Genomic DNA, 56,785 nt, shown 5'->3' with positions numbered 1-56,785 from the left:
AGGAGGAACTGGACTCGATCAGGCCCGACCTCGACGGCAACCAGATCATGGAGATCCTCGCTGTGGGCCCGGGCCCCGCCGTGGGTCGCGCGTACAAACACATGCTGGAGCTGCGGCTGGAGCACGGGCCGATGGGGCACGACGAGGCGGTTTCCGCACTCAAGGCTTGGTGGGCCGAGCAGAGCTGAGGCAGGGGAAGGGGGTCATGTTTCACGTGAAACATGACTCCGGGGCAGCGACCGGGCGGTGTTTCACGTGAAACACCGCCCGTCATCGTTTCGCCGTCCGCCGTTCTTTCGTCATCACCGCAGCGACTGCCCCATAGATGACGGCGACAGCGATCACAAGAATGTCCGAGCGCCCGTCCGGCGGCAGCATCAGTGCGGCCACAGCTGCGGCGCCCACGAAGGCGATGTTGAACAGCACGTCGTAGACGGAGAAGATCCGTCCCCGGAATCCGTCGTCGACGGCGGACTGCACGATCGTGTCCGTGGCGATCTTCGCGCCCTGAGTGACCAGGCCCAGGACGAACGCAGCGATGAGCATGGGCACAGTGGCGAAAGAAAGCCCGAGGGCGGGCTCCAAGACTGCGGCAGCGGCCGCGCACACGACGATCCAGCGTTCGGGGCCGAGCCTTCCGGCCGCCCAGGGTGTGATGACGGCGGCGACGAAGAACCCGGCTGCGGAGACCCCCAGTGCCAGCCCCAACAGGGCCAGTCCGTCACTGGGATCGGACGTCAGGGCGTACCGGCAGAGCATCAGCACCATGACGAGCAGAGCGCCGTAGCAGAACCGCATCAGGGACATCGCGCCGAGCGCACGGGCGGCGGACCGGCGTGCGGGTGCGGCCAGATGCCGTACACCGGCGACCAGGTCGCGTGCGGAGCCGGCCAGTGCGGTGCGCAGACGCGTTTGGATCAACTCGGGTTCGGGGCCCAGTAGTTCCGGTGGCATCCGCAGCGCGGCCAGGCCGCCGCACAGGTAGAGCCCTGCACCGAGCAGCACCACGGCCGCATCGGAGTCGCCGACCAGGAGCCGAACGGCGAAGGCGAGTCCGCCGCCCGCGGTCGCGGCGAGCGTTCCGGCGGTCGGGGAAAGGGAGTTGGCGATGACCAGCCGCTCGTCGTCGACGACCCGGGGCAGTGCTGCCGACAAGCCTGACAGGACGAAGCGGTTGACCGCGGTGACGCACAGGGCGGAGACGTAGAAGAGCCAGTCCGGGACGTCGCTGAGGACCAGGACGGCCGTAGCCGACGCCAGCAGGGCGCGCACGAGGTTGCCGTAGAGGAAGACCTGACGGCGGCGCCAGCGGTCCAGGAGGACCCCGGCGAACGGGCCGACCAAGGAGTACGGGAGCAGCAGGACCGCCATGGCGGAGGCGATCGAGGCGGCCGAGGTCTGCTTCTCCGGGGAGAAGACGACGTACGCGGCGAGAGCGATCTGGTAGACGCCGTCCGCGCCCTGGGAGAGCAGGCGCACGGTGAGCAGGCGCCGGAAGTCCCGGAGGCGGAGCAGGACACGCAGATCGCGGACGACGGGCATGGGGCACAGCCTCACATACGGCGAGGGTCCCCGGGCGATACCACCCGGGGACCCTCTGTAGCCCTGGCAGGAGCGTTTTCCGTGAGCCTTAGCGCTCGACCTCACCCTTGATGAACTTCTCGACGTTCTCGCGGGCCTCGTCGTCGAAGTACTGGACCGGCGGGGACTTCATGAAGTAGCTGGAGGCCGACAGGATCGGGCCGCCGATACCGCGGTCCTTGGCGATCTTCGCGGCGCGCAGGGCGTCGATGATGACACCCGCGGAGTTCGGGGAGTCCCAGACCTCGAGCTTGTACTCCAGGTTCAGCGGGACGTCACCGAAGGCGCGGCCCTCGAGGCGGACGTAGGCCCACTTGCGGTCGTCGAGCCAGGCCACGTAGTCGGACGGGCCGATGTGAACGTTCTTCTCGCCGAGGTCCCGGTCGGGGATCTGGGAGGTGACGGCCTGCGTCTTGGAGATCTTCTTCGACTCGAGGCGGTCACGCTCGAGCATGTTCTTGAAGTCCATGTTGCCGCCGACGTTCAGCTGCATCGTGCGGTCCAGGACGACGCCCCGGTCCTCGAACAGCTTCGCCATGACGCGGTGCGTGATGGTGGCGCCGACCTGGGACTTGATGTCGTCGCCGACGATCGGGACACCGGCCTCGGTGAACTTGTCCGCCCACTCCTTGGTGCCGGCGATGAAGACCGGGAGGGCGTTGACGAAGGCGACCTTGGCGTCGATGGCGCACTGGGCGTAGAACTTCGCCGCCTCCTCGGAGCCGACCGGCAGGTAGCAGACGAGGACGTCGACCTGCTTCTTCTTGAGGACCTTGACGACGTCGACCGGCTCGGCCTCGGATTCCTCGATGGTCTCGCGGTAGTACTTGCCGAGACCGTCGAGGGTGTGGCCCCGCCGCACCTTCACACCGGTGTTCGGCACGTCGCAGATCTTGATGGTGTTGTTCTCGGAGGCGCCGATGGCGTCGGCGAGGTCGAGGCCGACCTTCTTCGCGTCGACGTCGAACGCCGCGACGAACTCGATGTCACGGACGTGGTAGTCGCCGAACTGGACATGCATCAGCCCGGGGACCTTCGACGCCGGGTCGGCGTCCTTGTAGTACTCGACTCCCTGAACCAGCGACGCAGCGCAGTTGCCCACGCCGACGACGGCTACGCGAACCGAACCCATTCCGGTTGCTCCCTGTGTGTACGAGTGAGGCCCTGGCAGGGACCTCACGTGGCGGTGTCGCCGGGCGTATCCGGCCCGGGGGTGTCCCCGGGCCGGGGCAGGACGCCCGGCGCTCCCTCTGTGGTGTCGCGAGCGGCTTCTCCATGGCCGGGGCCCTTCAGGTCCCGACCGGCCCGCTCGCTTTCGATGAGCTCGTTCAGCCAGCGCACTTCGCGCTCCACGGACTCCATCCCGTGGCGCTGGAGCTCAAGCGTGTAGTCGTCGAGTCGCTCCCGGGTGCGTGCCAGCGAGGCACTCATCTTCTCCAGGCGCTCCTCCAGCCGGCTGCGCCGGCCTTCGAGGACTCGCATGCGGACGTCGCGCGAGGTCTGCCCGAAGAAGGCGAAACGAGCGGCGAAGTGCTCGTCCTCGTACGCGTCGGGACCCGTCTGCGAGAGCAGCTCCTCGAAGTGCTCCTTACCTTCCGCCGTCAACCGGTAGACGATCTTGGCGCGACGCCCTGCGAGTGGTGCGGCGAGGGCGTCCTCCGTGGTGTGTCCCGGTTCCTCGATCAACCAGCCGTTGGCGACCAGCGTCTTGAGGCAGGGGTAGAGCGTGCCGTAGCTGAAGGCACGGAACACACCCAGTGACGTGTTGAGGCGTTTGCGCAGCTCGTAGCCGTGCATCGGGGACTCGCGGAGCAGTCCGAGGACGGCGAACTCGAGGATCCCGGAACGCCGGCTCATCGTCGCCTCCTCGTCACTGTCTCGCACCGATGTATCGACTCGATACATCAAGACGATAGAACGGCCTTCCGGCAGCGACAAGTGGGGGGACAGTGAACGGGATCACATCAATGATTCATGCGAACCAAGTTGCCTGATTTGGGGTGAACTTCGGGGCTCGGCGGGTTTTGACGGTGCGTAGTCTGTGCGGCATGCACGCCACCGGGAAGCGAGTGACGCCTGGGGGGCGTCGTTGTCCCGGTGCAGTACGGATGAATGCGCGACCGACCGCATCCGTACTTCGGGGGGACCGGAAACCAGCCGCCGTTTCCAGGCGCGCAAAGGTGCGCCTGCCCGAGGAGTAGTCGTTCGATGAGCGAGCACCGTCGCAAACCGCCGCAGCCGCAGGGAGGCGGACGTGCCGCGGCCCGACGCGGCCAGTCCGGCTCGTCCTCCGGCCGCCGCGCGGCTCCGCGAGGCGCCACCGGGTCTCTTGCCGACTCCTATGGGACGAGTTCCCAGGAGTCCGCTGCTTTCGGTCCGGGAGGCGACGAACGTCAGTACGGCAGCCGTGCCGAGGCCCGCCGTGCGGCCCAGAGAAGCGCGGGCGGCGGTGGTCGGCGCAGAGGGCCGGAGCCGGGCCGCGGGAACCGCCGCGGAGCGCCGACGGGCCGGGGGCGGGCGGCCGATCCCGGCAGGAAGCGGCTGATCGACTATCCGCGCGCCGGCAAGTACGGCGTGGCGCGCTGGGTGCCGTCCTGGAAGCTGGTGACGGGGCTGTTCATCGGTTTCATCGGAAGCCTGGTGGCCGTGGCCGGCGTCGGGTACGCGCTCGTCAGCGTTCCGAACATTGACAAGACCGCGACGGCGCAGAACAACGTCTTTTACTGGTCCGACGGCAGCGAGATGGTTTCCACCGGCGGTGAGACCAACCGTCAGATCATCAACCTCGCGCAGATCCCGAAGGCGATGCAGTACGCCGTCGTCTCGCAGGAGAACAAGACCTTCTACACCGACAGCGGCATCGACCCCAAGGGCATCGCCCGCGCCGTGTTCAACATGGTCAGGGGCGGCGAGACTCAGGGTGGTTCCACCATCACCCAGCAGTACGTCAAGAACGCGCTCCTGAACGACCAGTCCCAGACCGTCACACGCAAGTTCAAGGAGATCTTCATCTCCATCAAGGTCGGAGCCACGGTCAACAAAGACCAGATCATGGCCGAGTACCTGAACTCCGCGTACTACGGACGCAACGCCTACGGCCTCCAGGCCGCCGCCCGCGCGTACTTCAACAAGGACGCCGAGAAGCTGGACCCGGGCGAGTGCGCCTTCCTGGCCGCCACGTTGAAGGGCGCCACGTACTACGACCCGGCGGGCGCGACCTCCATCGACCCCGCGAACGCCACGCCTGAGGCCAACCAGAAGCGGGCCCTCAGGCAGATGCAGGACACCCTGAACAAGATGGTCGAGTACGGCCATCTCAGCGCGGCGGACCGGGCCAACTACACCTCGCTTCCCAAGTGGCAGAACCCCCGCTCCAACACCCAGCTCAAGGGTCAGGTCGGCTACCTGGTCGACCTTGCCAAGGCCTATCTGGTCAACAAAAAGATCATCACCGCCGACCAGCTTCAGCAGGGTGGCTACTCGATCTACACGACCTTCGACAAGAAGAAGGTCGGCGAGCTCGAGGCAGCGGTCAAGAAGGTCCGCAAGGAGAACATCGACCCCAAGAAGCGGCCGACGAAGGACACCTTCGTCCAGTTCGGCGGTGCGTCGGTGGAGCCGTCCACCGGTGCGATCCGAGCCTGTTACGGCGGCGAGGACGCGACCACCCACTTCACCAACAACTGCGACTCGACGGGTGCCCAGGTCGGTTCGACCTTCAAGACCTTCGTGCTCGCCGCTGCGATGAAGTGGGGCGTGCGCGATCCGGACCTCGGCGAGAGCCAGGCACAGGACGAGCGCACGGTCGTCAACGCGAAGAGCCTGTTCAGCGGCAAGAACGACCTCAAGATCAAGAACTACGACGGTTCGATCTGGAAGAACGAGGAGGGCAAGGAGTGGCTCCAGGAGAACGACGGCAAGCAGTCCTACGGCTCTCCGCCCAAGTTCCAGATCGACCTTCGTGAGGCGATGCGGGAGTCGGTGAACTCCGCCTTCGTGCAGCTCGGCATGGATGTCGGCCTGGACAAGGTGAAGGAGGCGGCCATGGACGCGGGTCTGAAGGAGAACAGTCTGGCCGGCACCAACTTCCCCTCCTTCTCCATCGGTATCTCCGACCCCAGCGCCATCCGCATGGCGGGCGCGTACGCCACCTTCGCGGCCAGCGGCAAGCAGAACGAGCCGTTCTCCGTCGAGAGGGTCACGAGCAAGGACGGGGAGGTCTTCAAGCACAAGGCGGCGCCCGAGCAGGCCTTCGAGAAGAAGGTCGCCGACAACGTCACCGACGTTCTCAAGACCGTGGTCGACAAGGGCACGGGTACCAACGCCAAGCTGACCGGCCGTGACGTGGCGGGCAAGACCGGTACCACGGACGGCAACAAGTCCGCCTGGTTCGTCGGGTACACCCCGCAGCTGTCCACGGCGATCACCATGTTCCGGCTGGACGACGACGAGACCAAGAAGAACCGCACGTTCCTGGAGATGTACGGCACGGGTGGCCAGGAGAAGATCCACGGTGCGTCGTTCCCGTCCGAGATCTGGCACGACTACATGGAGCAGGCGCTGAAGGGTCAGCCAACGATCGACTTCCCGACGCCGGAGCCCATCGGTAAGGTCCTCAACGAGGAACCGAGCCCGACGCCGACGCCTACGCCCACCGAGAGCGAGTCGTCCACTCCGACGCCCACGCCGACGCCCACCCCGTCGTTCGTCACCCCGTCGCCGACGGCGTCGGAGACCTGCCGGTTCACCTGGCAGTGTGACGACTCGAGCGGCGGCACGGACAACGGTGGCACCGACGGGGGCGTGACCCCCACACCGACGGCCACGTCGACGGAGGAGAACAGCAACGGCAACGGCAACGGCAACGGAGGTCTCTTCGGCGGATCGACTGGGTAGATAGTGTCCTCGTAGGCGGGGTGTCCGCCCTGGTGATCGAGAAAGCAGAAAGTGCCTCTGACAGGTGAGAACGAGGATTGCTGAGTCCTCGTTCCTGCCACCGGCGGGGGCACTTTCCAGTTCAAAGAGCGCGTTGGTCTCGCAGATCGAGGTGGTGCTCTGGTGGAGACGGTCCGCTAGTCCGGTCCAGATACGGCTATATCAGCGGCGCTGGTGCGCGGAGCTGCGGACGCTGCACGATCCGGCCATGGTCCTGAGGGAGTCACGCTCCCGGTGGCGCTGGGAGGGCGCAGATGATCGTGGACATTGATGACGGGCTCCTCGTCTGGACCACTGCATCCCTGTGAGCAGCACCAGCCCCCAGAGCCGTGAGCTCTGCGCACACCCGACACAACAGCTGGGGCGTCAAGCTGCCCAGACTTCGAAAAACTCACCACTGAGAGGTCCATCAGCAAGCTGACGGGCCTCATGAACGATCGAGGCGTGAGCATGTAGCAGCCCCGATTGCATTGCTGTTTTGACGAGTTCATGGCAGAATTGTCATGGCGTGTTAAACGGGAAAAGCCATCCGGTTTCAACTAGGCCGGACAGTAACTGGGGGGACAATGTTGGATTCCAAGCTCGCACGCATGGCCGTGGGAGCCGCAGGCGCCGCCGTGATGATTGTCGCAACGGCGAGTCCAGCCTTTGCCGCAAACAAGACCGTTAACATAGGTCATGGCTACATGACTTTCATCGACGACGGAGACGTCTTCAAGATTTGCGATACTCAGGCGGATGGAAAGGGGGTGTATGGTGCGGTTTTCTATAACTCATATTTCACCACCTCCGGCTATGAAAGAGTTATGACGGTCTCCGATGGCGGCGACAGTGGATGTGACAGTAAGGGGTATAATATCGGAAATTCTGGCACCTATACCTTCGTCATCTGCTGGGGGAAGTACCCGACCAGCGCATTCATGGATGCCACCATGGGTGAACCGTGTAGCGATAGTGGCGAGTTTAATGAATAGGCGCCAGATGGCCCAATTGGGTAACTAGCTGGATGCTTCGTGAGGGGTCGTGGGATCACTGGCGGCCCCTATTTTTTTGACTGCGGTGGAAAATTAGTCATCGCGGGCTGCGTGCATCTGAGGCCGGGAAAAGTAAGTGCTCCCACCTCCCCGCCTGCGCTGGTCTGAACGCAGCCGGATGCAGCTCTGCTGGTGGTGTAACCGGCTACCTTCAGAGAAAGCCGCTAACCTCGATCATTTATGATGGCCTGTCAGCCTGCTGATGGGCCCTTTGTGGTTTGGTGGGTTTTTCGGAGTCTGGGCAGCTTGACGGCCCAGCTGTTGTGGCGGGTGTATGCCGGGCTCCACGCCTTCGGCGAGCTGATGCTACTCACGGAGATGAAATGGTGTTGGCCGGCCTGGTCTCGGGAGGGAATAAACCAGTTCAAGATTTTGGTGACCACGTCGGTCCAGGGCCAGCGCTTGGCCAGGCGGAGATAGCGGCGGCGTGACGGGCTGGACGGTGGTGAGAACAGCCGAAGCCGTAAGGGACCGGGGGCCAGAAGACCATGCTTGTCCAGCCAGGCGAGCAGAGGCAGCCAGATGAGCAGGACCAGAGCTATCCGGATGATGGCCAGCAAGATCAGGTTCGTGGCGCCGTGGAGGGGGACGATTCGCAGCCGGTGGCACGCGTGGCGCGGCTGTGGTCTTCGGCGCGGGGCCGCGCCGCCGGTGACGCAGTCCGAAGGCTGTGATCGTTTCGCCTGCGGTGCGGGCGGCGAATCAGGCCACCGCATCCCGTCGCCAGCCATGACGACCCGAGGGTCTAACTCCTCCCGCGAGGCCACCGTCTCCGGGGCGCGACCTGACAGCTTGGGATCAAACACCAATTCCGGGTTGAAACAACGGGAGAGAACGACCTCTGATCAAGAGTGGAGGAGCGTGTCAGGCTTATGCGGAGGGGGCGTGCGGTGACGCCTGCTTCAGGGCCGCCGCATCGTCGGTGCGGCGGCCCTCGGCGTACTCCTAGCCTTGTACGGCAGGATGTGCGGCATGCCCAGTGCTGAATCGACGCCAGCGAGCGTGGACGAGTTGGACCTCGTACCTCCGACCAGGAACGACGAGGTCGCCAGGAGTGGCAGCGAGTTGATCGGTGGCCCTCTGGGGCGCCGTGCTCTGCTGGGGACGTCCTGGTGGAACCCCGTGCGGGTCATCGTTCTCGTGGCCATCGGAGTGTTCGCTCTGGGCCTGGTCCAGAAGGCGCCCTGCTACGACGGCGCCTGGTTCTTCGGGGCCAGCTCCCAGTACACGCACGCGTGCTACTCCGACATCCCGCACCTCTACCAGGGACGGGGCTTCGCCGACGGGCTCGTCCCGTACTTCGACAAGCTCCCCGGTGACATGCAGTACCTCGAATACCCGGTGCTGACCGGCGTGTTCATGGAGGTCGCCGCCTGGCTGACACCCGGCAGCGGCAGCATCCAGGACCAGGAGCAGTGGTACTGGATGGTCAACGCGGGGATGCTGATGGCCTGCGCGGCCGTCATCGTCGTCTGCGTGAGCCGTACGCACGCCCGTCGCCCCTGGGACGGGCTGCTGGTCGCACTGGCGCCGGCTTTCGCGCTGACCGCCACCATCAACTGGGACCTGTTGGCGGTCGCTCTGACGGCCTCCGCGATGCTGATGTGGGCCCGCGGCCGTTCGCTCGCCTTCGGCGTCCTCCTGGGCCTCGCCACGGCCGCCAAGCTCTATCCCGTCTTCCTGCTCGGCCCGCTGTTCGTGCTGTGCTGGCGGGCGGGCAAGTGGCGGGACTTCGGCAAGGCCCTGGGCGGCGCGGTCGTCTCCTGGCTCGTGGTGAACCTGCCGGTGATGTTCTTCGCCTTCGACGGCTGGTCGAAGTTCTACACGTTCAGCCAGGAGCGGGGCGTGGACTTCGGCTCGTTCTGGCTGATCATGGCCCAGAACTCCAGCGACCCGCTGAGCACCGAGACCGTCAACACCTTCGCCACGCTGCTGATGCTGCTGGCCTGCGCGGGCATCGCGGCACTGACGCTGACCGCCCCGCGCCGGCCGCGTTTCGCCCAGCTCGCGTTCCTGATCGTCGCCGCGTTCATCCTCACCAACAAGGTCTACTCCCCGCAGTACGTCCTGTGGCTGGTGCCGCTGGCCGTACTGGCCCGGCCCAAGTGGCGGGACTTCCTGATCTGGCAGGCCTGCGAGGTGGCGTACTTCCTCGGTATCTGGATGTACCTCGCGTACACGACCAGCGGCAACGCCCACAAGGGTCTGCCGACCGACGGCTACCACTGGGCCATCGGGCTGCATCTGATGGGGACGGCCTACCTGTGCGCGATGGTCCTGCGCGACATCCTCATGCCGGAGCGGGACGTGGTGCGACTGGCCGGCGACGACGATCCGTCGGGCGGTGTGCTCGACCGGGCGGAGGACGTCTTCGTGCTCGGCGCCGCAGCCCATCGACCAAGGCACGCCGGGCACTTCGACGGACCGCAGGTGGAGTGGGGCAGCGAACCGGGTACCACCGACCGTTCGCTTTGAGCGAACACGCCTGGGTGTCACAACACGAAAGGCCGTACAGGGGCTGCCCTGTACGGCCTTTTGCTGTTTCTCCGCGGCGGCGTCTCTACGGCGTCTCCACGGAGCCTCTTGGACGGCTCAGCGGTCGACGATGCGGTCGAACTGCGTGGTGGTGTGGCGCAGATGGGCCACCAGCTCCTCGCCGACCTTCGGCTCCGGGGCGTCCGACGGCACAAAGAGGATGGAGACCTGCATGTGCGGCGGCTCGGCGAACCAGCGCTGCTTGCCGCCCCAGACGAACGGAGAAAGGTTCCGGTTGACCGTGGCCAGGCCGGCGCGGGCGACTCCCTTGGCGCGCGGCATGACGCCGTGCAGGGCCTTCGGGGCCTCCAGGCCCACACCGTGCGAGGTGCCGCCCGCCACGACGACCAGGAAGCCGTCGGAGGCCGCCTTCTGCTGCCGGTAGCCGAAGCGGTCCCCCTTGGAGACGCGGGTGACGTCCAGGACGGCGCCACGGTACTCGGTGGCGTCGTGGTCCCCGAGCCACAGCCGGGTCCCGATGCGGGCCCGGAAGCGGGTCTGCGGGAACTGCTGCTGGAGCCGGGCGAGGTCCTCGGCCTTGAGGTGGCTGACGAACATGGTGTGCAGCGGCAGCCGGGCCGCGCGCAGCCGGTCCATCCAGCCGATGACCTCCTCGACGGCGTCCGAGCCGTCGGTGCGGTCCAGCGGCAGGTGGATCGCGAAGCCCTCCAGGCGGACGTTCTCTATGGCGGCGTGCAACTGCGGCAGTTCCTGCTCACTGATGCCGTGCCGCTTCATCGAGGACATCACCTCGACGACCACACGGGCGCCCACCAGGCCGTAGACCCCGTCGATGGACGACACCGAGCGGATCACCCGGTCAGGCAGGGGCACGGGCTCCTCGCCCCGTCGGTAAGGCGTCAGCACCAGCAGGTCACCGCCGAACCAGTCCTTGATCCGAGCGGCCTCGTAGGTCGTGCCGACGGCGAGGACGTCCGAGCCCAGCCGGGTGGCCTCCTCCGCCAGCCGCTCGTGTCCGAAGCCGTAGCCGTTGCCCTTGCAGACCGGGACGAGTCCCGGGAACTGCTCCTGCACGTGCTTGTGGTGCGCACGCCAGCGCGCGGTGTCGACGTAGAGCGTGAGCGCCATGGCCGGACCCGGAACCTTTCTGGTGGCTGCGGTGTATCAGAGGTATGCGAGCTATTGAACCGAAGAGCGCGGCGTCAGCGGCGCGACATGTAGATGTCGAGCGCCTTGTGGAGCAGCTTGTTGAGCGGGAAGTCCCACTCGCCGAGGTACTCGGCCGCCTGGCCGCCTGTGCCCACCTTGAACTGGATCAGACCGAAGAGGTGGTCGGTCTCGTCCAGCGAGTCGGAGATGCCCCGCAGGTCGTAGACGGTCGCGCCGAGGGCGTAGGCGTCGCGCAGCATCCGCCACTGCATCGCGTTCGAGGGCCGGACCTCACGGCCGATGTTGTCGGAGGCGCCGTAGGAGTACCAGACGTGCCCGCCGACGATCAGCATGGTCGCCGCCGACAGGTTCACGCCCTCGTGGCGGGCGAAGTACAGCCGCATCCGGTTGGGGTCCTCGGTGTTGAGGGCCGTCCACATGCGCTGGAAGTACGACAGCGGACGCGGCCGGAAGTGGTCGCGGACCGCGGTGATCTCGTACAGCCGCTGCCATTCCTCGAGGTCCTGGTAGCCGCCCTGGACGACCTCGACGCCGGCCTTCTCGGCCTTCTTGATGTTGCGGCGCCACAGCTGGTTGAAGTTCTTGTGGACCTCTTCCAGGGAGCGGTTCGCGAGCGGCACCTGGTAGACGTACCGCGGCTGGACGTCACCGAAGCCGGCTCCCCCGTCCTCGCCCTGCTGCCAGCCCATCCGGCGGAGCTTGTCGGCGACCTCGAAGGCGCGCGGCTCGATGAAGTCGGCCTCGACGTCGCGCAGCCGCTTCACGTCCGGGTTCTGGATGCCGGCCTTGATGGAGGTGGCCTCCCAGCGCCGGATGATCACCGGCGGGCCCATCTTCACGGAGAAGGCGCCCTGGTGCTTGAGGTGCGCGAGCATCGGTTCCAGCCACTCGGTCAGATTCGGCGCGAACCAGTTGATGACCGGGCCCTCGGGCAGATAGGCGAGGTAGCGCTTGATCTTGGGCAGCTGGCGGTAGAGGACGAGACCCGCGCCCACCAGTTCGCCTGTCTTCTCGTCGAACCAGCCGAGGCTCTCGGAGCGCCACTCCGCCTTGACGTCTGCCCAGGCAGGAACCTGCATGTGGCTCGCCGAGGGCAGGCTCTGGATGTAGGCCAGATGCTGCTCGCGGCTGATCGTCCTCAGGGTCAGGCTCATTCGGGGCGCTCCTCGGGCTGGTGTGTCCCCATGGGTACAGGGGCTCCGGCTCTCGCGCCGAAGCCTACTGCGCCTGACGAGCGCCCCGACTGGGCATACGGCACCTGCGTCCCGGCTGTGGGGCCACCGAGGCGTTCCGCGGTGCTTTGGGTGGTTGTCGAGGGGCGGGTGCCCGTGGCGTCAGCTGATGACCCCACCGAAGAGGCCGCCGTGCGCCATGCCGAGGAAGAAGCCGACCGCGGCCGCGCCCAGACCCAGGATCAGTCCGAAGCGCTCCCTGGTCGTCTCCGAGATCCACTGGCCGTACGCGCCGGTGAGGATGCCCACCAGGCCGGTCCAGGAGCTGAGCAGGTGCAGGTTGTGGAACATCGCCGTCACGAACGCCGTGATGCCCAGCACCAGGGTCACCGCGAGCAGGGTGTCCTGGAGGGGATGGGGCTTTCCGTCCGTGGCGAAGAGGCCTCCGGCGGTGTTGGGTCGCATTGCCTGTGCCATAGGGCACCTCCTGCGGAAGGCGGCGCATCGTAGCGCCATACACACCCGATGTGTACAGAGTGACGGTCCCCGAGGCCGGATTTCAACCGGAAGCCGGTGTGCGGGTAGTCTGTACCGTCTGCAAGGTGTCTGCCCATGTCACGACCGGGTCTACCGCAAGGGAGCCCCGATTGTCAGTGGCGGCCGATACCGTTGCGTACGCATCACAACCCTCCTGCCACGGAACGACCGTGGCCGCTGAGTCCAAAGGAGGTGGGTTCCACATGCGTCACTACGAGGTGATGGTCATCCTCGACCCCGATCTGGAGGAGCGCGCCGTCGCCCCCCTGATCGAGAACTTCCTCTCCGTCGTCCGTGAGGGCAACGGCAAGGTCGAGAAGGTCGACACCTGGGGCCGTCGTCGTCTCTCGTACGAGATCAAGAAGAAGCCCGAGGGCATCTACTCGGTCATCGATCTGCAGGCTGAGCCCGCGATCGTCAAGGAGCTCGACCGACAGCTGAACCTGAACGAGTCGGTCCTCCGGACCAAGGTCCTCCGCCCCGAGACCCACTGAGCTCTCCCGCTCAGCTGATCCCGGGATTCGAGTAGCAGCAACCAAGCAGCCAGAGCAGCAAACCCGCCGAGAGGTTCCCCATGGCAGGCGAGACCGTCATCACGGTCGTCGGCAATCTTGTCGACGACCCCGAGCTGCGCTTCACCCCTTCCGGTGCGGCGGTCGCGAAGTTCCGTGTCGCGTCCACCCCCCGCACCTTCGACCGTCAGACGAACGAGTGGAAGGACGGCGAGAGCCTGTTCCTGACCTGCTCCGTCTGGCGTCAGGCGGCGGAGAACGTCGCCGAGTCGCTTCAGCGAGGCATGCGCGTCATCGTGCAGGGCCGGCTGAAGCAGCGGTCCTACGAGGACCGTGAGGGCGTCAAGCGCACGGTCTACGAGCTGGACGTCGAGGAAGTCGGCGCCAGCCTGCGCAGTGCCACGGCCAAGGTCACCAAGACGGCCGGCGGTGCCGGTCGGGGTGGCCAGGGCGGTTACAGCGGCGGTGGCGGTGGCGGCCAGGGTGGCGGCGGCTGGGGTGGAAACTCCGGCGGCGGTCAGCAGGGCGGCGGCGCTCCCGCTGACGACCCGTGGGCCACCAGCGCTCCCGCCGGTGGCAACCAGGGCGGTGGCGGTGGCGGCTGGGGTGGAAACTCCGGCGGCGGTGGCGGCGGCTACTCGGACGAGCCCCCCTTCTAGGCCTCGGGCCGAGGGGTGGGTCGTACCCACACTTCTTGATCACACAGGAGAAACACCATGGCGAAGCCGCCTGTGCGCAAGCCTAAGAAGAAGGTCTGCGCTTTCTGCAAGGACAAGGTCACGTACGTGGACTACAAGGACACGAACATGCTGCGGAAGTTCATTTCCGACCGCGGCAAGATCCGTGCCCGCCGCGTGACCGGCAACTGCACGCAGCACCAGCGTGACGTCGCCACGGCCGTCAAGAACAGCCGTGAGATGGCGCTGCTGCCCTACACCTCCACCGCGCGATAAGGGAAGGGTGACCGACTAATGAAGATCATCCTCACCCACGAGGTCTCCGGCCTCGGTGCCGCGGGCGACGTCGTCGACGTCAAGGACGGTTACGCTCGCAACTACCTGATCCCGCGGAACTTCGCGATCCGCTGGACCAAGGGCGGCGAGAAGGACGTCGAGCAGATCCGTCGTGCTCGCAAGATCCACGAGATCCAGACCATCGAGCAGGCCAACCAGGTGAAGGCGCAGCTCGAGGGCGTCAAGGTCCGCCTGGCCGTCCGGTCCGGCGACGCCGGTCGTCTCTTCGGTTCCGTCACCCCGGCCGACATCGCTTCCGCGATCAAGGCTTCCGGTGGCCCCGAGGTCGACAAGCGCCGCATCGAGCTGGGCTCGCCCATCAAGACCCTGGGCGCCCACGAGACGTCCGTGCGTCTGCACCCCGAGGTTGCCGCCAAGGTCAACATCGAGGTCGTCGCGGCCTGATCGCCGCGTCTGGCTTGAGCAGTTGCGTCTCGCTTGAGCAGTTGGGAAAGGGGCCGCACCGTTGAAGGTGCGGCCCCTTTCGCATGCTCGAACCAACGGGAAGGGCATCGTGTTTCACGTGAAACGTGACGGCCCGCGATGTTTCACGTGAAACGGTCAGCGGGTCGCGCCCGTGACGATCCAGCGACCCGAGCGGGTTCGCAGCCACAGCGTCAGCATGCGGACTGCCATCATCAGCGTCATCGCTGCCCACACGGCCGTGAGACCGCCGCCCAGGACCGGGACGAGCAGAGCAGCCGGAGTGAAGACGGCCAGGGTGACCACCATGGCCCAGGCCAGGTACGGTCCGTCGCCGGCACCCATGAGGACGCCGTCCAGAACGAAGACCACACCGCAGATCGGCTGGGAGAGAGCCACGATCACCAGAGCGGGCAGTGCGGCGTCCTGGACCGTGGAGTCACTGGTGAACAGGGGCAGGAACAGGGGCCGGGCGAGCACGACCAGCACTCCCAGGACGATGCCGACAGCGATGCCCCACTCCACCATCCGACGGCAGGCCTGACGGGCACCGTCTCTGTCACCGGCGCCCAGATAGCGACCGATGATGGCCTGCCCGGCGATGGCGATCGCGTCCAGGGCGAAGGCGAGCAGGCTCCACAGAGACAGGATGATCTGGTGGGCGGCGATGTCGGCATCGCCGAGGCGGGCCGCCACGGCTGTCGCGATCATCAGGATCGCCCTCAGGGAAAGCGTGCGAACCAGAAGGGGAGCGCCGGCCTGAGCCGAGGCCCTGATCCCGGCGGCGTCGGGACGCAGGGAAGCTCCATGTCTGCGGGCTCCGCGGACGACGACCACAAGATAGACGGCCGCCATGCCGAACTGGGCGATGACCGTGCCCCAGGCGGAGCCGGCGATGCCGAGATCTGCGCCGTAGACGAGGGCCGCGTTGAGGACGCCGTTGGCTACGAAGCCGGCGACGGCGACGTACAGAGGAGTTCTGGTGTCCTGAAGTCCGCGCAGTACTCCGGTCGCGGCGAGAACCACCAGCATGGCGGGGATGCCGAGTGCTGAGATCCGCAAGTAGGTGATGGCGTAGGGGGCCGCGGTGTGGGAGGCGCCGAAGAGCTCCACGATCGAGGGCGCGGTGGGGACGAACACGGCGATGACGGCGGCCCCGAGCAGCAGGGCGAGCCAAATGCCGTCCATGCCCTGGCGGATGGCGGCCTGGAGGTCGCCTGCTCCCACCCGTCGGGCGACCGCGGCCGTGGTGGCGTAGGCGAGGAAGACGAAAACGCTGACGGCCGTCGTGAGGAGGGCCGAGGCGATGCCGAGGCCGGCGAGTTGTGCGGTCCCCAGATGGCCGACGATCGCGCTGTCGGCCATCACGAAGAGGGGTTCGGCGACGAGTGCGCCGAAGGCCGGAACGGCGAGTGCGACGATCTCGCGGTCGTGCTGTCGCCGAGTCGCCTTGGGGGCTGCGGACGCCTGTGTCATGTGCACCAATCTAATCGTCCACAGGTAAGAGATGCAATGCTCATTGAACCCTTACCTGTGTGCGCATGGTGCGCGCTGTGACGAACAGCTCGAACTGATCTTGAGCCGACTGGGAAAGTTTTTCTTCTGCACAGCCGGTGGACGGCGAAAGCCCAGGTCAACGTGGTTCTTTAAGAAGAGTGCCGGGCTTGTTCACAGGACTGTCCACCGGGTCGTGCACAGGTTTTGCGGAGTTCTCCACAGCATCCGGGCCGTCGTCCACATGGCCTGTGGATAACCAGATTGGCTGACGGTGCCCGCGGGCCTACGGTGGTCCGGCGCCCGCTCCGTCCGTCGGCCTGGAAATCATCACAAACCCGACGCGCCAGAACCGGAGTTGGGCGTCTCATTTGTCAGTGCCGTGCCGTAGAAATGAGAAGCACGGCGAGGGTCCGCTCGGCGGACGGGAGGAGGTGGCTCGGTGAGTATTTCCGAGCCCTTGGACGACCCGTGGGCCGACAGCGGGCCCAGTGATCGTCTGCCGTCCTCGCGCCGCCGCGGCGACGGAGGCCGTGGCCGGGACGAGCAGCACGACCGGGGCAGGGACAGCGAGTGGGACGGCGGAGGCACGGCCTTCGAGCGGGTCCCGCCCCAGGACCTGGACGCCGAGCAGTCCGTCCTCGGCGGCATGCTGCTGTCCAAGGACGCCATCGCCGACGTCGTCGAGGTCATCAAGGGCCACGACTTCTACAAGCCCGCCCACGAGACGATCTTCCAGTCGATCCTGGACGTCTACGCCAAGGGCGAGCCGGCCGACCCCATCACCATCGCCGCCGAACTCACCAAACGCGGTGAGATCAACAAGGTGGGCGGCGCATCGTATCTGCACACCCTCGTCCAGACCGTGCCCACGGCGGCCAACGCCGAGTACTACGCGGAGATCGTCCATGAGCGCGCCGTCCTGCGCCGCCTGGTCGAGGCCGGTACCCGCATCACCCAGATGGGATACGCGGCGGACGACGACGTCGACGAGATCGTCAACCGGGCGCAGGCCGAGATCTACGCGGTCACCGAGCAGCGCACCAGCGAGGACTACCTGCCGCTCGGCGACATCATGGAGGGTGCACTCGACGAGATCGAGGCGATCGGCTCGCGCAGCGGTGAGATGACCGGTGTGCCGACCGGGTTCACGGACCTCGACTCGCTCACCAACGGCCTGCACCCGGGCCAGATGATCGTCATCGCGGCCCGCCCCGCCATGGGAAAGTCCACGCTCGCCCTGGACTTCGCGCGCGCGGCGTCCATCAAGAACAACCTCGCCAGCGTCATCTTCTCCCTCGAGATGGGACGCAACGAGATCGCGATGCGACTGCTGTCGGCCGAGGCGAGAGTGGCCCTGCACCACATGCGTTCGGGCACCATGACCGACGAGGACTGGACCCGGCTGGCCCGTCGGATGCCCGAGGTGTCCTCCGCGCCGCTCTACATCGACGACTCCCCGAACCTGTCGATGATGGAGATCCGGGCGAAGTGCCGGCGGCTGAAGCAGCGCAACGACATCAAGCTCGTGATCATCGACTATCTCCAGCTGATGCAGGCCGGCGGCTCCAAGCGCCAGGAGAGCCGTCAGCAGGAGGTGTCGGACATGTCCCGTAACCTCAAGCTCCTGGCCAAGGAGCTGGAGGTCCCGGTGATCGCGCTCTCGCAGCTCAACCGTGGTCCCGAGCAGCGCACGGACAAGAAGCCGATGGTGTCCGACCTGCGTGAGTCCGGTTCTATCGAGCAGGACGCCGACATGGTGATCCTGCTGCACCGCGAGGACGCCTACGAGAAGGAGTCACCGCGCGCGGGCGAGGCGGACATCATCGTCGGCAAGCACCGTAACGGCCCGACGGCCACGATCACCGTCGCCTTCCAGGGCCACTACTCCCGCTTCGTGGACATGGCTCAGACCTGACGGGTGCGAGGGGAGCCGCCTCTCAGCGGCGCGTCTCGTACCTGCTCAGGACCACGCCACCCGGGAAGGTCCGGGTCTCCAGCAGATTCAGGTTCACCCAGGTGTCCAGCGCGGCGAAGAACGGCGTGCCGCTGCCCACCAGGACCGGGTGGGCGACGACCGCGTACTCGTCGATCAGTCCGGCGCGCATGGCTGCCCCGGCGAGCGTCGCTCCGCCGATGGTCATGGGGCCGGTGTCCTCGGACTTGAGCCGGGTGATCTCGGCGATCGCGTCGCCTGTGACAAGACGGGCGTTCCAGTCGACCTTGTCGAGCGTTGAGGAGAACACCACCTTCGGCGTGTCCCGCCAGTTCCGCGCGAACTCGATCTCCGCCGGAGTGGCGTCCGGCTGCTGGTCGCCGGTCGGCCAGTGGGAGCTCATCGCCTCCCACAGCTTGCGTCCGTACAGCGTCACGCCACTCGCCCGCTCGTAGTCGAGCCACCACTGGAACAGCTCATGGTTGCGCGGGCCGCCCCAGCTGATGTCGTCGCCGGGCGCGGCGATGAAGCCGTCCAGGGTCAGGTTCATGCCGTAGATGAGTTTTCGCATGGCCCAGCCTTCCGTCCCCGGGTGTCCGGTGTGGAGACCAGGGTGGCGCGGGAAACTCATCGGTGCGCGATCTGGGTGCGCCGGCGGTCCTCGTGCTCGTGGCTCAGCGCGGTGTACGCGGCCGCCACGGGGTAAGCCACCCGATGTCGACGTCGGGCTTAAGAAGTCGACGTACGGGGCCCTCGCGGGATGGACTGGGGGCATGACGACATCTCAGGAAGAGCTGCTTCCCGGCACGCGCAGGGCGCTGCTGCACCGGATCGCCGTGGCCCAGGCCGAGGGGAGGGCGCCCTCGCTGGTGGCGGCGGTCGTACGGGGCGGACGGGCCGTGTGGCACGGGTCCCGCACGTCGGTGGACGGGCACGGGCCGGACGAGACCGTGCAGTACCGCATCGGGTCGATCACCAAGACCTTCACCGCCGTTCTCGTCCTGCGACTGCGGGACGAGGGGCTGCTCGACCTCGGCGACCCCCTCGAGAAGCATCTGCCCGGCACGGGGGCGGGGGAGGCCACCGTCGCCGAACTGCTCGCCCACACCGGTGGACTGGCGGCCGAATCGCCCGCCCCCTGGTGGGAACGTACGTCCGGCTCACTGCGCCCCGAACTCGCCGACGTGCTGGGTGAGCAGCCGTTGCTGCATCCGGTGGGGCGCCGCTTCCACTACTCGAACCCCGGATACACCCTGCTGGGCGCGCTGGTCGAGAGGCTGCGCGGGGCTCCGTGGGAGGAGGTCCTGCGGCGGGAGGTCCTCGTACCGCTGGGACTCGACCGCACTGGGGTTCGTCCCGAGGCGCCGCACGCCGGTGGTTGGGCCGTGCATCCATGGGCCGACGTGATGCTGCCGGAACCCGCCGAGGACCTCGGGCGGATGGCTCCCGCGGGGCAGCTGTGGTCCACCACGGCCGACTTGGCGCGCTTCGCGGGTTTCCTGACGAACGGCGACGACCGCGTGCTGAGCGCGGAGACCGTGCGGGAGATGCGGACGCCCGCGGCTCCGCCGGGGATCGAGGACCTCGCCGACGGTGCTTCTTACGGGCTCGGGTTGCAGGTGCAGCATCGTGCGGGGCGGTTGCTGGTGGGGCATTCGGGCTCGCTGCCCGGCTTCCTGGCGAACCTGACGATCGGGGTGGAGGACGATGTCGCCGCGGTCGTGCTCGCCAACTGCACTTCCGGCCCGCTGCTGTCCACGGTCGGTGCCGACCTCGTGCGGATCGTCGCCGAGGCCGAGCCCAGGATCCCCGAGCCCTGGCGTCCCCTGCGCGAAGCCGACGCGCCCGCACTGGAGTTGGCGGGGCAGTGGTACTGGGGGACGCACGGATTCGCCCTGCGGCTGACGGCGGACGGACTCGCTTCGCTGGAGCCTCTGTCCGGTGCCGGCCGTCGTTCGCGGTTCCGGGCCAACGGTGACGGCACCTGGACGGGGCTGGAGGACTATTTCGAGGGGGAGCTCCTGACGGCCGTACGACGGCCTGACGGGTCCGTGGATCACCTCGACCTCGGGTCGTTCGTGTTCACCCGGCAGCCCTACGACCAGGAGGCCTCCGTGCCGGGGGGAGTGGACCCGCAGGGATGGCGTGGCATCGGATAGTCGCCCGGAGAGCTCCGGCAGCTCAGAGGGCCAGCTTGAAGCCCACGTGCGAGGCCGTGAAACCGAGCCGTTCGTAGAAGCGGTGGGCGTCCGTGCGGGTGGTGTCGGACGTCAACTGCACCAGCCGGCACCGGTGGCGCCGGGATTCCTCGATCGCCCATTCGATGAGCAGGGTCCCGAGCCCGCTGCCGCGCTCGTCGGCGTGGACGCGTACCCCCTCGATGATCGACCTGGTGGCACCGCGCCGGGACAGTCCTGGAACGACGGTGAGCTGAAGGGTGCCCACGACGCGGTCCTCTCGGGTGGCCACCACCAGATGCTGGTTCGGGTCGGAGGTGAGGCGCTCCAGCGCGGCCAGGTAGGGGGTCAGGTCGCCCGGTGACTCCCGCTCGGCACCCAGGGGGTCGTCGGCGAGCATCGCCACGATGGCGGGGACGTCGTCCGCCGTGGCGGGCCGTATTTCAAGATCTTGCATGAGCGGCACCCTACGCGGGGGCTAGGGGGCGGAAGCGGAGCGGGAGAGTAGCCAGCGTTTGCATATATAGCGCGTCTGCAATTATTGTGGATGAGCGCAACATGCTCCTGCAATCGTCTGGGAAGGTGTCACCCCCATGCCGCTCGCGCTTCTGGCTCTCGCGATCGGGGCCTTCGGAATCGGCACGACAGAGTTCGTGATCATGGGCCTGCTGCCCGAGGTCGCGGACGACTTCGGGGTCTCCATCCCCAGCGCCGGGTTCCTGGTCACCGGCTACGCGCTGGGCGTCATGCTCGGTGCCCCGCTCATGACCGCACTGGGCACCAGGGTCTCCCGCAAGCGGATGCTGATGCTGCTGATGGGGCTGTTCATCGTCGGCAACCTGCTCTCCGCCCTCGCCCCCGTGTTCAGTGTCATGCTGATCGGCCGCGTCATCGCCTCCCTCGCTCATGGAGCCTTCTTCGGCATCGGGTCGGTCGTCGCCGCCGACCTCGTCGCCCCGGACAAGAAGGCCGGAGCCATCTCGATGATGTTCACCGGCTTGACCGTCGCCAATGTCGTCGGCGTTCCGCTGGGAACGCTGATCGGACAGACCGCGGGCTGGCGGCTCACCTTCACGCTCGTCGCCGCGCTCGGTGTCGCGGGCCTCGCGGGCATCGCCCGGCTCGTCCCCGAGATGCCCCGGCCCGAAGGGGTACGTCTGCGTCACGAACTGGCCGCCTTCAAGAACGCCCAGGTCCTGCTCGCCATGGCGATGACCGTCCTCGGCTTCGGCGGAGTCTTCGCCGCCATCACCTACATCGCGCCGATGATGACCCACGTGGCCGGTTTCGCCGACGGCTCGGTCACCTGGCTGCTGGTCCTCTTCGGGCTCGGCATGGTCGGCGGCAACCTCGTCGGTGGCAGGTACGCCGACCGCGCGCTGATGCCCCTGCTCTACGTCTCGCTGGGCGCCCTGGCCGTCGTACTCGCGCTCTTCACGCTGACCGCGCACCACAAGGTCCTGGCCGGCGTCACGATCGCCCTCATCGGTGCGCTCGGCTTCGCCGCCGTGCCCCCCTTGCAGAAGCGGGTGCTCGACCAGGCGCACGACGCTCCGACGCTCGCCTCGGCCGTCAACATCGGCGCCTTCAACCTTGGCAACGCCCTCTCGGCCTGGCTCGGCGGACTGGTCATCGCGGCCGGCTTCGGCTACACCGCCCCGAACTGGGTGGGTGCCGCCCTGGCCGCGGCAGCCCTGCTGCTCGCGTTCCTCTCGGCCGCGCTGGAGCGCAGGGGCAGTGCTCCCAGCTCCGTGGTGGCCGGTGCGACTCCTGCCGGACAGAGGCCTGCCGTGCATCACTGAGCGGCAACAGGACAACGTCGACGGCGCCGGATCCCCTGACCCGGGGGACCGGCGCCGTCGTACACCTGTGGTTCAGACCGCCGCCACTGTCAGCGGAGCGAAGCGCCGCTTCCAGTCCCCCGGCAGCTCGGAGATCCCGTACGCCATGACCGCGTTGTAGGCGACCGGAGCAAGGCCTCGCTCCTGGGCCCACGCCCGCAGCTCTTCGTGCCGTACGTCGATGTCGGTGCGCAGCGGACGATCGGTGCCGGTGGCCAGGGATGCGAGGAGTGCCTGGGCCGTCTCGGTGTCACGGGCGACCAACGGCCCCACGACGTGGGTGTCCATGTTGGGCCAGGCGGCCGCGTATCCGGTGATCCGGCCGCTCTCCTCGACGACGCGCAACTGGTCGGCGAAGGCGGGCAGCCGGGTGACGAGGTGCGTGCGATCGGTGCCGAGCACTTCCTCGTCGAGCTGGAGGATGGCGGCGAGATCCTCGGCGGTGGCCGCACGAGTACGCACCGTCGATGCGGAGCCGCCTGGTGTGAAGTGCCCCTTGAGCATCTCCGCCCGGCCGATGACCTTGAAGCCCAACTCCTCGTAGAGCGGACGGCCATAGGGCGTGGCGTGCAGGGTCAGCGGGGTGGTGCCCATCAAGGACAGGACGTGTTGCATGAGCCGACGCCCCACGCCCTGCCGGGCGTGCCGTTCGGCGACCAGCACCATCCCGATCGCGCCCAGGTCGGGTTGGTTGTACGGGCCGTACTCCGTGACGACGCACGCGGTGACGAGGCCTCCCTCGGGGTCGTCGATGCCGTAGCCCTTTCCGGCCGCGAGGAGGAAGCCCCATTTGTGTTCCTCACGCGGCCACCCCCGGTCCTGGGACAAGTCGGCGCAGGCGGTGAGATCGCGGAGCGTCAGACGGCGGATGGGGAGAGCGGCGAGAGAAGGAGTCGGCACGCAGGTCAGGCTGTCCGACGGGCACACTCGGCGTCCACCTGTTTCCAAGGGCAGGTACGAGCTTTTGGCCATGTCGTAGCCAAGCGCACATCGTGCGAACAGGTGCCGGGTGTTTCACGTGAAACATCGAAGAACAGCGACCATTCGGTGATCAACCCTGAGTGGCTCTGACGTCTCACCGTACTCATGTGCCACTACCCCGAGGTCGGTGTGAAGGTGCCATTAGCCTCGGGGCCGTGGCGAGACTTCATCTTTTCGACCTCGACGGCACATTGCTGCACGGGACCACCGCACCCGTGGAGATCTCCCGGCAGCTAGGACTCGAAGCCGAGGCGGTGGCGCTCGACCGGGCCATCGGTGCCGGGCTGATCGGTCCGCCCGAATATGCGCAGCAGGTGTACACGCTGTGGGCGGCGCTGACCGAAGCACACGTGGCCACGGCCTTTGAGAGGGCCCCATGGCTGGCGCGCATCCGTGAGGTCTGGGCCGAAATCAGGGCGCAGGGCGACTACTGCGCGGTGATCTCGCTTTCGCCGTCCTTCTTCGTGGAGCGACTCACCGGCTGGGGAGCCCATGCCGCATACGGCTCCCGCTTTCCGGCCGTTCCCTTCGTCGAACCCGTCGATCCGACCGGAGTCCTGAGTGCCGCAGCCAAAGTCCTCATCGCGGACCGGTTGTGCGCGGAGTTCGGCGTGACGCGGGCGGACTGCATTGCCTATGGCGACTCGTCCTCAGACAAGGACCTGTTCGGTGCGGTGCCGGTCTCCGTGGCGGTCAATGCCGACCATCACCTGTCCGAGATCTCAACGCATTCCTACACGGGTAAGGATCTGTGGGACGCCTATGAACTGGTGCGCGTCGCAAGGTAGTTGTCGCGATGGACGGTTCTCCCGTGCGGGACTCGTGGGGACCGGTAGGGTCGGCTCCGGTTCCATTTCGTATAGGGGTGCGACCTCTCGGTACGGACTGGAGCGGGGCAATGCAGCCTAACGGGACGGAGAGATCGAAGACCCGCGTTTGTGGTTATGAGGCCAGGCGTCCGCACGCGGTGGGACGCTGCGGTGAGAGTACTGCGGCCGATGCCACGCTCTCGCCTCCTTGTCCGTGAGGACCGCGAATGCGGGTGTCATGTGGCTGCGTTGGCCGTGATGCCGAGCGGACAGCTGTCTGCGGGGGAAGGCAGGCATCTTCCGACCGAGGAAGAGCGCAGACCGACCGAACGATGTTCGAGGCGAGGCACACCATGGACGCTCCGACCGCCATGTCGGGCGACGGCACTTCCGAGGGCGGCAACGGCACTTCCGAGATCGGGACTGGCTGGTTCGCTCCACACAGGGAACCGGAGGCAGCGCCCGGCACGGACGCCGAAGCGGACCCGACACACCGGCAGGCCGCACCTGTTCCGGCGCCCCGGCCCGCAGCCTCACCCCGCAGGGCGGGGCAGGCATTCCAGGCCCCGACGCACAAGCCCTCCTTCTCGCACTACGCTCACCTGCCCCAGAGCGACCAGCCGCCGTCCCCGGACGCCGTGCTCATCCGTCGCACCATGGCCGGGATCGCCGACGTGGCCGACCAGGTCACCTCGTACTTCTACGCACTGCTCTTCGTACGCCACCCCTACCTGCGCCCGCTGTTCCCGGCGGCCATGGACGCACAGCGGGACCGCCTGCTCAAGGCGCTGCTCACCGCCGCCGAGCACATCGACAACACCCCTGTGCTGGTCGCCTATCTCCAGAACCTGGGCCGGGGCCACCGCAAGTACGGCACGCGTCCGGAGCACTACCCGGCCGTCGGCGAATGCCTCATCGGCGCGCTGAGCAAGTACGCCCCCGGCGTCTGGGACGCGGAGACGGAAGCGGCCTGGGTACGGACGTACACGAAGATCTCGCAGGTGATGATCGACGCGGCCGCCACGGACGAACTACGGGCCCCGGCCTGGTGGTTCGCGGAGATCGTCTCGCACGACCTGAGGACCCGGGACGTCGCCGTCGTCACCGTCAGACCCGACCAGCCCTATCCCTTCGTCGCCGGCCAGTACACGAGCGTGGAGACGCCATGGTGGCCGCGCATCTGGCGGCACTACTCCTTCGCCTCGGCCCCCCGCTCAGACGGTCTGCTGTCGTTCCATGTGAAGGCCCTCCCCGCGGGCTGGGTCTCAGGCGCCCTGGTGCACCGCGCCCGGCCGGGCGACATCATCCGGCTCGGTCCGCCGACCGGATCGATGACCGTGGACCACACCAGCGACCGCGGCCTGCTGTGCCTGGGCGGCGGCACCGGCATCGCCCCGATCAAGGCGCTGGTCGAGGACGTCGCCGAACACGGCGCACAGCGTTCGGTCAACGTCTTCTACGGCGCTCGTACCGATCACGACCTGTACGACCTGGACACGATGCTCAGGCTTCAGCAGTCGCACCCCTGGCTGTCAGTGCGTGCCGTCGTCGACCGGCAGCCCCGGCTGCTCCCGGACGCCGTGCGCGAATACGGCCCCTGGCACGAGTACGACGCCTACCTCTCGGGGCCGCCCGGGATGATCCGTAGCGGTGTCGACACGCTCAGGTCCATCGGGATTCCCTCGGAACGCATACGCCATGACTCCGTGGAGGAGCTCGTCCTGGCGCAGTGATCCGCAGCCCGCGCGGGGCCCTGTAGTACCTGTCGGCGCTTCAGCCCAGGTCCGGAGCGTGCATGGCCCGTACGCCCTCGATGTTGCCGTCCAGATAGTGCCGCAGGGAGAGCGGGACGAGGTGCACGGAGGCGATCCCGACCCGGGTGAACGGGACGCGCACGATCTCGTACTCCCCGATCGGCTCGTCCACTTCAGGCCCGTGCCGCAGCGACGGGTCCATCGACTCCAGGTGGCAGACGAAGAAGTGCTGAACCTTCACGCCGGTCGTGCTGCCGCTGTCGCCGATGTGCTCGACGGTGTCCACGAAGCAGGGGACGACGTCGGTGATCTTGGCGCCGAGCTCCTCGTACACCTCACGGTGCAGGGCGTCGATCACGGTCGTGTCTGTCGGCTCGACTCCACCGCCGGGAGTCAGCCAGTAGGGATCCATGCCGGGCTTGGTGCGCTTGATCAGGATCAGGTCGTCACCATCGAGCAGGACGGCACGTGCGGTGCGCTTGACCACGGGTCGGACGGTCATGGGTGGAATGTGGCCCGGATGGTTCCACGTGAAACATCGCGTGGTGTCACCGGCCGGACTCGCTCGGTGAAGCTCGCAAAATGCCTGGTCAGCCCCAGTCGGCAGCGGCTCGGAGCAGCCATTCGTGTGCCCGTGCGATGTGCGGCATGGCCAGGGTCCCGGTACGGACCACCAGGAAGTACGTCCGCAGCGGTGGAACGGGGGGCTCGTGCAGCGCGACGACGTCTCCGCGTTGCAGGGCGGTCGCGCACAGGTAGCGGGGCAAGACCGCGAGTCCGGCGCCCGCGACGGCGCAGGCGAGCGCCGCACGAAGGTCAGGGACGACCACGGTGCCCGGGGCGGCCGGGCGGGAGTCGAAGACGGCGGCCCAGTAGCGCGAGACGAACGGGAGCGACTCATGCACCTCGATCACGGGGACCCCCTCGAAGGCGGGCGCTCGTCCGGTGGCCGACGCGCCCTCCGTCTCCGCCCCCGATCCGATCTGGTCGGCCCAGGCCGGCGCGGCGACCAGGACGTGCTCCTCGTCGCAGAGCGTGCTGGCGGTGAGCAGCGGGCCGCGCGGACGGGCCGTGCAGATGGCCAGATCATGATGCCCGGCGGCGAGCCCTTCCAGGGTCTCCTCGGCGTTTCCGAAGGAGGCTCGCAGGGCAAAGGCCTGGCCGTCCTCGCCGGTCAGCTCGGTGAGCGCGGGCAGTGCCCGTTCGGCGGTGAACTCGGGAGGGCCTGCGAGGTGCAGGGTGCGCAGGGAGGACTCATCGTCGAGCCCGGTCTCGGTGATCTCCACCAGGGCGTCGAGATGCGGGGCGGCCTTGTGGGCGAGTTCGTCACCGATGCTCGTCGGAGTCACACCGCGGGCCTGCCGTAAGAACAGAGGGCGGCCCAACTGCCGCTCCAGGGTGCGGATCTGCGAGGTGACGGCCGGCTGCGACAGGCCGAGCAGGGCGGCGGCGCGGGTGAAGGAACCGGCCCGGTGCACCGTCACAAAGGTGCGCAGCAGGGCCAGATCCATGGCGACGCCTCCCCTTCCCTGCCCTTCTCCCGGCATCGAGGCAGGGCCCAACTATAAATATGTCGATAGGTCTCTGTCGCTACTGTGATTGGACACTGACAGAGAGTCAATTAGCCTTGTTCGCGAGGTTCTTCGCGCGCGGAACCGGGACGGTCCGAGCCACGAGGGGGGAGGCTCGGACCGTCCGTCGTACGTAGGCGGACATGGACGGACGTCCGTAGAGCCGTGACCGCAACTCAGTCGGCCGACTCGTCCAGTGCCCGCAGCACATCCGCCACCAGGTCCTCGGGATCCTCGGCTCCGACCGAGAAGCGGATGAAGCCCTCCGGCACGTCGTCCCCGCCCCAGCGTCGGCGCCGCTCGGCGGTGGAGCGCACCCCGCCGAAGCTCGTCGCGTCGTCGACGAGCCGCAGCGCGTCGAGGAAACGCTCGGCACGCGCGCGCGTGGGCAGCGTGAAGGAGACCACGCACCCGTAGCGGCGCATCTGCTGCGAAGCGATCTTGTGCGAGGGATCGTCAGGCAGTCCCGGGTAGCGCAGTCCCGTCACCTCGGGTCGCTCCCGCAGCGCCTGGGCGAGCACGAGCGCGCTCGCGTTCTGGCGGTCGACCCGCATCTGGAGCGTGGCGATGGAACGGTGTGCGAGCCAGGCCTCCATCGGCCCGGCGATCGCCCCGACGATCTTCCGCCAGCGGCGCACCGCGTCCATGGCCTCGCCCTCGCGACCGGTGACGTACCCCAGGAGGACGTCTCCGTGCCCCGTGAGCTGCTTGGTGCCGCTGGCGACGGAGAAGTCCGCACCGAGCTCCAGCGGGCGCTGTCCGAGCGGTGTGGCAAGCGTGTTGTCCACGGCGACGAGTGCCCCACGCGCGTGTGCCGCCCCGACGAGCCGCCGGATGTCGCACACGTCGAGCCCGGGGTTGGACGGGCTCTCGATCCACAGCAGCCGCGCCCCGTCGAGGACGTCGAGCTGGGCGTCGCCGCCGGTCGGCGCGGTGCGCACCTCGATGCCGTAGGCCTCCATCTGGGCCCGGACCATCGGCAGCACCTGGTAGCCGTCGCCGGGCAGGACGACCGTGTCCCCGGAACGCAGCTGCGAGAAGAGCACGGCGGAGACGGCGGCCATGCCCGAGGCGAAGACCAGCGTCTCCACGTCGGACCGTCCGGGCGCCTCCAGTTCGCCGATGGCGCGCTCCAGCAGGCTCCAGCTCGGGTTGGTGTCACGGCCGTAGGTGTAGGGGCCGTCGACCTCCCCCGGCAGGTGGAAGTGGGCGGCGAAGGCGGGTCCGGGCAGGGTCGGTTCGTTCTTGGCCGCGTCAGGCAGTCCGGCCCGCACCGCGCGTGTGCCCTCGCCGTCGTCGGTCGCCCTGTCGCTCATGCCACCTGTCCTTCCGTTCGCTCGCGCACGTCGGCGAGCAGGCCCTCGCTCGCTGCCTCCACCATCTCAAGGCACTCCTCGAAGCCGTCCAGGCCCCCGTAGTACGGGTCCGGGACGTCGAGGTCGTCCCCCGCGACCGGGTCGTACGAGCGCAGCAGCCGCACCTTCGAGGCGTCCTCAGGGGTCGGGGCGAGAAGCCGCAGGGCCTTCAGGTGACCGGCGTCGAGGGCGATGACGAGGTCGAGCCGCGAGAACCAGGACGACTGGAACTGGCGGGCCGTATGGGTCCCGTCGTACCCGTGCTCCTCCAGGACGGCCACCGTGCGCGGGTCGGCGCCGTCGCCCTCGTGCCAGCCGCCGGTTCCGGCGCTGTCGACCTCGACCAGGTCGTCGAGGCCGGCCTCGGATATCCGGGCGCGGAAGACCGACTCCGCCATGGGGGAACGGCAGATGTTGCCCGTGCAGACGAAACAGATCCGGTAGGTCATGCCTCCTCAGTCCTCGTCGGGCAGGACGATGTGCAGGGCCCAGGAGACGATCGAGATGATCAGGCCGCCCAGCACGGCGGTCCAGAACCCCTCGACGTGGAAGCTCAGGTCGAGCTTGTCCGCGAGCCACGAGGTCAGCAACAGCATCAACGCGTTGACGATCAGCGTGAACAGGCCGAGCGTGAGCAGGAACAGCGGGAAGGTGAGCACCTGCACGATCGGCTTGACCAGGAAGTTCACCAGGCCGAAGACCAGGGCGACGAGGATCAGCGTCCAGACCTTCTTGCTGGTGCTGTCACCGGTCAGGGTGATCTTGTCCAGCAACCAGACGGCGACCGCCAGGGCACCCGCGTTGGCGATCGTCTTGACTAGGAAATTCTTCATGTGTCTGATCGTGGCAGAAGAGATCGAGTACGGCACTGACGAGGGTGGACTGAGTCGATGAAGGCATTCCGGTTGGACGAGCTGGAGGCGGAGCGCGCCGCCAACGACGGTGCCTATCTCCAGTTTCTGCGTGAGCGGAACATGTCGGTCGGCCTGTACGCGCTCGACGCCGGCGCGCAGGACCCGCAGCAGCCGCACAACCAGGACGAGGTCTACTTCGTGGTCAGCGGCCGGGCCGCGATCACCGTGGGCATGGAGACCACCCAGGTCGCCCGGGGCAGCGTGGTGTACGTGCCGGCCGGAGTCGCCCACAAGTTCCACCACATCAGCGAGGACCTCAGGGTGATGGTGGTGTTCTCTCCCCCGGAAAGCTGACCCGCGACCTCGGGGTTCCCTAGGGGATCAGTCAGGGGACGACAAGGGATGCGAGGCCCCCGCCGGGACCCCTGCCGGCCCTAGCATCGAGTGCAGGACATTGGGATCCGGTACCAGAGGGGCCGGACGGTGCCGGAATGCAGAGAGGTTGAGTTCGATGGGAGAGATCTTCGCGGGGATGCCGTGGTGGGTGAAGTGGATCGCGGTGCCGGTCATCGCCCTGGTCGTCTTCGGCGGACTGATAGCCACGGTCGTCGGCTTCGTCATCGGCCTCCTCTTCAAGCTGCTGGTCTTCGTGGCCCTGGTCGGTGGACTGGTCTACGTCGTACGGAAGTTCACGTCGAGCTCCTCGTCGCGCAGCGACTGGTGAGGGCTCGCGGTGGGCGGGGCGAGCGGTAACAGGAATCGCCTGTTCCCTCGGGCGAGGGAAGTTTCCCGGACGGGCCGTATACGTGCGGTGGCGGACCGTTAAAGTCCGGAACTCGACGCGGGGACGACCCCGCGAGCGGCGTACACCCCCTCCCGTGTTCCCCCGCACGGGCCGCCCTCCACGCGCTCCGGGAGTGCCCCTTGGCCACGGTTGACACCGCACCCGCACAGGTCGCCAGCCCACCCGTACGGTTCACCGGCGGGCCGACGACGACTCCGGCACAGCCGAACGCACCGGCCACGCTGCCGACGGCTGCCGCAGCTCAGGCGACGGCCCCCACAGTTCAGCCGACAGCTCCCGCACAGTCGACGGTTTCCGCCCGACGGACGGCCGCGACTCGGTCGGCGGTTGCCTTCGGGCCGTCGGGTCACGAGTCCGCCCCCGTGCAGCGGCGTGCCGCGCCCCCCGTCGAGCAGGCCGAGCAGTCCCACTCCGCGACCCTCATCGGCTCGGTCCAGCGAGCGATGCGTCTGCTCGAATCCGTCGCGGAGCACGAACACGGGGCCCCCGCCAAACAGCTCGCCCGGGAGACCGGGCTGGCGCTTCCCACGGCCTACCACCTGCTGCGCACCCTGGTGCACGAGGGCTATCTGCGCCGCGACAAGGGCTTGTTCTTCCTCGGCGAGGCGGCTGAGCGGCTCAGCAGCAGCGGGGCCCAGCAGAAACGTCGCAGCACTGTGGTCGAGGCGCTCGCGCACTGGCGAGATCTGATCGGAGTTCCGGTCTACTACGCCCAGTACCGGGACGGCGAGATCGAGGTTCTCTGTGTCTCCGACTCCCCGGGCAATCCGGCTGTGGAGGAGTGGGCCGACTTCCGCGAGACCGGGCACGCACACGCCATCGGCCAGTGCCTGCTCGCCCAGCTCGACGAGGCGGCCCGGCGCGACCACCTGGACCGCTATCCGGTGCGGTCCATCACCCCGTACACCGTGCGCGACCACCACAGCCTGCTTCGACGGCTCGAACGGGTCGGCCGGATGCAGCCGGTGATCGAGCGTCAGGAGTACGCGCTGGGGACGGTGTGCGCTGCGATTCCGATCACGTTGGGTAACGCTGCGGCAACGATGGCCCTCTCCCTTCCCGTTCATCAAGCCGACCGGTTGTGGGCCGCCACCCAGCAATTGCAAGAGGAAGTCGGGCTCCGGATGGGTTCGCTCGCGATCTCTATCAGTATCTGAAAACTCACTCCTTGTGATCTGTTGTGTACGTTCAGCAAGATGCCACCAGGGTCAGAGGGATCATTCCCGGCCATACGAAGGCAGATGACGGGGTAGGCGATGCGCGAGTCCGTACAGGCAGAGGTCATGATGAGCTTTCTGGTGTCGGAGGAGCTCTCCTTCCGCATCCCGGTGGAGCTGCGCTACGAGACCGAGGATCCCTACGCAGTCCGGCTGACCTTCCATCTCCCGGGTGATGCCCCGGTCACCTGGGCTTTCGGGCGCGAGCTGCTGATCGACGGAGTGGGGCGGCCCTGCGGGGAGGGCGACGTACGGGTCTCGCCCGCCGGTCCCGACACGCTGGGGGATCTGCTGATCAGGCTTCAGGTCGGTGGCGACCAGGCGTTGTTCCGTTCGTCGACGGCGCCGGTCATCGCTTTTCTCGACCGCACCGACAAGCTGGTGCCATTGGGGCAGGAGGCTGCGATGGCCGATTTCGACGCGCATCTCGACGAGGCGCTGGACCGGATCCTGGCGGAGGAGCAGAGCGCGGGCTGACGCCGGGCGGGCGAGGCGGTCGTGAACTGGGCGGAACGCTTCACCTTCGAGTGGGAGGGCGAAGGAACGCTTCTGCCGACGAGGGCGGCGGCCGATGACGTCTTGAGCGGTGACCCGTTGGTGGAGCCCGACGTGATCTTCCCGGTACGGCGGGAAGCCGCACGCCTGCCTTTGTACGGGTCTGCCGGGCTGTCGGGGTCTCTCAGTGCCTGCGGCGGCGACCCTTCCCGCCACGGGCCGGAGTCGGGCGGGCTTCGGCTGTCCCTGCGCTCACACTTGTCGCCGGTGCGGGTGCCGGTGCCGTAGGTGCGGCCGCGGCCCCCCCTGCCCCTGCCCCCGCTGTTTCCGCCCCCGGCCGGTCGGCCGAGACCACCAGGGCCGCGAGAGCCGTGGTGACCGGAACCGAGGCGACCAGGCCGATCGAGCCGACCAGGGTGCGCACGATCTCCTCCGCCACCAACTCGCTGTTGGCGACAGTGCCCACGCTGGACTGGGCGATCGAGAAGAGCAGCAGCAGCGGCAGTGCGGCACCCGCGTAGGCGAGCACGAGGGTGTTGACGACGGAGGCGATGTGATCGCGGCCGATACGGATACCGGCCCGGTAGAGGCCTCGCCAGCCCATCGCCGGGTTGGCCTCGTGCAGTTCCCACACCGCCGACGTCTGGGTCACCGTCACGTCGTCCAGGACACCGAGCGAGCCGATGATGACGCCGGCGAGAAGCAGACCGCTCATGTCGATCGACGGATACAGCCCGTGGATCAGACCGGTGTTGTCGTCCGTGTTGCCCGTCAGCGCGGCCCAGCCGATGAACTGCGAGCCGAGGACGCCGATCAGCAACAGGGAGATCAGCGTGCCCAGTACCGCCACGGACGTCCGGGCCGACAGACCGTGGCACATGTAGAGGGCGATCAGCATGATGGCGCTGGACCCGACCACCGCCACGACCAGCGGGTTCGAGCCCTGGAGGATCGCGGGCAGCACGAAGAAGTTCAGCAGCAGGAAACTGACGGCCAGGGCGACCAGCGCCATGACACCGCGCAACCGCCCCACGATCACGACGACCAGCGCGAAGATGCCGGCGAGCAGTCCCATCGGGAACCTGCGGTTGACGTCGGCGACCGAGTACTGAAGGTCCCTGGGCGCCGAGGGCTCGTACGCGACCACGACCTTCTCGCCCTCGTGCAGCTGCCGTGACTGGTCCGGCTGGACGATCTCCGTGAAGGTACGGCCCTTGTCGTCGCCGGTGTCGACCCGGATCGTCGCCTTCTTGCAGGTGCCCTTCGCCTGCTGCTCGGCCGAGGAGCCCTCGGCGGTCGAGGTGTCCCCGGTCGGGGTCTCCCCTCCGGCGTTCACCGACTTGCAGCTGACACTCACGACTGTGGTGACCGTGGCCTGCTGGGTCTGCCGGTCGAAACCGACCCCGGTACGTTGGTGCGCCGGGGCGCCACCGGGCCACAGCACCGCGAGTCCGACGACGACAGCCCCGGCGAAGGGGATCAGGATCGCTGCGATGACCTTGCGCAGGTGCTTGGAGACGGGGGTCGCCGGGCCGTGGCTGTGACTGTGGCCGTGAGAGTGACCGCCACCGCCGCCGCCGTTGCCGCCGCCGTTGCCTCCATCGCCTCCGCCGCCGTCCGCGTGGCCGTGCCCGTGGTCGTGTCCGGGCGCGCCGGAATGGTGTCCGTGACCGTCATGGGGGGCGTGGGTGCGGCTGTGGCTGTGGTGCCCCCCGAAGCCCTCTCTTTGGCCGTGCCCGCCCCCGAAGCCCTCGCCCCGGCCGTGACCGCGGTCGCCACCGAAGCCCTCGCCGTGACCTTGCCTGTCCTGGAAACCCTCGCCACGGTCGTGGCCGCCACCGAAGCCTTCGCTGAGGCCGTTGGACCCATACGCGGGGCCAGGCCCCTGCTCCCGGCCGGCCCCCGGCCCGTATCCCTGCGGATAGCCCGGAGCACGCCCAGGACCCGCCTGCCCGGGACTCTGCGCCTGGTCAGGCCCCTGACCAGGCCGCTGGCCAAGCCCCTGGCCAGATCCCTGCCCACGCCCCGGCGCCTGCCCGCGCCCGAAAGCGTCCCAGCCCCCGGAATCGGACGCGCCCATACGACCGTTGGCGTCCGCCGCGTCGCCGCCCGGAGCGCCGCCCGGCCCGCGTCCCGGCCCGTCACCGGGGCCGTTTCCGGAGCCCGGTCGGCGCTGCGGCTCGGGAGGCGGGTACGGAGGCTGATGTGTCGTGGTCACCGCCCGATCATCGCAAGAACGAATGGGGCCCCCTGTTCACCGCGCCCGAATTGACGCTAGCGTGGTGGCACCTTTGTACACGCGGGAGCTCGGAGCACCGGGCTGAGAGGGCGCTGACCTCCGTCCCAGCGATGTTTCACGTGGAACGTCCTCACGCGAGAGTGACGTTCCCCACGAAACGTCGGCAGACGGAAGCCGCTGCGTCGACCGCCGAACCTGTTACCGGGTAATGCCGGCGTAGGGAGTAGGTCTCATGACCATCAAGGACGCACGCACGCCTGCCTCCAACCAGGACGAACCGTCCATTCAGGGTGAAAGCTCGACACAGCACCCCACGCAACCCCCGACGGAGGCCGGGAAGTCCATCGGCTGGCACAAGGCGTACGTCGAGGGCTCGCGCCCCGACCTGCGGGTGCCGGTCCGCCAGGTGCACCTCACCAACGGGCAGTCGGTGACGCTGTACGACACCTCGGGCCCGTACACCGATCCGCTCACCGAGACCGATGTCCGTCGGGGGCTCAACCCGCTCAGGGAGAACTGGATCGTCGCCCGCGGGGACACCGAGGAGTACGCGGGCCGTCCCGTGCGTCCGGAGGACGACGGGATCAAGCACACCTCTCCCCGCGGCGGCAACCTGCGCAACCTCGACGCGGTGTTCCCGGGCCGGCCTCGCCTGCCACGGCGTAGTCGTGACGGCAGCGCGGTCACCCAACTCGCGTACGCCCGCCGGGGGGAGATCACACCGGAGATGGAGTACGTGGCCATCCGGGAGAACGTGGAGCCCGAGGTGGTGCGTGAGGAGATCGCGGCGGGGCGTGCGGTGCTGCCCGCGAACGTCAACCACCCGGAGATCGAGCCGATGATCATCGGCAAGCGGTTCCTGGTGAAGGTCAACGCCAACATCGGCAACTCCGCGGTGACGTCCTCCATCGAGGAGGAGGTCGAGAAGATGACCTGGGCGACCCGTTGGGGCGCCGACACGGTCATGGATCTGTCCACCGGCCGCAACATCCACACCACCCGTGAGTGGGTGCTGCGCAACTCCCCCGTCCCGATCGGCACGGTGCCGCTCTACCAGGCGCTGGAGAAGGTCGACGGCCGGGCCGAGGAGCTGACCTGGGAGATCTACAAGGACACGGTCATCGAGCAGGCCGAGCAGGGCGTGGACTACATGACGGTCCACGCGGGCGTGCGGCTGCCGTACGTACCGCTGACGGCGAACCGCAAGACCGGGATCGTCTCGCGCGGCGGTTCGATCATGGCCGCCTGGTGCCTCGCGCACCACAAGGAGTCGTTCCTCTACGAGAACTTCGAGGAACTGTGCGAGATCCTCGCCGCCTATGACGTCACCTACTCGCTGGGCGACGGTCTGAGGCCGGGATCGATCGCGGACGCCAACGACGAGGCGCAGTTCGCGGAGTTGAGGACGCTCGGGGAACTCAACACGATCGCCAAGCGTTTCAACGTACAGACCATGATCGAGGGCCCGGGACATGTCCCGATGCACAAGATCAAGGAGAACATCGACCTTCAGCAGGAGATCTGCGATGAAGCTCCTTTCTATACGCTCGGTCCGCTGACCACCGACGTCGCTCCTGCGTACGACCACATCACCTCCGGCATCGGCGCGGCGATGATCGCCTGGTGGGGTACGGCGATGCTCTGCTACGTCACGCCCAAGGAGCATCTGGGTCTGCCCAACCGGGAAGACGTCAAGACGGGTGTCATCACCTACAAGATCGCTGCCCACGCGGCGGACCTGGCCAAGGGACATCCCGGGGCGCAGGACTGGGACGACGCCCTGTCCGACGCCCGCTTCGAGTTCCGGTGGGAGGACCAGTTCAACCTCGCCCTGGACCCGGACACGGCTCGTGAGTTCCACGACGAGACCCTCCCGGCGGAGCCGGCCAAGACGGCCCACTTCTGCTCCATGTGCGGACCGAAGTTCTGCTCGATGAAGATCAGCCAGAGCATCAACGAGCGGTTCGGCGGGGCGGCGGCCGAAGGGGCCTCGCCCGAGGAGGTCGCCGAGGGAATGCTTCAGAAATCGAAGGAGTTCGCGGCGAGCGGGAACCGGGTGTACTTGCCGCTGGCGGAGTAGTCCCGCGCCGACAGGACGGTCCGCACCCGCGACTGTGCGGCGTCGCGGGCCGCCCTGTTCGTCGAGTCAGTCGCGCTCCGCGAGGAAGAGTCGTGCCGCCGGGGGAGACGGCGATGCATCTCCTCCAGGTCGTCGAAGTCGAAGTCCCCTCCAGGTGCGTGAGTTCGATGCCCTGCCCGTCGGCCGGCGCAGCCGCCGTCGATCAGACAGGCCGCCGCCCAGGCATCCCAGCGGTACAGAGCGTCGTGCACTTCGTCGAAGCGCTCGGCGTACGCCAGGATCTCCCGTGAGGGGCAGCTGCTGAGGTGGTCCACCAGCGACTCGTCGAAGGACGAGCCCGAGGCGGCCCCGGACGTACGTGCGGATTCGATGAGGGCGGTGGCAGGGGGCGCCCGCGCTTCACCCCGTGTGCCGCCTCACCCCGCATCCGGCTTGCGCTCCCCTTGTGGGCACGTCGTGGGCACGTGCTGGGAACGCAAGCCGAGGGGCTCTGCCGGGCGGTGTCAGTCCGGCTGGTGTTCCGGCCCCCCGAAGTCCGGGCTCGTGTAGTCCGGGCTGGTGAAGCTCGGGCGGGCACCGGAGGCTCCGTCGTCCGGGCTGCTGAACCCGGGGCGGTCGTAGCCCAGGCTGGGCATGCGGCTGGTCGGGGCCGGCGGTGCCGTGTGGTGCAGTGAGGCGGAGCCGGGGTCGGCCAGGGCATCTCTGAGGAAGGGCAGCAGGCCGCGTTCCAGCAGGGCCTCCCGCCAGGCGTCCTTGGCCCGTGCCACCTCCCCGGTGAGTTCGCCGTACGCCGTGTCGGGCGAGGGGCGGTTGCGCAGGGCGGTGATCAGCAGGCCGCCCGCGGCGACCAGGATCGCGGCCGCGGTCAGAGCGCCGAACACCCATCCGATGGTGATCATGGCGTGGGCGAACGCCGGCGGCGGGCTGAGCATCTGGAGGATGTAGCCCACGAGCAGGAAGATCGCCGCGGCTATCCCGGCGAGAACGGGCGTCAGAACGGCGGCGACGGCGACGGCGCCCGCACCGGCGGTCTCGGCGACCTCTCCCATGGTGGTGGCGAGCCCCATCGCACCGCTGCCCGACTCGGCGGGGCCGGGTTCGTGCACGGACGACAGGGTGGACGGCGCCGGGCGGCGCTGTTCCTCGCGGACCTTCACGTAGTGCTGGTACTCGGTCGCCGCGGCCGCCGTGATGATCGCGGTGGCGTTCAGCGCCATGGTGCGCAGCTGTTCGGGATTCAGCCGCTGTCCGACAGCGGCCAGTTCGGGACGGTGTGGTGCGGAGCGCAGCGCCTCATCGAGGATCCGCTCGTACTCCTGGCGGTCCTCGCTGTGCAGGTGCTGCGGAACGCTGTTCATGTGCATCCCCCGATGCTCCGTAGGGCTTGGGGCTCGCATGCCAACGAGCCGTCGGGCAGAAACGGAGGGGAGCCTGCTACGGATAACCAGATGGTAGAGCTGCTACGGCACAGGGTGACAGGGGGTTTCCAGAAATTGGCCCCTGGCCTGCGCGGTCTCCGGTCACTCCACCAGGGGGCAACGACTGCCCCGTGAACCGTCAGATGTCCAGGGGAAGTTGCTGGACCAGCAGTTTTCCGGCCATGGTCACTCCGCCGTCCATCGCGATGGCGAGTCCGTCGGCGTAGACGTGCGGTCCCTCGACCACCGGGCCGGAATCGTCCTCACCCTCTTCGGAGCCCACTTCGCCGAGCAGATAGGGGATCGGGCTGTGGCCGTGCACGATACGGACACCGCCGTAGGTGTCGAGCAGCGAGCGCACATGGTCTGCGCCGCCCTCGTCGCGGAAGGAGAAGCGCTTGGTGAACTTGCGGAACAGGTCCCACACCTCGTCCGCGTCGTTGCGCGTGATCGTCTCGCGGACGGTGTCGTTGACCGCCTCGATCGAGTCGCCGTAGTCGAGGTACGCGGTGGTGTCGGAGTGGACGAGGAGGTGGCCGTCGACCTCCTCGACCGCGTCGAGGCGGGACATCCACTGGAGGTGATGGTCCTGGAGGCGGTCCATGTCGGTCTTCTGGCCGCCGTTGAGCAGCCAGGCCGCCTGGAAGGTGGCGGTGCCCGCGCCGGAGTTGACGGGGGTGTCGCCGAACCGCTTGGCGCCGAGGAGCAGCAGCTCGTGGTTGCCCATCAGGGCCTTGCAGTAGCCGCCGGCCGCGGCGGCCTCCGCGGACAGCCGCATCACGAGGTCGATGACGCCGATTCCGTCGGGTCCGCGGTCGGTGAAGTCGCCGAGGAACCACAGCCGGGCGGTGCCCGCGCACCAGTTGCCCGCCGCGTCGACGAGACCCTTCTCGTGGAGTGCGGCCATCAGTTCGTCCAGGTAACCGTGGACGTCACCGACGACGAACAGCGGACCGGGGCCGTCCGCCGCGAGTCCCTCGTGGTCGGGGGCAGCCTGGAGTCCGTCGGCGGGATGGATGACGGGAAGGTCCTGCTCGGTGGGGGTGTACCCGTCCGGGTAGGCCTCGTCGGGGGCCGGAACGACGTCGCTGCTGTGGCCGTACGGACCGGTCTCGTTGACGTACGCGGGCACCCGGAAGTCGCGCAGCACCGCAGTGCGCTCCACCTCGGGTCCCTGACCGGCCCCCTGAGTCATCAGACCCCTCCACCATCGCGCCGCATCTGCACCGCTTCGGACTGCCTGGTCGCAGCGGCCCCGCGGTGTCGTGGGCCCATCATAGGAATGCGGATCGCGCCGTGTGATGACCCAGGGGTGGTGAATCGGAGCGGGACTCCAGTTCACCGCGGCATTCGCCCCGATTGGGCCGGGCTTCGTCCCTCGTCCACCGGCCCGCACCGGAGATGTCCGGTGGAACAGGTCACCGGGGCGGGTCACCGCATGGCGTTGACGCGCAGTGCCGGACGCCACACAAACGCACGGGCACAGGTACAGACACCAGCGCCGGATTCCGGAGTCCCGCCTACCCCTTCTCCGGCGACCGCGGCGGACTCACCGTCGTGCGCGGGGCGCGCCGCTGGGACGAGGTGCGCACGATCAGTTCCGTCGGTATCACCTGCTCGACCGGCTGGTCCGACTCGACCCCCTCGATGGCGTCGATGAGGAGCTGGACCACGGCCGTGCCGATGCGGCGCGGCTTGAGGGAGAGCGTGGTGACGGGCGGCTCGGTGCTGGCGTACACCGTGGACTCGGAGCAGCAGACGATCAGCAGGTCGTCCGGCACGCGCAGTCCGTAGCGGCGGGCGGCGGCGAGCAGGTCGGTGCCGTTCGGGTCGAAGAGGCCGTAGACGGCGTCGGGGCGGTCGGGCCGGGCGAGCAGCCGGTCGGCGGCGACGGCGCCGGCGCACGGATCGTGCGCCGGGTAGGCCTCGTAGACCGGATCCTGGCCCACCCGCTCGCACCAGCGCAGGTATGCGGTGGTCGACAGGTGGGTGTAGGTGTCGGTCGTCGTCCCGGTCAGCAGGCCGATGCGGCGGGCGCCGGCGTCGGCCAGGTGGTCGAGGATGCCGAGGACGGCTGCCTCGTGGTCGTTGTCGACCCAGGCGGTGACCGGCAGGGCGCCCGCCGGGCGGCCGTCGGAGACCACCGGCAGACCCTGCCGGACCAGCTCGCTGACGACCGGGTCCTGGTCGGACGGGTCGATGACCACGGTGCCGTCCAGGGCGACGTTCGACCACACGTCGTGACGCGAGGTCGCGGGCAGGATGACGAGGGCGTAGCCGCGGGCGAGCGCGGCGGAGGTGGCGGCCCGGGCCATCTCGGCGAAGTAGGCGAACTCCGTGAAGGTGAAAGGTTCATCCCCGTACGTCGTCACGGTCAGGCCGATGAGGCCCGACTTGCCGGTACGGAGGGTTCTGGCCGCGGCGGAGGGCCGGTAGCCCAACCGGTCGGCGACCTCCCTGACGTGGCGCCGGGTGGCGTCCGGGAGCCTGCCCTTGCCGTTCAGGGCGTCGGACACGGTCGTGATGGAGACTCCGGCGGCGGCGGCCACGTCTCTGATGCCCGCCCGACCCGGCCGGCTGCCTCGACGTGAGGTTTCCGCGCGGCTCACCTGGTGCTTCCCTGCTGCTGTCATGGCGAGCCGATAGTAGGGCTCATGCGGTGGGGTAGGGCGGACGCATATGCACGCGTTGACAGGCACGTTTCTGCAAGGTCATTTACTGCCAACTACCTTTGAAACAGAGTCAGTTAAACGATCCAATGGCACTACGTAACTTGTCGGCACGCATGAGCCTGCCAAGTCCCCGATGTTTCGAAGAGGTCTCAACTCACCTTCACGGGTGACGCGCGCCAGGGCGTGAGCCACCGGCGCATAGATATATGTGGCCGCGCCCCCCGATTCGTCTGGCTTCGTACGGCGATGCCCCTGATGCCTGTGGGGCGTATGAGGTCGGAGCCGGGTCGCACTCGGCAGCTCGCACCTGTACGCAGCGGCGCCCAATCCTCATAAGGTGAGCAGTATTGGAGGCCGCCGACGGAGCCGGCCGCCATCGAGCCGGTGGTCACAAGGAGGACTGTGGTGAGCGAGACGAGCCCCAAGCTGCGCGCCGAGCTGGAGGGTATCCCCACCTACAAGCCGGGCAAGCCCGCCGCGGCCGACGGTCCGGTGGCCTATAAGCTGTCCTCCAACGAGAACCCCTATCCGCCGCTGCCGGGTGTTCTGGAGCGCGTGGCGGCCGCGGTCTCCTCGTTCAACCGCTACCCGGACATGGCCTGTACGGCCCTGATGAACGAGCTGTCGGAGCGCTTCGGCGTCCCGGTCTCCCACCTCGCCACCGGCACCGGCTCGGTCGGGGTCGCCCAGCAGCTGATCCAGGCGACCTCGGGGCCGGGCGACGAGGTGATCTACGCCTGGCGGTCCTTCGAGGCGTACCCGATCATCACGCAGGTCAGCGGTGCCACCTCGGTGAAGGTGCCGCTGACCGAGGGCGATGTGCACGACCTGGACGCGATGGCCGACGCGATCACCGACCGCACCCGGCTGATCTTCGTCTGCAACCCCAACAACCCGACGGGCACGGTCGTGAAGCGGGCCGAACTGGAACGTTTCCTCGACCGGGTGCCGAGCGATGTGCTGGTGGTCCTCGACGAGGCCTACCGGGAGTTCATCCGTGACCCCGACGTGCCGGACGGCGTGGAGCTGTACCGCACCCGTCCGAACGTCTGCGTGCTGCGCACCTTCTCCAAGGCGTACGGCCTCGCAGGCCTGCGCGTCGGTTTCGCGATCGCCCACGAGCCCGTCGCGGCGGCACTGCGCAAGACGGCGGTGCCCTTCGGGGTCAGCCAGGTCGCGCAGGAGGCGGCGATCGCCTCGCTGCGGGCGGAGGACGAACTGCTGGGCCGGGTCGGCTCACTCGTCTGTGAGCGCAATCGGGTCGTGGAGGGGCTGCGTGCCCAGGGCTGGACGGTGCCCGAGACCCAGGCCAACTTCGTGTGGCTGAGGCTGGGGGAGCGCACGGTCGACTTCGCCGCGGCCTGCGAGCAGCACGGTGTGGTCGTACGGCCGTTCCCCGGCGAGGGTGTGCGCGTGACGGTCGGGGAGAACGAGGCGAACGACATCTTCCTGAAGGTGGCGGAGGGTTTCCGCAAGGAGATGTGACGACCGTCGACACCGGGCGCCCTGGTTCCACGTGAAACCAGGGCGCCCTTTGTCATGGGGCCGACCGGTCCCCAGCAGGTGTGACCTATCGGACCCTTCGAGGGACCCCCCGCCCATCCCGCCTCGAACGGTCATGCGTCATAATTGCTTGTGAATGTGAACGCTTTCACAAGCGTCCTAGTTAGGAGCGGCACCGTGGACCTGGCTTTGGCGCCGGAGACCCTGGCGCGATGGCAGTTCGGCATCACCACCGTCTACCACTTCCTCTTCGTCCCGATCACGATCTCGCTGGCCGCCCTGACGGCCGGACTCCAGACCGCCTGGGTGCGCACGGAGAAGGAGAAGTACCTCAAGGCGACCAAGTTCTGGGGCAAGCTGTTCCTGATCAACATCGCGATGGGCGTGGTCACCGGCATCGTGCAGGAGTTCCAGTTCGGCATGAACTGGTCCGACTACTCCCGCTTCGTCGGTGACGTCTTCGGCGCCCCGCTGGCCTTCGAGGCCCTGATCGCCTTCTTCTTCGAGTCCACCTTCATCGGCCTGTGGATCTTCGGCTGGGACAAGCTGCCCAAGAAGATCCACCTGGCTTGCATCTGGATGGTCTCGATCGGCACGATCCTGTCGGCGTACTTCATCCTCGCGGCCAACTCGTGGATGCAGCACCCGGTCGGCTACCGGATCAACGGGGCGAAGGGCCGGGCCGAGCTCACCGACTTCTGGCTGGTGCTGACCCAGAACACGGCGCTGGCCCAGGCCTTCCACACGCTCAGCGCGTCCTTCCTCACCGGTGGCGCGTTCATGGTCGGCATCGCGGCCTTCCACCTGTTCCGCAAGAGGCACATCACCGTGATGAAGACCTCGCTGCGGCTCGGTCTGATCACCGTGGTCATCGCGGGCATGCTGACCGCGATCAGCGGCGACACCCTCGGCAAGGTCATGTTCAAGCAGCAGCCGATGAAGATGGCCGCCGCCGAGGCCCTGTGGGACGGCCAGAACTCGGCACCCTTCTCGATCTTCGCCTACGGCGATGTCAGCAAGGGCCACAACACCGTCGAGCTGTCCGTCCCCGGCCTGCTGTCGTTCCTCGCCGACGACACCTTCGACTCCTACGTCCCCGGCATCAACGACACCAACAAGGCCGAGCAGCAGAAGTACGGTCCCGGCGACTACCGGCCCATCATCCCGGTCACCTTCTGGGCGTTCCGCTGGATGATCGGCTTCGGGATGGCGTCCTTCGCGATCGGCCTGGCCGGACTCTGGCTGACCCGCAAGAAGTTCATGCTCCCGCAGCACCTGCGGGTCGGCGAGGACGAGGTGCCGCACCTGGTCCTGTTCAGGAACAAGCCCCTCAGCCCCAAGCTCGGCCGGCTCTACTGGCTGGTGGCGATCTGGACCCTGGGCTTCCCGCTGATCGCCAACTCCTGGGGCTGGATCTTCACCGAGATGGGCCGCCAGCCCTGGGTCGTCTACGGCGTCCTCCAGACCCGGCACGCGGTCTCCCCCGGTGTCTCCCAGACCGAGGTCCTCATCTCGATGATCACGTTCACGGCGCTGTACGCGGTCCTCGCCGTCGTCGAGGTCAAGCTGCTCGCCAAGTACATCAAGGCGGGCCCGCCCGAACTCAGCGAGGCCGACCTGAACCCGCCCACGAAGATCGGCGGCGACGCGCGTGACGCCGACAAGCCGATGGCCTTCTCGTACTAGGCCGAGGGAGAGCGAGTCATGGAACTTCACGACGTCTGGTTCGTGCTGATCGCCGTCCTGTGGACCGGCTACTTCTTCCTGGAGGGCTTCGACTTCGGGGTCGGCGTCCTCACCAAGCTCCTCGCCCGCAACCGGGTCGAGAAGCGCGTCCTGATCAACACCATCGGCCCGGTCTGGGACGGCAACGAGGTGTGGCTGCTCACCGCGGGCGGCGCGACCTTCGCCGCCTTCCCCGAGTGGTACGCCACCCTCTTCTCCGGCTTCTACCTGCCGCTGCTGATCATCCTGGTCTGCCTGATCGTCCGCGGGGTCGCCTTCGAGTACCGCGCCAAGCGGCCCGAGGAGAACTGGCAGCGCACCTGGGAGACAGCGATCTTCTGGACCTCCCTCGTCCCCGCGTTCCTGTGGGGCGTCGCCTTCGGCAACATCGCGCACGGGGTGAAGATCGACCGGAACTTCGAGTACGTCGGCAGCCTCTGGGACCTGCTCAACCCGTACGCCCTCCTCGGCGGACTCGTCACGCTCACCCTGTTCACCTTCCACGGCACGGTGTTCACGGCCCTCAAGACCGTGGGTGAGATCCGGGAGCGGGCGCGGAAGCTGGCTCTCAAGGTCGGTCTCGCCACTGCCGTACTGGCGGTGCTCTTCCTGCTGTGGACCCAGGTCGACAGCGGGGACGGCAAGAGTCTGGTCGCCATGGTGGTCGCCGTGGCTGCCCTGGTCGCCGCCCTCATGGCCAACCAGGCCGGGCGTGAGGGCTGGTCGTTCGCGCTGTCCGGCGTCACCATTGTGGCGGCCGTGGCGATGCTCTTCCTGACGCTCTTCCCCAACGTCATGCCGTCCTCGCTCGACCCGGACTGGAGCCTGACGGTCACCAACGCCTCGTCGAGTCCGTACACCCTGAAGATCATGACCTGGCTGGCGGTGATCGCCACGCCCGTGGTCCTGCTCTACCAGGGCTGGACCTACTGGGTCTTCCGCAAGCGCATCGGTACACAGCACATCGCCGCCGACATCGCGCACTGAGGTGTGTTTCACGTGAAACCAATCGATCCACGTCTGCTGCACTACGCCCGGGCCACCCGCCTCTTCCTGGTGGCCGTGGTCGGCCTGGGCGGCCTCGGGGCCCTCCTGGTCATCGCCCAGGCGATGCTCATCGCCGAGATCGTGGTGGGCGCGTTCCAGCACGGCCTGTCGGTCCCCGGACTGCGCACTCCCCTGCTGCTGTTGGCGGCCGTGGCCGCCGGCCGCGGACTCGTCTCCTGGCTCACCGAACTCGCCGCCCACCGGGCGAGCGCGGCGGTCAAGTCGGAGCTGCGAGGACGCCTGCTGGAGCGGGCCACGACGCTCGGCCCCGAATGGCTGAGCGGACAGCGGACCGGATCGCTGGTCGCCCTCGCCACCCGGGGCGTGGACGCTCTCGACGACTACTTCTCGCGCTATCTCCCGCAGCTGGGCCTCGCGGTGGTCGTCCCGGTGGCGGTACTGGCGCGGATCGTGACCGAGGACTGGGTCTCGGCGGCCATCATCGTCGGGACCCTGCCGCTGATCCCCGTCTTCATGGTGCTGATCGGCTGGGCCACCCAGTCCCGGATGGACCGTCAGTGGCGACTGCTGTCCCGGCTGTCGGGGCACTTCCTGGACGTGGTCGCGGGTCTGCCGACCTTGAAGGTGTTCGGCCGGGCCAAGGCACAGGCCGAGTCGATCCGCCGCATCACCGGCGAGTACCGCCAGGCCACCATGCGGACCCTGCGGATCGCCTTCATCTCCTCCTTCGCCCTGGAGCTGCTGTCGACGCTCTCGGTGGCCCTGGTCGCCGTGACGATCGGCATGCGGCTCGTCCACGGCGAGATGCATCTGTACGACGGTCTCGTCATCCTCATCCTGGCCCCCGAGGCGTATCTGCCCCTGCGCCAGGTGGGCACGCAGTACCACGCGGCGGCCGAGGGACTGGCCGCGGCCGAGGAGATCTTCGAGGTCCTGGAGACACCGGCGCCGGCGACCGGGACCGCTCCCGTGCCTGCGGGCGCGCTCGCCTTCGAGCGGGTCACGGTCCGCTACCCGGGGCGGTCCGGTGACGCCGTCACGGACGTGTCCTTCGAGATCGCGCCCGGGGAGACGGTGGCCCTGGTCGGGCCGAGCGGCGCGGGCAAGTCGACGCTGCTGAACGTCCTGCTGGGGTTTATCCGGCCGGCCGAGGGACGGGTGCGGATCGGGGAAGCCGATCTCGCCGAGGTCGACCTGGCGGAGTGGCGGTCGCGCGTCGCGTGGGTGCCGCAGCGGCCCCAGCTGTTCGCCGGGACGATCGCCGAGAACGTCCGGCTGGCCCGTCCCGAGGCGGACGACACAGCCGTGCGACAGGCCTTGGCGGACGCGGGAGCCCGGGAGTTCGTCGACGCGCTGCCCCTGGGGGCCGACACCGTGCTCGGCGAGGACGGGGCCGGGCTCTCCGCAGGGCAGCGGCAACGGCTGGCGCTTGCGCGGGCGTTCCTCGCGGACCGGCCGGTCCTGCTCCTCGACGAGCCGACGGCGGCGCTCGACGGAGCCACCGAGGCTGAGGTCGTGGCGGCGGTAAGGCGGCTCGCGGCCGGACGAACGGTCCTGCTGGTGGTGCACCGGCCCGCGTTGCTGGGGGTGGCCGACCGGGTGGTGCGACTGGCGGAGCCGACGGCCCACGTGCCGGCGGAGACGACGGCCAGGACGCCCGGGGCCCGGGTGGTGGAGACCGGTGGCGTCGGCGCGGCCGGTGTCGCAGTGACGGATGTGCCCTCCGCGGGACGCGGCCCGCTGGCCCGGGTCCGCGCACTGTCCGGTCCCCGGCGCGGCCGGCTCGCCCTTGCGCTGCTCCTCGGCAGCCTCGCCCTCGGCAGTGCCGTGGGGCTGATGGCCACCTCGGGGTGGCTGATCTCGCGGGCCTCGCAGCAGCCGCCCGTGCTGTACCTGATGGTGGCCGTGACGGCGACCCGCGCCTTCGGGATCGGGCGGGCCGTGTTCCGGTACGCGGAGCGGCTGGTGTCGCACGACGCCGTGCTGCGGATGCTCGCCGACACCCGGGTCGCCGTCTACCGAAGGCTGGAACGGCTCGCGCCCGCTGGGCTGCGGACGGCCCGCCGGGGCGATCTGCTCGCGCGGCTCGTGTCCGACGTGGACGCCCTTCAGGACTACTGGCTGCGCTGGTTGCTGCCCGCCGGTGCCGCGGCCCTGGTGTCGGCGGCCTCCGTGGGCTTCACGGCCTGGCTGCTGCCGGAGGCCGGTGCCGTACTCGCCGTGGGTCTGCTGGCCGCCGGTGTCGGCGTCCCGGTTCTCACGGGTGCCGTGGCCCGGCGTGCCGAGCGCCGGCTGGCCCCGGCCCGCGGGGAACTGTCGACCCGGGTGGCCGATCTGCTCACCGGCACCGCCGAGTTGACCGTCTCCGGCGCCCTGCCCGCCCGTACCGCCGCGGCACGCCGGGCCGACGGTGTCCTCACCCGGATCGCCTCCCGGACCGCCACCGCCACCGCCCTCGGCGCCGGACTCACCGCCCTGATCTGCGGCCTGACCGTCACCGCGACCGCACTCGTGGGCGCCCAGGCGGTCGCCTCCGGTCGGCTCGGCGGGGTCGTCATGGCCGTCGTGGTGCTCACTCCGCTGGCCGTCTTCGAGGCGGTTCTCGGGCTGCCGCTCGCGGTGCAGTACCGGCAGCGGGTGCGCAGGAGCGCGGAACGCGTCTACGAGGTGCTGGACGCGCCCGACCCGGTGCGGGAACCGGAGCAGGGGCGGCAGGCTCCCGCCTCGCCCTTCCCCCTGGTGGTCAAGAAACTCGCCGCCCGGCACGAGGGCCAGGACCGGGACGCGCTCACCGGACTCGACCTCACCCTGACCGAGGGCCGGAGGATCGCCGTGGTCGGCGCGTCAGGCTCCGGCAAGACGACGCTCGCCCAGGTGCTGCTGCGCTTCCTGGACGCGGAGGCCGGCACCTACACCCTGGCCGGTGTGGACGCCTACGGTTTGCCGGGCGACGACGTACGGCGGCTGGTGGGGCTGTGCGCGCAGGACGCGCACCTCTTCGACAGTTCGGTGCGCGAGAACCTGCTCCTCGCGAAGAAGGACGCGACGGAGGACGAACTGCGGGACGCGCTGGGCAGGGCCCGGCTGCTCGACTGGGCGGAAAGCCTGCCCGACGGCCTCGACACCCTGGTCGGTGAACACGGGGCCCGGCTGTCCGGCGGTCAGCGCCAGCGGCTCGCGCTGGCCCGGGCGCTGCTCGCCGACTTCCCCGTCCTCGTCCTGGACGAGCCGGCCGAACACCTCGACCTGCCCACCGCGGACGCCCTCACCGCCGATCTGCTGGCCGCCACGCAGGGGCGGACGACGCTCCTCATCACCCACCGGCTGGCGGGACTGGAGTCGGTGGACGAGGTGGTCGTGCTCGACAAGGGGCAGGTCGTGCAGCGGGGCTCGTACGCGGAGTTGGCCGCGGTCGAGGGCCCGCTGCGGGAGATGGCCGAGCGGGAGGCGGAGTCGGAGCTGCTGGTCGGAGCGTAGGACGCTCGTGCGGTGCTGTGGTGACCCGTCCGCAGCAGCGTGTCCCCCAGCCGTACGACTTGAACAGGACCGCGTCCCGCAGCCCGGGACAGGATCGCTGACATGCGATCACCTCGCCTTTGCGCACTGCTCGTTCCCGTGCTGCTGTGCGCGCTCGTCGCCGTGCCCACGGCCCGGCCCACGCCGACAACGGACGACGGCGTGGGGCGCCGCGAGGACGGTGACTCGGAGCTCAGCGCGCAGGTGGCGCGGCTGTACGAGGACGCGGCGCTGGCGACACAGCGGTACGAGGCGGGGCGCCAGAAGGCTGAGATGCAGCGGGCGCGGGCGCGGCGGTTCGAGGACCTCCTGGCCCGGGAGCGGCAGGAGATCGCCGTCCTGCACGAGGATCTCGGCCGTATCGCCCGGTCCCAGTACCGCGACGGCGGTGGTCTGCCGCTCACGGCGCAGATCATCCTGGCGGACGACCTCAGTGACCTGATGCGCGGTCAGCACGTGTTCTCCCGCACGACGGTGGCCGTCAACAACGCGGTCGACAAGAGCCGTCGGGCCGAGGCCCGGCTCGCGGCGGACGAGGCGAAGGCCATGGCGGACCGGCGGAAGCTGGAGCGGCGGAGCGCCGAACTCGCCGCGCTGAAGCACGACATCGAGCAGACACTCGACGAGGCCCGCTGGCAGCTCCAGGGCCGGGCCGACGCGTCCGTCGCGGCCGGCGCCTGCCGCGGTGCCGTACGCCTGGACCAGCCGCCGCAGTCCCCCGCGGCCGCGTGGGTCACGCCGGTGGCCGTGTACGAGCTGTCCGCGGGGTTCGGCAGCGGCGGGTCACGCTGGGCGAACCGGCACACCGGACAGGACTTCGCGGTGCCGATCGGCACGCCGGTGCGAGCGGTGGGCGCCGGCCGGGTGGTGAAGGTGTCCTGCGGAGGCCCCTTCGGCATCGAGATCGTGATCGAACATCCCGGCGGCTACTTCACGCAGTACGCCCATCTCGCCGCCGTCACCGTCGACCAGGGGGAGGCCGTCGCCCCGGGGCAGTGGATCGGCCAGTCGGGCACGTCCGGCAACTCGACCGGCCCGCACCTGCACTTCGAGGTACGCGTCACACCGGAGACGGGCTCCGCGGTGGACCCGGTGCCCTGGCTGGCGGCACGCGGGGTGCCCCTCGGCTGACCCCGCGGGCAGTGCCTGCCACTGGAGGAACGACCGCGGCTACTTCCGCTCCAGCAGCCGCTCGATCACGACCGCCACACCGTCGTCGTTGTTGGCGACGGTCCGGCCCGAGGCCGCGGCGATCACGTCCGGGTGCGCGTTGCCCATCGCGTACGACTGCCCCGCCCAGGTCAGCATCTCCAGGTCGTTGGGCATGTCCCCGAAGGCGACGACCTCCTCGTGCGAGATACCGCGCTCGGCACAGCACAGGGCGAGGGTGCTGGCCTTGGAGACGTCGGGACCGCTGATCTCCAGCAGTGCGCTGGGGCTGGAGCGGGTGACGTTGGCGCGGTCGCCGATGGCGAGACGGGAGAGGGTGAGGAAGGCGTCCGGGTCCATGGTGGGGTGGTACGCGAGGATCTTCAGCACCGGCTCCTCCGCACCGGGACCGTCGTCGGCCAGCAGGTCTTCGGCCGGGGCGAGGTGGTCCGGGATCTCCATGTGCAGCTTGGGATAGTCCGGCTCCTGGTGGAAGCCGTACGTCTGCTCGACCGCGTAGACCGTGCCGGGCGCCGCCTCGCGCAGCAGGCGTACGGCGTCCAGGGCGTTCTCCCGGGCCAGCTCCCGCACCTTCACGAACCGGTGTGCGCCGGGACCGCCGTGCAGGTCGACCACGGCGGCGCCGTTTCCGCAGATGGCGAGCCCGTGACCGTGGACGTGATCGCTGACGACGTCCATCCAGCGGGCCGGGCGGCCGGTGACGAAGAAGACCTCGATGCCTGCCTTCTCGGCGGCGGCGAGGGCCGCGACGGTGCGCGGGGACACCGACTTGTCGTCGCGCAGCAGAGTGCCGTCGAGGTCGGTGGCGATCAGGCGCGGCGGTATGTCGGCGGCCGGGGTCTCGGGCTGTCGGGTCGCTGAGGTCACCCGCTCATTCTCCCGCACATGCGTGCACGACCGTGCGGCCGCCCGCACAGGTGAGACATGGGCGACTCGTAGGCGGCCCCACCCGCCCCGATAACGCCCTCTCAGCCCAGCTGTGCCGGTGCCTCCATGGCGATCTGCTCGAAGACCTTCTCGTCGGCCGCGAAGTCCGAGTCGGGGATCGGCCAGTGGATCACCAGCTCCGTGAAACCCAGCTCCTGGTGGCGGCCCGCGAAGTCGACGAAGGCGTCGAGGGACTCCAGGGGACGGCCGCGGTCCGGGGTGAAGCCGGTGAGCAGGATCTTGTCCAGCTCCTTCGTGTCCCGGCCCACCACCGCGCAGGCGTCGCCGAGCCGGTCGATCTGGCCGCGGAGGGCCTGGCGGGACTGCTCGGGGGTGCCGTTCTCGTACAGCTTGGGGTCGCCGGTGGTCACCCAGGCCTGTCCGTGGCGCGCCGCCAGCTTCAGACCGCGCGGGCCGGTGGCGGCCACCGCGAAGGGCAGCCGGGGCCGCTGGACGCAGCCGGGGATGTTGCGGGCCTCGTGCGCCGAGTAGTAGTCGCCCTCGTAGGACACCGAGTCCTCGCGGAGCAGCCGGTCGAGCAGCGGCACGAACTCGGCGAGCCGGTCGGCGCGCTCGCGCGGGGTCCATGGGTCCTGGCCGAGCGCGGTCGCGTCGAAGCCGGTGCCGCCCGCGCCGATCCCGAGGGTGACCCGGCCGCCGGAGATGTCGTCGAGGGTGATCAGTTCCTTGGCGAGGGTGACGGGGTGACGGAAGTTCGGCGAGGTCACCAGGGTGCCCAGCCGCAGCCGGTCGGTGACGCCCGCGGCACCCGTCAACGTGGGCACAGCACCGAACCAGGGGCCGTCACGGAAGGTGCGCCACGAGAGGTGGTCGTAGGTGTATCCGGTGTGGAACCCGAGCTGCTCCGCGCGTTGCCATGCCTCGCGGCCTCCCTCGTTCCAGCGGCGGTACGGGAGGATCACGGTGCTCAGACGCAGACTCATAGGACTGAGCGTATGCGTCCGGCAGTGTTTCACGTGAAACAGTGACTCACGGTCACTGTCTGCGGCCGCTGAGCCAGGGACTGAGCCCCACCGGGATGAACTCCTTGTGCACACGGTCACCGGGGAGCGGCACCATCAGAAAGTGGCTCGGGGGAAAGCGGCGCGCCTTCACCCACGCGTGGCCTTCGTAGAGGGCACGGAGGAAGGCGGGGACGTCGTCGCGGGCGACGTCGGGGCACTCGACCCCCTCGACGGTGATCAGAGCGTCATCGTCCGGGAACAGCCGCACCTCCACGTGCGGCCGGCCGCCGAGTTCGACGTAGGCCTCGTGGGGCAGGGTGCCGTCCGGGTCGGTGGTGACGCCGACGCCCGCGGCGCTGCGGCGGGAGGTCTGGTCGGCTCCGATGTCATGGCTGACGTCGATCGCGAGCCGGTACTCGGCGGCGAGGTGGCGCAGCGCGGTGACGGCGGCCTCGGTGGTCGGCAAGTGGTCCATACCACCGATCATGCCTGCGGGGGCTCGGAACGGAGAGGCCGGTGGGCCCCGGAAAGAGAGCTCAGTGCGACGCGGGGAACCTCAGATAGCTTGGTGGCACGGCATGCGTCAGCCAGACCCCGTTGGCGCTGACGTGGAAGACGTGGCCGTTGCGGTGCATGGCCGCCGCATCGACGGAGAGCACGACGGGGCGGCCGCGGCGGGCCCCGACCCGGGTCGCGGTCTCACGGTCGGGCGACAGATGGACGTCGTGCCGGTTCATGGGGCGCAGCCCCTCGGTGCGGATCGCGTCCAGGTTGCGGGCCACGGTGCCGTGGAAGAGGTACGGCGGCGGGGTCGCCGCGGCGAGGCCCAGATCGACGCTCACGCTGTGGCCCTGGCTGGCGCGGATGCGGGAGCCCTCGATGGCGAAGCGCTGCTTGTCGTTCGCGGCGACGACGTGGTCCAGTTCTTCGCGGGTGATGTGGAAGTTGTGCGCGGCCGTCGCGGCGAGGAGCGCGTCGATCTCGACCCAGCCGGCCTCGTCGAGGGTGAGCCCGATCCGCTCGGGCTGGTGCCGCAGGTGTTTCGAGAGGTACTTGGACACCTTCACGGTGCGTCTTTCGTCCATGGCACCAGGGTGCTGGGAGAGACGTGAATCACGCGAATGATTTTGGCCCGCATGTTTGATCCACAACCAACTGTAGTTATCCACAGGTTACTTGGCGTTTCTGTGGACAACTCCCTGTCATGTCAGCCCTCTTCGTCAAGATCAACTGGGGCCCTTCCATTTGACGTGAGCGCATCCAACGCCCTTGCCCGCACCTCCCGTTCAGCCGCCAGCACGAAGAACTCCGCCGCTCCCTCCGTCCCAACCAGCTTCTCCACCGCCCGCATCGTCTCCTCAGGTACGGCCACGGAACGTGACGCCGGATGCCCTTCGGCCTCCTCCGGGGACCCCAGGTGCTGCCGCAGCTGCCGTACCGCCAACAGCCTCATCGCGCGCGCGAGTTCCGCGTCCACCGTCTGCTGTGCGAGGGGCCGCAGCCGTCGTACCAGTGCGGCCGCCTCGGCCGCTTCCGCGTCGGTCGGACGGTCGGGACCGCGCAGGTAGCGGGCGAAGACGTGCTCGGTGGTGAACTCCAGGAAACGGGCGGCGATGTGCTCGACCTGACCCCTCAACTCCCGCAGGTGGCTGGAGATCGCGGAGAGCGGCACCCCGGCGGCGTGCAACTCGGCTGCCACGGCGAGTTCTTGGGGACTCGGCACGAGGAAGGAGTCGTCGTCGCCGGGCACGGGTCGCAGGATGCCGAGCTCCACCGCCTCGGCGACCGCGGACTCGTCGGGGACGCCGCCGAAGCGTGCGTCCAGCTCGGCGCGGGAGATCCGGCCGGTCTCCTCGTCGGTCCAGGGGCCGTCGACCTCGGCGACCAGGCCCAGCACCCCGCCGAGGCCCCGGCCGGAGTCGTAGGCCTCCAGGAGCTCCTTGATGGCGGCCAGGCTGTAGCCGCGGTCGAGGAGGTCGGCGATCTGCCGGAGCCGGGCGAGGTGGGCGTCGGTGTAGATGTTGGCGCGGCCGCGGCGCTCTGGCCGGGGGAGCAGGCCGCGGTCCTGGTAGGCGCGGATGGTGCGGACGGTGGTGCCGCTGAGGTGGGCGAGGTCCTCGATGCGGTGCGCGGCGGCGTCGTTCACGTGCCCCCCGGAGCGTTCACGTGGCCCTGTCGGTCGCCCGGCCCACCCCCTGGGTCGCTCACGCGGCCCCTTGGGTCGTTCACGTGGCCACCCGGCTCGCTCACGCGGCCCCCTCGGCCGCCGGGGACCGCTTCAGGTACTCCATCGCCCGGCTCAACGACCCTTCGTGGGAGGGGTGGTAGGACCGTCGCAGGTAGCGCGGTATCGCCGCGCCGAGGTCCCGCCAGGCCGGCAGCAGGCCTTTTCTCACGGCCCGGTCGTGCTCCTTGAGGGAGTAGCGCGCCCGCCCGGCCAGTTGGGGGTCGTGCCGCATCAGGTAGGCCGTGCCCCACACCCACAGGTACAGCATCGCCGGGGCGGTCACCGCCATGCCGGCGACCCGGCGTGCGTAGCGGGCGGTGCCGGTGCCGCCGCAGTGCTGGTACATGTCGAAGGCGACCGCGCGGTGTTCGACCTCCTCGGCGCCGTGCCAGCGCAGCAGGTCGAGCATGGCCGCGTCGGCGCCGGCCCGGTCGAGGCCTTCGGCGGCCAGAACCCAGTCGCCGAGCACGGCTGTGAACTGCTCGATGGCGGCGACGACGGAGAGCCGGAAACGCAGCCATTCGCGCGCGGGGACGGGCGCGCCGAGGGGTGGGCGTTCGCCGAGGAGCCGCTCGAAGAGGAAGTCGACGTGCCGGGTGAAGTCGGCGGTGTCGAGCCGCTGCGCCGCGAGATGGTCCAGAACGTGCGTGTGCTGGACGCTGTGGGTGGCTTCCTGACCCATGAACCCCTTGACGTCGGCGCGGAGTTCGGGGTCCCTGACCAGCGGCAGGCCCTCCTTGAAGACCTTCACGAACCAGCGCTCTCCCGCGGGCAGCAGCAGGTGGAGCACGTTGATGACGTGGGTGGCGGTGGGTTCGCCGGGGATCCAGTGCAGGGGTGTGCGGGACCAGTCGAAGGACACCCGGCGTGGCGCGATGCGGTGGCTCACAGCGGCGGCTCCAGTCTGGCCAGCGCGCGGAGGGTCTTCGGTGCCCAGCGCGCCAGGACGTGGGCGGCGCGGGCCTCGGGGGTGACCGGTACGACGGCCTGGTTGCGCACGACCGCGCGCAGGATCGCGTCGGCGACCTTCTCCGGCGGGTAGTTGCGCAGTCCGTAGAGGCGGGTCGCGCGCTTCCGGCGGCGTTCCTCCTCATCGGCGTCGACGCCCGCGAACCGCGCGGTGGAGGCGATGCCGGTGTTGACGAAGCCGGGGCAGACGGCGCTCACGCCGACGCCCCGGCCGGCGAGTTCGGCGCGCAGGCTCTCGCTGAGCATGAGGACGGCCGCCTTGGAGGTGCCGTAGGCGGACAGCGCGCGGGAGGGCTGGAAGGCGGCCGCGGAGGCGGTGTTGACGATGTGGCCGCCCTGTCCACGCTCGGCCATCTGCCGGCCGAAGAGCCGGCAGCCGTGGATGACGCCCCACAGGTTGACGTCGAGGACCCTCTTCCAGTCCTCGGTGGTGGTGTCGAGGAAGGGGCCGCCGAGGCCGATCCCGGCGTTGTTGACCAGGACGTCGACCACGCCGTACTCGGCGGCGACCTTGTCGGCGAGTTTCTCCATGGCCTGTTCGTCGGAGACGTCGACGGTCTCGGCCCAGGCCTCGGGGGCGCCGAGGAGCCGGGACAGTTCGGCGGTGCGGGCGGCGGTCTCGGCGTCCCGGTCGACGGCCACCACGCGGGCCCCGGCCTCGGCGAAGGCGAACGCGGTGGCCCGTCCGATGCCGCTGCCCGCACCGGTGACGAGGACGAGCCGGCCGCCGAACCGCTCGGCGTGCTTCCCGGTCGCCCGCACGGGGGTGCGGCCCGCTTCCACGGAGGTCACGAACTCCGTGATCCACGAAGTGAGCTGGTCCGGGCGGGAGCGGGGGATCCAGTGCTTGGCGGGCAGGGTGCGCCGGGTCAGCTCGGGCACCCACTGCTCCAGGCCGTCGTAGAGCCGCTCGGAGAGGAAGGCGTCGCCCAGGGGCGTGATGAGCTGCACGGGCGCGTGTGCGTGGGCGTCGGTGCGCGGGCGGCGCAGCCGGGAGCGGACGTTGTCGCGGTACAGCCAGGCGCCGTGGGCCGCGTCGGTGGGCAGCGAGGGGGTGGGGTAGCCGTCGGAGGGGATCTTCTCGGCGCGTTCCAGGATGCGGGGCCAGGCCTTGCCGAGGGGGCCGCGCCAGGCCAGTTCGGGCAGGGCCGGGGTGTGCAGGGCGTACACGTACCAGGACTTGGCGCCCTGGCCGAGGAGCTGGCCGATCCGGCGCGGGGTGGGACGCTTCAGGCGCCCCGCGATCCAGTGCCCGAAGTGGTCGAGGGACGGGCCGGACATCGAGGTGAAGGAGGCGATCCGCCCCGCGGTGCGCCGGACGGTGACGAACTCCCAGGCCTGCACCGAGCCCCAGTCGTGACCGACCAGGTGCACGGGCCGGTCCGGGCTGACGGCGTCCGCGACGGCCAGGAAGTCGTCGGTCAGCTTCTCCAGGGTGAACCCGCCGCGCAGCGGCTTCGGGGCCGTGGAGCGGCCGTGGCCGCGGACGTCGTAGAGGACGACGTGGAACCGGCCGGCGAGGCGGGCGGCGACCTCGGACCAGACTTCCTTGCTGTCCGGGTAGCCGTGCACCAGGACGACGGTCGGCCGGTGCGGGTCCCCCAGTTCGGCCACGCACAGGTCGACTCCGCCGGTCCGTACCCGGCGTTCACGCGCACCTTCGAGCAAGGTCACTCCTCCTCCGCCCAGCGCCGCACGTGCGGCAGGTCGTCGTCCAGCCAGAAGGCGCTCTGCTCGGGGTCCCGGGAGTCGGTGACGACCAGGATCTCCTCGAACTTCGCGCCCGTGCCCCGGAATCCGAGGTGGGGTTCGACCGCCCACAGGCCCGGCTGCGGCGGGTGGTCGGAGAAGCGGTACGGCGACCACAGGGGCGACCAGCCCTCGCGGTGGCCGCGCAGGGCGTCGGCGGCGAGGCCCTTGAGGGACTGGGTGCCGAACCCGAACAGCTGCGGTGACCAGCGGCGCTCCTTGACCTGGTCGACCTTGTGGGCGATCACGCCGAAGGGGTAGGCGCGGTGCCGGTTGGCGTAGCCCTGGCGGACCATGAGGCGGTCCACGTTCTCGTAGATCTCGCGCAGCGGCCGCCGCTCGCGGACCTCGCGCAGGATCAGCGCCCGGTGGGCCCGGAGGTCGGTCGCCAGCCGTTCCTGGACGGGGTTGTCGCCGAGCGCGCCGGAGTAGCCGATGTCGGCGGTGAATCCCTC

Annotated in this window: 50 protein-coding genes, 1 pseudogene and 1 riboswitch (2 of these 52 only partly in view); of the genes and pseudogenes, 23 read left to right on the top strand and 28 right to left on the bottom strand. The window is 68.8% G+C overall.

Features of this window, described 5'->3' with window-relative positions:
- Positions 1 to 188 carry the 3' portion of a CCA tRNA nucleotidyltransferase gene (locus IF54_RS0117415; RefSeq protein WP_030319529.1) on the top strand. 1,255 nt of this gene lie to the left of the window's left edge, so 188 of the gene's 1,443 nt are visible here — the last part of the coding sequence; its start codon lies beyond the left edge, outside the window; it ends in the stop codon at positions 186 to 188.
- A gap of 82 nt (positions 189 to 270) precedes the next feature.
- Here IF54_RS0117415 and IF54_RS0117410 read toward each other — a convergent pair whose 3' ends face one another.
- From IF54_RS0117410 to IF54_RS0117400, 3 genes are all read right to left on the bottom strand, one after another.
- Complete coding sequence (locus IF54_RS0117410) at positions 271 to 1,542, bottom strand: MFS transporter (RefSeq protein WP_030319527.1); 1,272 nt, start codon at positions 1,540 to 1,542, stop codon at positions 271 to 273.
- Between the two features lie 88 nt (positions 1,543 to 1,630).
- Entirely contained in the window at positions 1,631 to 2,713 is a 1,083-nt protein-coding gene (locus IF54_RS0117405; RefSeq protein ID WP_030319525.1) for an inositol-3-phosphate synthase, read from the bottom strand.
- Positions 2,714 to 2,757: 44 nt separating this feature from the next.
- A complete protein-coding gene (locus IF54_RS0117400) occupies positions 2,758 to 3,438 on the bottom strand; it encodes a PadR family transcriptional regulator (protein WP_030319524.1) in 681 nt (226 codons plus the stop codon).
- Positions 3,439 to 3,789: 351 nt separating this feature from the next.
- On the opposite strand from IF54_RS0117400, the gene IF54_RS0117395 reads away from it, so the two are divergent.
- From IF54_RS0117395 to IF54_RS0117385, 3 genes are all read left to right on the top strand, one after another.
- Complete coding sequence (locus IF54_RS0117395) at positions 3,790 to 6,477, top strand: transglycosylase domain-containing protein (RefSeq protein ID WP_030319523.1); 2,688 nt, start codon at positions 3,790 to 3,792, stop codon at positions 6,475 to 6,477.
- 629 nt (positions 6,478 to 7,106) lie between these two features.
- The gene (locus tag IF54_RS41190; RefSeq protein ID WP_078852016.1) at positions 7,107 to 7,490 is read left to right on the top strand and encodes a hypothetical protein; all 384 of its coding nucleotides are present in this window, start codon (positions 7,107 to 7,109) and stop codon (positions 7,488 to 7,490) included.
- A gap of 1,032 nt (positions 7,491 to 8,522) precedes the next feature.
- Positions 8,523 to 10,025 (top strand): glycosyltransferase 87 family protein, encoded by a 1,503-nt coding sequence (locus tag IF54_RS0117385; RefSeq protein WP_030319520.1) that lies wholly within the window; start codon positions 8,523 to 8,525, stop codon positions 10,023 to 10,025.
- Positions 10,026 to 10,142: 117 nt separating this feature from the next.
- Here the strand turns inward: IF54_RS0117385 and IF54_RS0117380 are convergent, their stop codons facing one another.
- The 3 genes from IF54_RS0117380 to IF54_RS0117370 form a co-directional block, all read right to left on the bottom strand.
- Positions 10,143 to 11,174, bottom strand: coding sequence for an alanine racemase (locus IF54_RS0117380; RefSeq protein ID WP_030319518.1), 1,032 nt, complete (start codon positions 11,172 to 11,174; stop codon positions 10,143 to 10,145).
- A gap of 74 nt (positions 11,175 to 11,248) precedes the next feature.
- Positions 11,249 to 12,370: a peptidoglycan bridge formation glycyltransferase FemX gene (gene femX, locus IF54_RS0117375; protein WP_030319516.1), complete on the bottom strand. Its 1,122-nt coding sequence runs from the start codon at positions 12,368 to 12,370 to the stop codon at positions 11,249 to 11,251.
- 180 nt (positions 12,371 to 12,550) lie between these two features.
- Positions 12,551 to 12,865: a hypothetical protein gene (locus IF54_RS0117370; protein WP_030319514.1), complete on the bottom strand. Its 315-nt coding sequence runs from the start codon at positions 12,863 to 12,865 to the stop codon at positions 12,551 to 12,553.
- Between the two features lie 263 nt (positions 12,866 to 13,128).
- Here IF54_RS0117370 and rpsF point away from each other — a divergent pair, with 263 nt between their 5' ends.
- The 4 genes from rpsF (at position 13,129) to rplI (ending at position 14,855) form a co-directional block, all read left to right on the top strand.
- The gene (gene rpsF, locus IF54_RS0117365; protein WP_020134133.1) at positions 13,129 to 13,419 is read left to right on the top strand and encodes a 30S ribosomal protein S6; all 291 of its coding nucleotides are present in this window, start codon (positions 13,129 to 13,131) and stop codon (positions 13,417 to 13,419) included.
- 80 nt (positions 13,420 to 13,499) lie between these two features.
- Positions 13,500 to 14,096 carry a single-stranded DNA-binding protein gene (locus tag IF54_RS0117360; RefSeq protein WP_030319512.1) on the top strand — a complete coding sequence of 199 codons (597 nt, stop codon included), beginning with the start codon at positions 13,500 to 13,502 and terminating at the stop codon, positions 14,094 to 14,096.
- A 57-nt stretch (positions 14,097 to 14,153) separates the two neighbouring features.
- Positions 14,154 to 14,390 carry a 30S ribosomal protein S18 gene (rpsR, locus tag IF54_RS0117355; protein ID WP_003949403.1) on the top strand — a complete coding sequence of 79 codons (237 nt, stop codon included), beginning with the start codon at positions 14,154 to 14,156 and terminating at the stop codon, positions 14,388 to 14,390.
- 18 nt (positions 14,391 to 14,408) lie between these two features.
- Positions 14,409 to 14,855 carry a 50S ribosomal protein L9 gene (rplI, locus tag IF54_RS0117350; RefSeq protein ID WP_020134131.1) on the top strand — a complete coding sequence of 149 codons (447 nt, stop codon included), beginning with the start codon at positions 14,409 to 14,411 and terminating at the stop codon, positions 14,853 to 14,855.
- Positions 14,856 to 15,011: 156 nt separating this feature from the next.
- Here the strand turns inward: rplI and IF54_RS0117345 are convergent, their stop codons facing one another.
- On the bottom strand, positions 15,012 to 16,349 hold the full coding sequence (locus IF54_RS0117345; RefSeq protein ID WP_030319511.1) for an MATE family efflux transporter: 1,338 nt from the start codon (positions 16,347 to 16,349) through the stop codon (positions 15,012 to 15,014).
- 460 nt (positions 16,350 to 16,809) lie between these two features.
- On the opposite strand from IF54_RS0117345, the gene dnaB reads away from it, so the two are divergent.
- A complete protein-coding gene (dnaB, locus tag IF54_RS0117340; RefSeq protein ID WP_028809036.1) occupies positions 16,810 to 18,285 on the top strand; it encodes a replicative DNA helicase in 1,476 nt (491 codons plus the stop codon).
- Between the two features lie 22 nt (positions 18,286 to 18,307).
- Here the strand turns inward: dnaB and IF54_RS0117335 are convergent, their stop codons facing one another.
- Entirely contained in the window at positions 18,308 to 18,874 is a 567-nt protein-coding gene (locus IF54_RS0117335) for a dihydrofolate reductase family protein (protein WP_030319509.1), read from the bottom strand.
- Between the two features lie 202 nt (positions 18,875 to 19,076).
- Here IF54_RS0117335 and IF54_RS0117330 point away from each other — a divergent pair, with 202 nt between their 5' ends.
- Positions 19,077 to 20,462, top strand: coding sequence for a serine hydrolase domain-containing protein (locus IF54_RS0117330; RefSeq protein ID WP_030319504.1), 1,386 nt, complete (start codon positions 19,077 to 19,079; stop codon positions 20,460 to 20,462).
- Positions 20,463 to 20,484: 22 nt separating this feature from the next.
- On the opposite strand, the gene IF54_RS0117325 is transcribed toward IF54_RS0117330, so the two are convergent.
- On the bottom strand, positions 20,485 to 20,937 hold the full coding sequence (locus IF54_RS0117325) for a GNAT family N-acetyltransferase (protein ID WP_030319502.1): 453 nt from the start codon (positions 20,935 to 20,937) through the stop codon (positions 20,485 to 20,487).
- A 136-nt stretch (positions 20,938 to 21,073) separates the two neighbouring features.
- Here IF54_RS0117325 and IF54_RS0117320 point away from each other — a divergent pair, with 136 nt between their 5' ends.
- Positions 21,074 to 22,282 carry an MFS transporter gene (locus tag IF54_RS0117320; RefSeq protein ID WP_030319501.1) on the top strand — a complete coding sequence of 403 codons (1,209 nt, stop codon included), beginning with the start codon at positions 21,074 to 21,076 and terminating at the stop codon, positions 22,280 to 22,282.
- Positions 22,283 to 22,354: 72 nt separating this feature from the next.
- Here the strand turns inward: IF54_RS0117320 and IF54_RS0117315 are convergent, their stop codons facing one another.
- Complete coding sequence (locus tag IF54_RS0117315; protein ID WP_030319500.1) at positions 22,355 to 23,221, bottom strand: GNAT family N-acetyltransferase; 867 nt, start codon at positions 23,219 to 23,221, stop codon at positions 22,355 to 22,357.
- A 236-nt stretch (positions 23,222 to 23,457) separates the two neighbouring features.
- Between IF54_RS0117315 and IF54_RS0117310 the strand changes: the two genes are divergently transcribed.
- Together IF54_RS0117310 and IF54_RS0117305 are read left to right on the top strand one after the other, a co-directional pair.
- Positions 23,458 to 24,090: an HAD family hydrolase gene (locus IF54_RS0117310; RefSeq protein WP_030319497.1), complete on the top strand. Its 633-nt coding sequence runs from the start codon at positions 23,458 to 23,460 to the stop codon at positions 24,088 to 24,090.
- A gap of 374 nt (positions 24,091 to 24,464) precedes the next feature.
- A complete protein-coding gene (locus IF54_RS0117305; protein WP_420790365.1) occupies positions 24,465 to 25,844 on the top strand; it encodes a globin domain-containing protein in 1,380 nt (459 codons plus the stop codon).
- Between the two features lie 40 nt (positions 25,845 to 25,884).
- On the opposite strand, the gene IF54_RS0117300 is transcribed toward IF54_RS0117305, so the two are convergent.
- The 5 genes from IF54_RS0117300 to IF54_RS0117280 form a co-directional block, all read right to left on the bottom strand.
- A complete protein-coding gene (locus IF54_RS0117300) occupies positions 25,885 to 26,367 on the bottom strand; it encodes an NUDIX domain-containing protein (RefSeq protein ID WP_030319494.1) in 483 nt (160 codons plus the stop codon).
- An 88-nt stretch (positions 26,368 to 26,455) separates the two neighbouring features.
- The gene (locus IF54_RS0117295) at positions 26,456 to 27,376 is read right to left on the bottom strand and encodes a LysR family transcriptional regulator (RefSeq protein WP_030319493.1); all 921 of its coding nucleotides are present in this window, start codon (positions 27,374 to 27,376) and stop codon (positions 26,456 to 26,458) included.
- A 236-nt stretch (positions 27,377 to 27,612) separates the two neighbouring features.
- Positions 27,613 to 28,752 carry a cystathionine gamma-lyase gene (locus IF54_RS0117290; RefSeq protein WP_030319492.1) on the bottom strand — a complete coding sequence of 380 codons (1,140 nt, stop codon included), beginning with the start codon at positions 28,750 to 28,752 and terminating at the stop codon, positions 27,613 to 27,615.
- Entirely contained in the window at positions 28,749 to 29,240 is a 492-nt protein-coding gene (locus tag IF54_RS0117285; protein ID WP_030319491.1) for a low molecular weight protein-tyrosine-phosphatase, read from the bottom strand. The genes IF54_RS0117290 and IF54_RS0117285 overlap by 4 nt, the downstream gene beginning before the upstream one ends.
- A gap of 6 nt (positions 29,241 to 29,246) precedes the next feature.
- On the bottom strand, positions 29,247 to 29,624 hold the full coding sequence (locus tag IF54_RS0117280) for a phage holin family protein (protein ID WP_030319490.1): 378 nt from the start codon (positions 29,622 to 29,624) through the stop codon (positions 29,247 to 29,249).
- A gap of 57 nt (positions 29,625 to 29,681) precedes the next feature.
- Here IF54_RS0117280 and IF54_RS0117275 point away from each other — a divergent pair, with 57 nt between their 5' ends.
- The 4 genes from IF54_RS0117275 to IF54_RS0117260 all read left to right on the top strand — a co-directional run bounded on the left by IF54_RS0117275 (position 29,682) and on the right by IF54_RS0117260 (position 32,144).
- Positions 29,682 to 29,999: a cupin domain-containing protein gene (locus IF54_RS0117275; protein ID WP_028808005.1), complete on the top strand. Its 318-nt coding sequence runs from the start codon at positions 29,682 to 29,684 to the stop codon at positions 29,997 to 29,999.
- Positions 30,000 to 30,156: 157 nt separating this feature from the next.
- The gene (locus IF54_RS0117270) at positions 30,157 to 30,369 is read left to right on the top strand and encodes a DUF5326 family protein (protein WP_020134115.1); all 213 of its coding nucleotides are present in this window, start codon (positions 30,157 to 30,159) and stop codon (positions 30,367 to 30,369) included.
- A 443-nt stretch (positions 30,370 to 30,812) separates the two neighbouring features.
- Positions 30,813 to 31,607: an IclR family transcriptional regulator gene (locus IF54_RS0117265; protein WP_030319489.1), complete on the top strand. Its 795-nt coding sequence runs from the start codon at positions 30,813 to 30,815 to the stop codon at positions 31,605 to 31,607.
- Positions 31,608 to 31,706: 99 nt separating this feature from the next.
- A complete protein-coding gene (locus IF54_RS0117260) occupies positions 31,707 to 32,144 on the top strand; it encodes an SsgA family sporulation/cell division regulator (RefSeq protein WP_020134113.1) in 438 nt (145 codons plus the stop codon).
- 202 nt (positions 32,145 to 32,346) lie between these two features.
- Here IF54_RS0117260 and IF54_RS39640 read toward each other — a convergent pair.
- A pseudogene (locus IF54_RS39640) lies at positions 32,347 to 33,840 on the bottom strand (YibE/F family protein); the annotation flags it as partial.
- Positions 33,841 to 34,451: 611 nt separating this feature from the next.
- A riboswitch (TPP riboswitch) is annotated at positions 34,452 to 34,641 on the top strand.
- On the opposite strand from IF54_RS39640, the gene thiC reads away from it, so the two are divergent.
- Positions 34,634 to 36,481, top strand: a complete 1,848-nt coding sequence (gene thiC / locus IF54_RS0117250) for a phosphomethylpyrimidine synthase ThiC (protein ID WP_030319481.1) — start codon at positions 34,634 to 34,636, stop codon at positions 36,479 to 36,481. It overlaps the preceding riboswitch by 8 nt.
- Here the strand turns inward: thiC and IF54_RS0117245 are convergent.
- The 4 genes from IF54_RS0117245 to IF54_RS0117230 all read right to left on the bottom strand — a co-directional run bounded on the left by IF54_RS0117245 (position 36,421) and on the right by IF54_RS0117230 (position 40,532).
- Positions 36,421 to 36,852 carry a DUF4240 domain-containing protein gene (locus IF54_RS0117245; RefSeq protein ID WP_078852004.1) on the bottom strand — a complete coding sequence of 144 codons (432 nt, stop codon included), beginning with the start codon at positions 36,850 to 36,852 and terminating at the stop codon, positions 36,421 to 36,423. The two genes, thiC and IF54_RS0117245, sit on opposite strands and share 61 nt — an antisense overlap.
- A gap of 132 nt (positions 36,853 to 36,984) precedes the next feature.
- Positions 36,985 to 37,845 (bottom strand): membrane protein, encoded by an 861-nt coding sequence (locus IF54_RS0117240; RefSeq protein WP_030319477.1) that lies wholly within the window; start codon positions 37,843 to 37,845, stop codon positions 36,985 to 36,987.
- Between the two features lie 193 nt (positions 37,846 to 38,038).
- Positions 38,039 to 39,094 (bottom strand): metallophosphoesterase, encoded by a 1,056-nt coding sequence (locus IF54_RS0117235; RefSeq protein ID WP_030319474.1) that lies wholly within the window; start codon positions 39,092 to 39,094, stop codon positions 38,039 to 38,041.
- Between the two features lie 325 nt (positions 39,095 to 39,419).
- On the bottom strand, positions 39,420 to 40,532 hold the full coding sequence (locus IF54_RS0117230) for a LacI family DNA-binding transcriptional regulator (protein ID WP_078852003.1): 1,113 nt from the start codon (positions 40,530 to 40,532) through the stop codon (positions 39,420 to 39,422).
- Positions 40,533 to 40,976: 444 nt separating this feature from the next.
- On the opposite strand from IF54_RS0117230, the gene hisC reads away from it, so the two are divergent.
- The 5 genes from hisC to IF54_RS0117205 all read left to right on the top strand — a co-directional run bounded on the left by hisC (position 40,977) and on the right by IF54_RS0117205 (position 49,454).
- Complete coding sequence (hisC, locus tag IF54_RS0117225; protein ID WP_030319468.1) at positions 40,977 to 42,056, top strand: histidinol-phosphate transaminase; 1,080 nt, start codon at positions 40,977 to 40,979, stop codon at positions 42,054 to 42,056.
- A gap of 195 nt (positions 42,057 to 42,251) precedes the next feature.
- Complete coding sequence (locus IF54_RS0117220; protein WP_030319466.1) at positions 42,252 to 43,760, top strand: cytochrome ubiquinol oxidase subunit I; 1,509 nt, start codon at positions 42,252 to 42,254, stop codon at positions 43,758 to 43,760.
- A gap of 18 nt (positions 43,761 to 43,778) precedes the next feature.
- A complete protein-coding gene (cydB, locus tag IF54_RS0117215; RefSeq protein WP_030319463.1) occupies positions 43,779 to 44,786 on the top strand; it encodes a cytochrome d ubiquinol oxidase subunit II in 1,008 nt (335 codons plus the stop codon).
- 12 nt (positions 44,787 to 44,798) lie between these two features.
- Positions 44,799 to 48,284 (top strand): thiol reductant ABC exporter subunit CydD, encoded by a 3,486-nt coding sequence (cydD, locus tag IF54_RS0117210; RefSeq protein ID WP_030319462.1) that lies wholly within the window; start codon positions 44,799 to 44,801, stop codon positions 48,282 to 48,284.
- Positions 48,285 to 48,386: 102 nt separating this feature from the next.
- Positions 48,387 to 49,454, top strand: coding sequence for a M23 family metallopeptidase (locus IF54_RS0117205; RefSeq protein WP_030319461.1), 1,068 nt, complete (start codon positions 48,387 to 48,389; stop codon positions 49,452 to 49,454).
- Positions 49,455 to 49,493: 39 nt separating this feature from the next.
- Here the strand turns inward: IF54_RS0117205 and IF54_RS0117200 are convergent, their stop codons facing one another.
- The 8 genes from IF54_RS0117200 to IF54_RS0117165 all read right to left on the bottom strand — a co-directional run.
- The gene (locus IF54_RS0117200) at positions 49,494 to 50,360 is read right to left on the bottom strand and encodes a Cof-type HAD-IIB family hydrolase (protein WP_030319459.1); all 867 of its coding nucleotides are present in this window, start codon (positions 50,358 to 50,360) and stop codon (positions 49,494 to 49,496) included.
- A gap of 101 nt (positions 50,361 to 50,461) precedes the next feature.
- Complete coding sequence (locus tag IF54_RS0117195; RefSeq protein WP_030319457.1) at positions 50,462 to 51,364, bottom strand: LLM class flavin-dependent oxidoreductase; 903 nt, start codon at positions 51,362 to 51,364, stop codon at positions 50,462 to 50,464.
- 52 nt (positions 51,365 to 51,416) lie between these two features.
- Positions 51,417 to 51,860: a hypothetical protein gene (locus IF54_RS0117190; RefSeq protein ID WP_107047841.1), complete on the bottom strand. Its 444-nt coding sequence runs from the start codon at positions 51,858 to 51,860 to the stop codon at positions 51,417 to 51,419.
- A 61-nt stretch (positions 51,861 to 51,921) separates the two neighbouring features.
- Positions 51,922 to 52,470, bottom strand: coding sequence for an RNA 2'-phosphotransferase (locus IF54_RS0117185; RefSeq protein ID WP_030319452.1), 549 nt, complete (start codon positions 52,468 to 52,470; stop codon positions 51,922 to 51,924).
- Between the two features lie 122 nt (positions 52,471 to 52,592).
- A complete protein-coding gene (locus IF54_RS0117180) occupies positions 52,593 to 53,531 on the bottom strand; it encodes a MerR family transcriptional regulator (RefSeq protein ID WP_030319450.1) in 939 nt (312 codons plus the stop codon).
- Between the two features lie 100 nt (positions 53,532 to 53,631).
- Positions 53,632 to 54,501: a metal-dependent hydrolase gene (locus IF54_RS0117175; RefSeq protein ID WP_030319448.1), complete on the bottom strand. Its 870-nt coding sequence runs from the start codon at positions 54,499 to 54,501 to the stop codon at positions 53,632 to 53,634.
- Positions 54,498 to 56,255, bottom strand: a complete 1,758-nt coding sequence (locus tag IF54_RS0117170) for an SDR family oxidoreductase (protein ID WP_030319445.1) — start codon at positions 56,253 to 56,255, stop codon at positions 54,498 to 54,500. Before IF54_RS0117170 ends, IF54_RS0117175 begins: the two co-directional genes overlap by 4 nt.
- Positions 56,252 to 56,785, bottom strand: the 3' portion of a protein-coding gene (locus IF54_RS0117165; RefSeq protein ID WP_030319443.1) for a M24 family metallopeptidase. 309 nt of this gene lie beyond the right edge of the window; only the last 534 of its 843 coding nucleotides appear in the window; its start codon lies off the right edge, out of view; it ends in the stop codon at positions 56,252 to 56,254. The genes IF54_RS0117170 and IF54_RS0117165 overlap by 4 nt, the downstream gene beginning before the upstream one ends.

Source organism: Streptomyces sp. NRRL B-3229 (assembly GCF_000719505.1).
GTDB classification, from domain to species: Bacteria; Actinomycetota; Actinomycetes; order Streptomycetales; family Streptomycetaceae; genus Streptomyces; species Streptomyces griseorubiginosus.
Note: the sequence above shows the minus strand (reverse complement) of the source record. Positions and strands in the feature narration are given on the sequence as shown.

Coding starts and splice junctions, on each gene's coding strand:
- IF54_RS0117300 (WP_030319494.1), bottom strand. CDS start 26,367: ATGACCGTCCGACCCGTGGTCAAGCGCACCGCACGTGCCGTCCTGCTC.
- IF54_RS0117360 (WP_030319512.1), top strand. CDS start 13,500: ATGGCAGGCGAGACCGTCATCACGGTCGTCGGCAATCTTGTCGACGAC.
- IF54_RS0117230 (WP_078852003.1), bottom strand. CDS start 40,532: ATGACAGCAGCAGGGAAGCACCAGGTGAGCCGCGCGGAAACCTCACGT.
- IF54_RS41190 (WP_078852016.1), top strand. CDS start 7,107: ATGGCCGTGGGAGCCGCAGGCGCCGCCGTGATGATTGTCGCAACGGCG.
- IF54_RS0117190 (WP_107047841.1), bottom strand. CDS start 51,860: ATGGACCACTTGCCGACCACCGAGGCCGCCGTCACCGCGCTGCGCCAC.
- IF54_RS0117410 (WP_030319527.1), bottom strand. CDS start 1,542: ATGCCCGTCGTCCGCGATCTGCGTGTCCTGCTCCGCCTCCGGGACTTC.
- IF54_RS0117345 (WP_030319511.1), bottom strand. CDS start 16,349: ATGACACAGGCGTCCGCAGCCCCCAAGGCGACTCGGCGACAGCACGAC.
- IF54_RS0117260 (WP_020134113.1), top strand. CDS start 31,707: ATGCGCGAGTCCGTACAGGCAGAGGTCATGATGAGCTTTCTGGTGTCG.
- IF54_RS0117305 (WP_420790365.1), top strand. CDS start 24,465: ATGGACGCTCCGACCGCCATGTCGGGCGACGGCACTTCCGAGGGCGGC.
- IF54_RS0117270 (WP_020134115.1), top strand. CDS start 30,157: ATGGGAGAGATCTTCGCGGGGATGCCGTGGTGGGTGAAGTGGATCGCG.
- rpsF (WP_020134133.1), top strand. CDS start 13,129: ATGCGTCACTACGAGGTGATGGTCATCCTCGACCCCGATCTGGAGGAG.
- IF54_RS0117385 (WP_030319520.1), top strand. CDS start 8,523: ATGCCCAGTGCTGAATCGACGCCAGCGAGCGTGGACGAGTTGGACCTC.
- femX (WP_030319516.1), bottom strand. CDS start 12,370: ATGAGCCTGACCCTGAGGACGATCAGCCGCGAGCAGCATCTGGCCTAC.
- IF54_RS0117290 (WP_030319492.1), bottom strand. CDS start 28,752: ATGAGCGACAGGGCGACCGACGACGGCGAGGGCACACGCGCGGTGCGG.
- IF54_RS0117330 (WP_030319504.1), top strand. CDS start 19,077: ATGACGACATCTCAGGAAGAGCTGCTTCCCGGCACGCGCAGGGCGCTG.
- IF54_RS0117275 (WP_028808005.1), top strand. CDS start 29,682: ATGAAGGCATTCCGGTTGGACGAGCTGGAGGCGGAGCGCGCCGCCAAC.
- IF54_RS0117185 (WP_030319452.1), bottom strand. CDS start 52,470: ATGGACGAAAGACGCACCGTGAAGGTGTCCAAGTACCTCTCGAAACAC.
- cydB (WP_030319463.1), top strand. CDS start 43,779: ATGGAACTTCACGACGTCTGGTTCGTGCTGATCGCCGTCCTGTGGACC.
- IF54_RS0117325 (WP_030319502.1), bottom strand. CDS start 20,937: ATGCAAGATCTTGAAATACGGCCCGCCACGGCGGACGACGTCCCCGCC.
- IF54_RS0117285 (WP_030319491.1), bottom strand. CDS start 29,240: ATGACCTACCGGATCTGTTTCGTCTGCACGGGCAACATCTGCCGTTCC.
- IF54_RS0117400 (WP_030319524.1), bottom strand. CDS start 3,438: ATGAGCCGGCGTTCCGGGATCCTCGAGTTCGCCGTCCTCGGACTGCTC.
- IF54_RS0117405 (WP_030319525.1), bottom strand. CDS start 2,713: ATGGGTTCGGTTCGCGTAGCCGTCGTCGGCGTGGGCAACTGCGCTGCG.
- IF54_RS0117335 (WP_030319509.1), bottom strand. CDS start 18,874: ATGCGAAAACTCATCTACGGCATGAACCTGACCCTGGACGGCTTCATC.
- rpsR (WP_003949403.1), top strand. CDS start 14,154: ATGGCGAAGCCGCCTGTGCGCAAGCCTAAGAAGAAGGTCTGCGCTTTC.
- IF54_RS0117280 (WP_030319490.1), bottom strand. CDS start 29,624: ATGAAGAATTTCCTAGTCAAGACGATCGCCAACGCGGGTGCCCTGGCG.
- IF54_RS0117205 (WP_030319461.1), top strand. CDS start 48,387: ATGCGATCACCTCGCCTTTGCGCACTGCTCGTTCCCGTGCTGCTGTGC.
- IF54_RS0117195 (WP_030319457.1), bottom strand. CDS start 51,364: ATGAGTCTGCGTCTGAGCACCGTGATCCTCCCGTACCGCCGCTGGAAC.
- IF54_RS0117320 (WP_030319501.1), top strand. CDS start 21,074: ATGCCGCTCGCGCTTCTGGCTCTCGCGATCGGGGCCTTCGGAATCGGC.
- IF54_RS0117370 (WP_030319514.1), bottom strand. CDS start 12,865: ATGGCACAGGCAATGCGACCCAACACCGCCGGAGGCCTCTTCGCCACG.
- IF54_RS0117235 (WP_030319474.1), bottom strand. CDS start 39,094: ATGACTCAGGGGGCCGGTCAGGGACCCGAGGTGGAGCGCACTGCGGTG.
- IF54_RS0117240 (WP_030319477.1), bottom strand. CDS start 37,845: ATGCACATGAACAGCGTTCCGCAGCACCTGCACAGCGAGGACCGCCAG.
- IF54_RS0117295 (WP_030319493.1), bottom strand. CDS start 27,376: ATGGATCTGGCCCTGCTGCGCACCTTTGTGACGGTGCACCGGGCCGGT.
- IF54_RS0117380 (WP_030319518.1), bottom strand. CDS start 11,174: ATGGCGCTCACGCTCTACGTCGACACCGCGCGCTGGCGTGCGCACCAC.
- IF54_RS0117395 (WP_030319523.1), top strand. CDS start 3,790: ATGAGCGAGCACCGTCGCAAACCGCCGCAGCCGCAGGGAGGCGGACGT.
- rplI (WP_020134131.1), top strand. CDS start 14,409: ATGAAGATCATCCTCACCCACGAGGTCTCCGGCCTCGGTGCCGCGGGC.
- thiC (WP_030319481.1), top strand. CDS start 34,634: ATGACCATCAAGGACGCACGCACGCCTGCCTCCAACCAGGACGAACCG.